This is a genomic window from Vannielia litorea (assembly GCF_900142295.1).
GTDB classification, from domain to species: Bacteria; Pseudomonadota; Alphaproteobacteria; order Rhodobacterales; family Rhodobacteraceae; genus Vannielia; species Vannielia litorea.
The window spans coordinates 2,665,793-2,718,901 of sequence record NZ_FSRL01000001.1; the positions used below are offsets into that span (position 1 = coordinate 2,665,793).

At 68.5% G+C, this 53,109-nt stretch carries 59 protein-coding genes (2 of these 59 only partly in view); 31 read left to right on the forward strand and 28 right to left on the reverse strand.

What is annotated here, in order from left to right; all coding sequences use genetic code 11:
* Together BUR94_RS12970 and BUR94_RS12975 are read left to right on the forward strand one after the other, a co-directional pair.
* Nucleotides 1–67 carry the 3' end of an HNH endonuclease signature motif containing protein gene (locus BUR94_RS12970; protein WP_074256627.1) on the forward strand. It extends 779 nt beyond the left edge of the window, so the window shows 67 of its 846 coding nt (coding positions 780–846); its start codon lies off the left edge, out of view; it ends in the stop codon at nucleotides 65–67.
* An 81-nt stretch (nucleotides 68–148) separates the two neighbouring features.
* On the forward strand, nucleotides 149–535 hold the full coding sequence (locus BUR94_RS12975) for a metallopeptidase family protein (protein WP_074256628.1): 387 nt from the start codon (nucleotides 149–151) through the stop codon (nucleotides 533–535).
* A 6-nt stretch (nucleotides 536–541) separates the two neighbouring features.
* Here BUR94_RS12975 and BUR94_RS12980 read toward each other — a convergent pair whose 3' ends face one another.
* A complete protein-coding gene (locus BUR94_RS12980) occupies nucleotides 542–1,351 on the reverse strand; it encodes a hypothetical protein (protein WP_074256629.1) in 810 nt (269 codons plus the stop codon).
* A 122-nt stretch (nucleotides 1,352–1,473) separates the two neighbouring features.
* On the opposite strand from BUR94_RS12980, the gene BUR94_RS12985 reads away from it, so the two are divergent.
* A complete protein-coding gene (locus BUR94_RS12985) occupies nucleotides 1,474–2,052 on the forward strand; it encodes a nitroreductase family protein (protein WP_074256630.1) in 579 nt (192 codons plus the stop codon).
* A complete protein-coding gene (locus BUR94_RS12990; protein ID WP_084193028.1) occupies nucleotides 2,049–2,738 on the forward strand; it encodes an EI24 domain-containing protein in 690 nt (229 codons plus the stop codon). The genes BUR94_RS12985 and BUR94_RS12990 overlap by 4 nt, the downstream gene beginning before the upstream one ends.
* A gap of 49 nt (nucleotides 2,739–2,787) precedes the next feature.
* Here the strand turns inward: BUR94_RS12990 and BUR94_RS12995 are convergent, their stop codons facing one another.
* Both BUR94_RS12995 and mce read right to left on the reverse strand, forming a co-directional pair.
* Nucleotides 2,788–3,081 (reverse strand): DUF1467 family protein, encoded by a 294-nt coding sequence (locus BUR94_RS12995; RefSeq protein WP_074256632.1) that lies wholly within the window; start codon nucleotides 3,079–3,081, stop codon nucleotides 2,788–2,790.
* Nucleotides 3,081–3,485, reverse strand: a complete 405-nt coding sequence (mce, locus tag BUR94_RS13000) for a methylmalonyl-CoA epimerase (RefSeq protein ID WP_074256633.1) — start codon at nucleotides 3,483–3,485, stop codon at nucleotides 3,081–3,083. Before mce ends, BUR94_RS12995 begins: the two co-directional genes overlap by 1 nt.
* Before the next feature lie 151 nt (nucleotides 3,486–3,636).
* Here mce and BUR94_RS13005 point away from each other — a divergent pair, with 151 nt between their 5' ends.
* Nucleotides 3,637–4,362 (forward strand): response regulator, encoded by a 726-nt coding sequence (locus tag BUR94_RS13005; protein ID WP_074256634.1) that lies wholly within the window; start codon nucleotides 3,637–3,639, stop codon nucleotides 4,360–4,362.
* Nucleotides 4,363–4,949: 587 nt separating this feature from the next.
* On the opposite strand, the gene BUR94_RS13015 is transcribed toward BUR94_RS13005, so the two are convergent.
* Nucleotides 4,950–5,663, reverse strand: a complete 714-nt coding sequence (locus tag BUR94_RS13015; protein ID WP_074256636.1) for a GNAT family N-acetyltransferase — start codon at nucleotides 5,661–5,663, stop codon at nucleotides 4,950–4,952.
* 148 nt (nucleotides 5,664–5,811) lie between these two features.
* On the opposite strand from BUR94_RS13015, the gene BUR94_RS13020 reads away from it, so the two are divergent.
* Entirely contained in the window at nucleotides 5,812–6,000 is a 189-nt protein-coding gene (locus BUR94_RS13020) for a hypothetical protein (RefSeq protein WP_074256637.1), read from the forward strand.
* Nucleotides 6,001–6,016: 16 nt separating this feature from the next.
* Here the strand turns inward: BUR94_RS13020 and BUR94_RS13025 are convergent, their stop codons facing one another.
* Nucleotides 6,017–7,243, reverse strand: a complete 1,227-nt coding sequence (locus tag BUR94_RS13025) for a DUF1501 domain-containing protein (protein WP_074256638.1) — start codon at nucleotides 7,241–7,243, stop codon at nucleotides 6,017–6,019.
* A gap of 4 nt (nucleotides 7,244–7,247) precedes the next feature.
* Nucleotides 7,248–8,621 carry a DUF1800 domain-containing protein gene (locus BUR94_RS13030; RefSeq protein ID WP_074256639.1) on the reverse strand — a complete coding sequence of 458 codons (1,374 nt, stop codon included), beginning with the start codon at nucleotides 8,619–8,621 and terminating at the stop codon, nucleotides 7,248–7,250.
* 203 nt (nucleotides 8,622–8,824) lie between these two features.
* On the opposite strand from BUR94_RS13030, the gene BUR94_RS13035 reads away from it, so the two are divergent.
* Nucleotides 8,825–9,301 carry a hemerythrin domain-containing protein gene (locus BUR94_RS13035; RefSeq protein ID WP_074256640.1) on the forward strand — a complete coding sequence of 159 codons (477 nt, stop codon included), beginning with the start codon at nucleotides 8,825–8,827 and terminating at the stop codon, nucleotides 9,299–9,301.
* A 36-nt stretch (nucleotides 9,302–9,337) separates the two neighbouring features.
* Here BUR94_RS13035 and BUR94_RS13040 read toward each other — a convergent pair whose 3' ends face one another.
* Together BUR94_RS13040 and BUR94_RS13045 are read right to left on the reverse strand one after the other, a co-directional pair.
* Nucleotides 9,338–9,895, reverse strand: a complete 558-nt coding sequence (locus BUR94_RS13040; protein ID WP_245794464.1) for a hypothetical protein — start codon at nucleotides 9,893–9,895, stop codon at nucleotides 9,338–9,340.
* Nucleotides 9,896–10,161: 266 nt separating this feature from the next.
* Nucleotides 10,162–10,731: a carboxymuconolactone decarboxylase family protein gene (locus BUR94_RS13045; protein WP_074256641.1), complete on the reverse strand. Its 570-nt coding sequence runs from the start codon at nucleotides 10,729–10,731 to the stop codon at nucleotides 10,162–10,164.
* A 145-nt stretch (nucleotides 10,732–10,876) separates the two neighbouring features.
* Here BUR94_RS13045 and BUR94_RS13050 point away from each other — a divergent pair, with 145 nt between their 5' ends.
* On the forward strand, nucleotides 10,877–11,470 hold the full coding sequence (locus tag BUR94_RS13050; protein WP_074256642.1) for a TetR/AcrR family transcriptional regulator: 594 nt from the start codon (nucleotides 10,877–10,879) through the stop codon (nucleotides 11,468–11,470).
* 2 nt (nucleotides 11,471–11,472) lie between these two features.
* Here the strand turns inward: BUR94_RS13050 and BUR94_RS13055 are convergent, their stop codons facing one another.
* The 3 genes from BUR94_RS13055 to aspS all read right to left on the reverse strand — a co-directional run bounded on the left by BUR94_RS13055 (nucleotide 11,473) and on the right by aspS (nucleotide 14,150).
* On the reverse strand, nucleotides 11,473–11,769 hold the full coding sequence (locus BUR94_RS13055) for a hypothetical protein (protein ID WP_074256643.1): 297 nt from the start codon (nucleotides 11,767–11,769) through the stop codon (nucleotides 11,473–11,475).
* 72 nt (nucleotides 11,770–11,841) lie between these two features.
* Entirely contained in the window at nucleotides 11,842–12,372 is a 531-nt protein-coding gene (locus BUR94_RS13060) for a chloramphenicol phosphotransferase CPT family protein (protein ID WP_139301281.1), read from the reverse strand.
* Nucleotides 12,369–14,150, reverse strand: a complete 1,782-nt coding sequence (gene aspS, locus BUR94_RS13065; RefSeq protein ID WP_074256645.1) for an aspartate--tRNA ligase — start codon at nucleotides 14,148–14,150, stop codon at nucleotides 12,369–12,371. The genes BUR94_RS13060 and aspS overlap by 4 nt, the downstream gene beginning before the upstream one ends.
* A gap of 174 nt (nucleotides 14,151–14,324) precedes the next feature.
* Here aspS and BUR94_RS13070 point away from each other — a divergent pair, with 174 nt between their 5' ends.
* The gene (locus BUR94_RS13070) at nucleotides 14,325–15,554 is read left to right on the forward strand and encodes an SAM-dependent methyltransferase (protein WP_074256646.1); all 1,230 of its coding nucleotides are present in this window, start codon (nucleotides 14,325–14,327) and stop codon (nucleotides 15,552–15,554) included.
* A 19-nt stretch (nucleotides 15,555–15,573) separates the two neighbouring features.
* Here BUR94_RS13070 and BUR94_RS13075 read toward each other — a convergent pair whose 3' ends face one another.
* On the reverse strand, nucleotides 15,574–16,863 hold the full coding sequence (locus BUR94_RS13075) for a glycosyltransferase family 87 protein (RefSeq protein WP_084193029.1): 1,290 nt from the start codon (nucleotides 16,861–16,863) through the stop codon (nucleotides 15,574–15,576).
* A 170-nt stretch (nucleotides 16,864–17,033) separates the two neighbouring features.
* Here BUR94_RS13075 and carB point away from each other — a divergent pair, with 170 nt between their 5' ends.
* Entirely contained in the window at nucleotides 17,034–20,387 is a 3,354-nt protein-coding gene (gene carB / locus BUR94_RS13080) for a carbamoyl-phosphate synthase large subunit (protein ID WP_074257723.1), read from the forward strand.
* Nucleotides 20,388–20,399: 12 nt separating this feature from the next.
* Here the strand turns inward: carB and BUR94_RS13085 are convergent, their stop codons facing one another.
* Nucleotides 20,400–20,798 carry a BrnA antitoxin family protein gene (locus tag BUR94_RS13085; RefSeq protein WP_074256648.1) on the reverse strand — a complete coding sequence of 133 codons (399 nt, stop codon included), beginning with the start codon at nucleotides 20,796–20,798 and terminating at the stop codon, nucleotides 20,400–20,402.
* A 136-nt stretch (nucleotides 20,799–20,934) separates the two neighbouring features.
* Between BUR94_RS13085 and BUR94_RS13090 the strand changes: the two genes are divergently transcribed.
* Nucleotides 20,935–21,513 carry a thymidine kinase gene (locus BUR94_RS13090; RefSeq protein WP_074256649.1) on the forward strand — a complete coding sequence of 193 codons (579 nt, stop codon included), beginning with the start codon at nucleotides 20,935–20,937 and terminating at the stop codon, nucleotides 21,511–21,513.
* Between the two features lie 109 nt (nucleotides 21,514–21,622).
* On the opposite strand, the gene BUR94_RS13095 is transcribed toward BUR94_RS13090, so the two are convergent.
* From BUR94_RS13095 to BUR94_RS13110, 4 genes are all read right to left on the reverse strand, one after another.
* Nucleotides 21,623–21,961 (reverse strand): tRNA-binding protein, encoded by a 339-nt coding sequence (locus BUR94_RS13095; RefSeq protein ID WP_074256650.1) that lies wholly within the window; start codon nucleotides 21,959–21,961, stop codon nucleotides 21,623–21,625.
* Nucleotides 21,958–22,755, reverse strand: a complete 798-nt coding sequence (proC, locus tag BUR94_RS13100) for a pyrroline-5-carboxylate reductase (RefSeq protein WP_074256651.1) — start codon at nucleotides 22,753–22,755, stop codon at nucleotides 21,958–21,960. Before proC ends, BUR94_RS13095 begins: the two co-directional genes overlap by 4 nt.
* 138 nt (nucleotides 22,756–22,893) lie before the next feature.
* A complete protein-coding gene (locus BUR94_RS13105) occupies nucleotides 22,894–23,397 on the reverse strand; it encodes a type III secretion system chaperone family protein (RefSeq protein ID WP_074256652.1) in 504 nt (167 codons plus the stop codon).
* A gap of 270 nt (nucleotides 23,398–23,667) precedes the next feature.
* A complete protein-coding gene (locus BUR94_RS13110) occupies nucleotides 23,668–23,916 on the reverse strand; it encodes an accessory factor UbiK family protein (RefSeq protein WP_074256653.1) in 249 nt (82 codons plus the stop codon).
* 101 nt (nucleotides 23,917–24,017) lie between these two features.
* On the opposite strand from BUR94_RS13110, the gene lgt reads away from it, so the two are divergent.
* From lgt to BUR94_RS13130, 5 genes are all read left to right on the forward strand, one after another.
* Complete coding sequence (gene lgt / locus BUR94_RS13115) at nucleotides 24,018–24,947, forward strand: prolipoprotein diacylglyceryl transferase (RefSeq protein WP_074256654.1); 930 nt, start codon at nucleotides 24,018–24,020, stop codon at nucleotides 24,945–24,947.
* Entirely contained in the window at nucleotides 24,944–26,002 is a 1,059-nt protein-coding gene (locus BUR94_RS13120; protein ID WP_074256655.1) for a class I SAM-dependent methyltransferase, read from the forward strand. Before lgt ends, BUR94_RS13120 begins: the two co-directional genes overlap by 4 nt.
* Before the next feature lie 4 nt (nucleotides 26,003–26,006).
* Nucleotides 26,007–26,765, forward strand: coding sequence for a peptidoglycan editing factor PgeF (gene pgeF, locus BUR94_RS13125; protein ID WP_074256656.1), 759 nt, complete (start codon nucleotides 26,007–26,009; stop codon nucleotides 26,763–26,765).
* A 280-nt stretch (nucleotides 26,766–27,045) separates the two neighbouring features.
* Nucleotides 27,046–27,189, forward strand: a complete 144-nt coding sequence (locus BUR94_RS20735; RefSeq protein ID WP_175570474.1) for a hypothetical protein — start codon at nucleotides 27,046–27,048, stop codon at nucleotides 27,187–27,189.
* A gap of 433 nt (nucleotides 27,190–27,622) precedes the next feature.
* Nucleotides 27,623–28,327 carry a Hint domain-containing protein gene (locus BUR94_RS13130; protein ID WP_074256657.1) on the forward strand — a complete coding sequence of 235 codons (705 nt, stop codon included), beginning with the start codon at nucleotides 27,623–27,625 and terminating at the stop codon, nucleotides 28,325–28,327.
* Nucleotides 28,328–28,393: 66 nt separating this feature from the next.
* On the opposite strand, the gene BUR94_RS13135 is transcribed toward BUR94_RS13130, so the two are convergent.
* Nucleotides 28,394–28,894 (reverse strand): Lrp/AsnC family transcriptional regulator, encoded by a 501-nt coding sequence (locus BUR94_RS13135; protein ID WP_074256658.1) that lies wholly within the window; start codon nucleotides 28,892–28,894, stop codon nucleotides 28,394–28,396.
* A gap of 175 nt (nucleotides 28,895–29,069) precedes the next feature.
* Here BUR94_RS13135 and trxB point away from each other — a divergent pair, with 175 nt between their 5' ends.
* The 3 genes from trxB to BUR94_RS13150 all read left to right on the forward strand — a co-directional run bounded on the left by trxB (nucleotide 29,070) and on the right by BUR94_RS13150 (nucleotide 34,134).
* Nucleotides 29,070–30,059 carry a thioredoxin-disulfide reductase gene (gene trxB, locus BUR94_RS13140; protein ID WP_074256659.1) on the forward strand — a complete coding sequence of 330 codons (990 nt, stop codon included), beginning with the start codon at nucleotides 29,070–29,072 and terminating at the stop codon, nucleotides 30,057–30,059.
* A 104-nt stretch (nucleotides 30,060–30,163) separates the two neighbouring features.
* Entirely contained in the window at nucleotides 30,164–31,945 is a 1,782-nt protein-coding gene (locus tag BUR94_RS13145) for an SLC13 family permease (protein ID WP_074256660.1), read from the forward strand.
* A 119-nt stretch (nucleotides 31,946–32,064) separates the two neighbouring features.
* Entirely contained in the window at nucleotides 32,065–34,134 is a 2,070-nt protein-coding gene (locus BUR94_RS13150) for a bifunctional sulfate adenylyltransferase/adenylylsulfate kinase (RefSeq protein WP_074256661.1), read from the forward strand.
* 206 nt (nucleotides 34,135–34,340) lie between these two features.
* Here the strand turns inward: BUR94_RS13150 and BUR94_RS13155 are convergent, their stop codons facing one another.
* Together BUR94_RS13155 and BUR94_RS13160 are read right to left on the reverse strand one after the other, a co-directional pair.
* Nucleotides 34,341–34,574 (reverse strand): DUF1150 family protein, encoded by a 234-nt coding sequence (locus tag BUR94_RS13155; RefSeq protein ID WP_074256662.1) that lies wholly within the window; start codon nucleotides 34,572–34,574, stop codon nucleotides 34,341–34,343.
* A gap of 54 nt (nucleotides 34,575–34,628) precedes the next feature.
* Nucleotides 34,629–35,042: an Hsp20 family protein gene (locus BUR94_RS13160; RefSeq protein ID WP_074256663.1), complete on the reverse strand. Its 414-nt coding sequence runs from the start codon at nucleotides 35,040–35,042 to the stop codon at nucleotides 34,629–34,631.
* Nucleotides 35,043–35,208: 166 nt separating this feature from the next.
* Here BUR94_RS13160 and BUR94_RS13165 point away from each other — a divergent pair, with 166 nt between their 5' ends.
* The 3 genes from BUR94_RS13165 (at nucleotide 35,209) to BUR94_RS13175 (ending at nucleotide 37,045) form a co-directional block, all read left to right on the forward strand.
* Entirely contained in the window at nucleotides 35,209–35,427 is a 219-nt protein-coding gene (locus tag BUR94_RS13165; RefSeq protein ID WP_074256664.1) for a YdcH family protein, read from the forward strand.
* A gap of 63 nt (nucleotides 35,428–35,490) precedes the next feature.
* Complete coding sequence (purE, locus tag BUR94_RS13170) at nucleotides 35,491–35,979, forward strand: 5-(carboxyamino)imidazole ribonucleotide mutase (RefSeq protein ID WP_074256665.1); 489 nt, start codon at nucleotides 35,491–35,493, stop codon at nucleotides 35,977–35,979.
* Nucleotides 35,972–37,045, forward strand: a complete 1,074-nt coding sequence (locus BUR94_RS13175; RefSeq protein ID WP_074256666.1) for a 5-(carboxyamino)imidazole ribonucleotide synthase — start codon at nucleotides 35,972–35,974, stop codon at nucleotides 37,043–37,045. Before purE ends, BUR94_RS13175 begins: the two co-directional genes overlap by 8 nt.
* Here BUR94_RS13175 and BUR94_RS13180 read toward each other — a convergent pair.
* A complete protein-coding gene (locus tag BUR94_RS13180) occupies nucleotides 37,035–37,772 on the reverse strand; it encodes an esterase/lipase family protein (RefSeq protein WP_074256667.1) in 738 nt (245 codons plus the stop codon). The genes BUR94_RS13175 and BUR94_RS13180 overlap by 11 nt on opposite strands.
* 64 nt (nucleotides 37,773–37,836) lie before the next feature.
* Between BUR94_RS13180 and BUR94_RS13185 the strand changes: the two genes are divergently transcribed.
* The gene (locus BUR94_RS13185) at nucleotides 37,837–38,274 is read left to right on the forward strand and encodes an NUDIX domain-containing protein (protein ID WP_074256668.1); all 438 of its coding nucleotides are present in this window, start codon (nucleotides 37,837–37,839) and stop codon (nucleotides 38,272–38,274) included.
* Here BUR94_RS13185 and BUR94_RS13190 read toward each other — a convergent pair.
* From BUR94_RS13190 to BUR94_RS13205, 4 genes are all read right to left on the reverse strand, one after another.
* Nucleotides 38,228–39,088 carry a DMT family transporter gene (locus tag BUR94_RS13190; RefSeq protein ID WP_074257724.1) on the reverse strand — a complete coding sequence of 287 codons (861 nt, stop codon included), beginning with the start codon at nucleotides 39,086–39,088 and terminating at the stop codon, nucleotides 38,228–38,230. The genes BUR94_RS13185 and BUR94_RS13190 overlap by 47 nt on opposite strands.
* Before the next feature lie 91 nt (nucleotides 39,089–39,179).
* Nucleotides 39,180–40,823, reverse strand: a complete 1,644-nt coding sequence (gene groL / locus BUR94_RS13195) for a chaperonin GroEL (RefSeq protein WP_074256669.1) — start codon at nucleotides 40,821–40,823, stop codon at nucleotides 39,180–39,182.
* A 38-nt stretch (nucleotides 40,824–40,861) separates the two neighbouring features.
* Nucleotides 40,862–41,173, reverse strand: a complete 312-nt coding sequence (locus tag BUR94_RS13200; protein WP_074256670.1) for a co-chaperone GroES — start codon at nucleotides 41,171–41,173, stop codon at nucleotides 40,862–40,864.
* 123 nt (nucleotides 41,174–41,296) lie between these two features.
* A complete protein-coding gene (locus BUR94_RS13205; protein ID WP_074257725.1) occupies nucleotides 41,297–41,749 on the reverse strand; it encodes an Lrp/AsnC family transcriptional regulator in 453 nt (150 codons plus the stop codon).
* Between the two features lie 73 nt (nucleotides 41,750–41,822).
* Here BUR94_RS13205 and BUR94_RS13210 point away from each other — a divergent pair, with 73 nt between their 5' ends.
* The 4 genes from BUR94_RS13210 (at nucleotide 41,823) to BUR94_RS13225 (ending at nucleotide 45,039) form a co-directional block, all read left to right on the forward strand.
* Nucleotides 41,823–42,413: a LysE family translocator gene (locus BUR94_RS13210; protein ID WP_074256671.1), complete on the forward strand. Its 591-nt coding sequence runs from the start codon at nucleotides 41,823–41,825 to the stop codon at nucleotides 42,411–42,413.
* A gap of 66 nt (nucleotides 42,414–42,479) precedes the next feature.
* Nucleotides 42,480–43,178, forward strand: a complete 699-nt coding sequence (locus tag BUR94_RS13215) for a ZIP family metal transporter (protein ID WP_074256672.1) — start codon at nucleotides 42,480–42,482, stop codon at nucleotides 43,176–43,178.
* A gap of 60 nt (nucleotides 43,179–43,238) precedes the next feature.
* On the forward strand, nucleotides 43,239–44,159 hold the full coding sequence (locus tag BUR94_RS13220) for a manganese-dependent inorganic pyrophosphatase (RefSeq protein WP_074256673.1): 921 nt from the start codon (nucleotides 43,239–43,241) through the stop codon (nucleotides 44,157–44,159).
* Between the two features lie 4 nt (nucleotides 44,160–44,163).
* A complete protein-coding gene (locus BUR94_RS13225) occupies nucleotides 44,164–45,039 on the forward strand; it encodes a TIGR01459 family HAD-type hydrolase (RefSeq protein WP_074256674.1) in 876 nt (291 codons plus the stop codon).
* Here the strand turns inward: BUR94_RS13225 and BUR94_RS13230 are convergent.
* From BUR94_RS13230 to gloB, 3 genes are all read right to left on the reverse strand, one after another.
* Nucleotides 45,036–46,076 carry a M23 family metallopeptidase gene (locus BUR94_RS13230; RefSeq protein ID WP_175570475.1) on the reverse strand — a complete coding sequence of 347 codons (1,041 nt, stop codon included), beginning with the start codon at nucleotides 46,074–46,076 and terminating at the stop codon, nucleotides 45,036–45,038. The two genes, BUR94_RS13225 and BUR94_RS13230, sit on opposite strands and share 4 nt — an antisense overlap.
* Before the next feature lie 44 nt (nucleotides 46,077–46,120).
* Nucleotides 46,121–48,457: an ATP-dependent Clp protease ATP-binding subunit ClpA gene (clpA, locus tag BUR94_RS13235; protein ID WP_074256676.1), complete on the reverse strand. Its 2,337-nt coding sequence runs from the start codon at nucleotides 48,455–48,457 to the stop codon at nucleotides 46,121–46,123.
* Between the two features lie 211 nt (nucleotides 48,458–48,668).
* Complete coding sequence (gloB, locus tag BUR94_RS13240; protein ID WP_074256677.1) at nucleotides 48,669–49,430, reverse strand: hydroxyacylglutathione hydrolase; 762 nt, start codon at nucleotides 49,428–49,430, stop codon at nucleotides 48,669–48,671.
* A gap of 65 nt (nucleotides 49,431–49,495) precedes the next feature.
* On the opposite strand from gloB, the gene BUR94_RS13245 reads away from it, so the two are divergent.
* The 4 genes from BUR94_RS13245 to BUR94_RS13260 form a co-directional block, all read left to right on the forward strand.
* Nucleotides 49,496–50,242: a methyltransferase domain-containing protein gene (locus tag BUR94_RS13245; RefSeq protein ID WP_074256678.1), complete on the forward strand. Its 747-nt coding sequence runs from the start codon at nucleotides 49,496–49,498 to the stop codon at nucleotides 50,240–50,242.
* 401 nt (nucleotides 50,243–50,643) lie between these two features.
* Nucleotides 50,644–51,204 carry a F0F1 ATP synthase subunit delta gene (locus BUR94_RS13250; RefSeq protein ID WP_074257726.1) on the forward strand — a complete coding sequence of 187 codons (561 nt, stop codon included), beginning with the start codon at nucleotides 50,644–50,646 and terminating at the stop codon, nucleotides 51,202–51,204.
* Complete coding sequence (gene atpA, locus BUR94_RS13255; protein WP_074256679.1) at nucleotides 51,204–52,742, forward strand: F0F1 ATP synthase subunit alpha; 1,539 nt, start codon at nucleotides 51,204–51,206, stop codon at nucleotides 52,740–52,742. The genes BUR94_RS13250 and atpA overlap by 1 nt, the downstream gene beginning before the upstream one ends.
* Before the next feature lie 21 nt (nucleotides 52,743–52,763).
* Nucleotides 52,764–53,109: the start of a F0F1 ATP synthase subunit gamma gene (locus tag BUR94_RS13260; protein WP_074256680.1), read on the forward strand. The gene runs 536 nt beyond the window's last position; the window shows 346 of its 882 coding nt (coding positions 1–346); it begins with the start codon at nucleotides 52,764–52,766; its stop codon lies off the right edge, out of view.

Here is a 53,109-nt window from a genome sequence, read left to right on the forward strand (position 1 = left end):
GCGCCCGCACCCCGAAGCCGTCGCCTTCCACTTCGCCACATTCACGAGGCAGGAACACGCTCGCTGACACACCCTGCCGGGCCGCCCTTCAAAGGCTGTCCATCCGCCTCCATGTTGACTGTGCAATAGCCCGGACAACATCACCCTCATGCCCCGCGACGACACCCACTTCCTCGCCACCGCCCGCGCCACCGTCGAGGGCATGCCCCCGGCCCTGCTAACCGCCGCCCGCGAGGTGCTGATCCGCGTTGCCGAATGGCCCACGCCTGAGATGATGCAGAGCCTCGGCATCACCGATCCCCGCGAGTTGACCGGCCTCTACGAAGGTATCCCCCTACCCGAGAAATCCGCCTCCTGGCCCGCCGCCCTGCCCGACACGGTGTGGCTGTTCCGCCAGCCGATCCTGGCGGAATGGCGCGACCGGCCCGGGCAGGACCTCGACGAGCTGATCGCCCATGTCACGGTGCATGAATTCGCCCATCATTTCGGCTGGTCGGACGAGGAGATCGGGGCCATCGACCCCTGGTGGGAGTAGGCGCGGCTACTTCAGCCGGGCCTTGGCGATCTTGAAGTTGCGCATGTCGACGGAGAGCCCCGAGGGCGGGATGCGGGGGCGCATGGGCCGGCCGTTGACCACCTCCTTGTCGAAGAAGAGCCCGAAGCCCGCGTTGATCCGCCTGGGGTGCTTCACCTTGCCCGGCTCGCAGTGGTTGGCCTCGTGGCAATGGGGGTTCTGATCGGTGGGCTGGCCTGAGACCGCATAGATCGTGCGGCCGTTGCAGCGCGCCTGCATCACCCCGTCGGCCCCGGCGGACCAGCGCACCAGAAGCTCGAAGCGGGTCCAGCCGCCGAGTTGCCCCGGACCGGCGCAGCTGCGCCCGAGAAAGGTCAGCCCCCGTGTCCTGTCGAGTTCGAGCGAGACGAGGTGGTTCTTGATCAGCTCCCCCTGCCAGAGCGCCACGGCCAGCCGGCTGTCGGGCCCGCCGGTGAAGGGCACCGCGCGCGGGTTGTGGAAGGCCGCATGGGTCAGCCCGCCGGCCACGCGCACCTCGAAGGCGTAGAGCATGGTGGCGCCCGATTTCACCTCGCCGGCGGAGAGGTAGGACTTGGCGTTGAGGTTGCCGCAGTCGCTCTCGCCGCGCCCATCGCCGTAGCTGCGGGCCTGGCAGTCGCCGGGCATCAGGGTGAAGCGGATCACCTCGCCCGCCACCTGCGGCGTCCGGGCGCTGTTGCGGCCCTCCTTCATGCCGGCGGGATAGCGTTGCGCCTCGGCCTGGGGCGCGGCGAGGGCGAAGGAGAACGAGAGAGAGAGGAAAAGGAGCGCGAGGGCGCGCGAGATGGAACCGGACATGGCAACAACTCCGAGGTCGACAGGCGCGAGGATAGCACGGGTCGGCCAAGCCTCAAACGGCTCGCCCCATTGAACCCGGGCGACAAATCCCCGACATAAGGCGCAACCGCGAAGGAGCCCTCATGACGCAGAAGAACCCCGCCGCCCTCGACTTCCTGCTCACCCGCCGCTCGCGCCCGGCCAAGACGCTGACCGGCCCGGTGCCCACGCGCGAAGAGCTGGGGCCGATCCTTCAGGCTGCCGCGCGCGCGCCCGATCACGGCAAGCTGGAGCCCTGGCGGTTTATCGTGCTGGAGGGCGCGGCGCTGGAGCGGCTGGCGCAGCTCGCCAACGAGCGCGGCAAGGCGCTGGAGCTGGAGCCGGAGAAGGTGGAGAAGTTCGCCACCCAGCTCGGCCAGCCGGGCCTCGTGGTGGTGGTGGTCTCCTCGCCGGTGGAGAGCGACAAGGTGCCCTTCGTCGAGCAGCTCTACTCGGCCGGCGCGGTCTGCCTGCAGATGCTCAACGCGGCACTGGCCTCGGGCTGGGGCGCCAACTGGCTCACCGGCTGGGGCAGCCATGACCGGGAGTTCATCTCCAGGGGTCTCGGCCTTGCCCTGCACGAGACGGTGGCCGGCTTCATCCACATCGGAACCGAGACGGTGCCCGCGCCCGAGCGCCCGCGCCCGGACCTGACCCGGATCACCGCCTGGGTGTCGGAATGATCTTCTCCGACTTCGGCAAGGCCGTCAGCCAGATGTTCGACGGCCCCTTCCTGAAGGTTCTGGCGATGGGGCTGGGCCTGACGATCCTGCTGCTCTTCGGCGTCTATGGCGTGTTCATCTGGTTTCTCGACTGGGTGACGCCCGACAGTTTTACCATCTTCGGGCGCGAGGTGACGTGGATTGACGACCTGCTTTCCTGGGCCTCGATCGCGCTGATGGCGCTGATGTCGATCTTCCTGATGGTGCCGGTGGCCTCGGCCTTCACCGGGCTCTTCCTCGAAGACATCGCGGCGGCCGTGGAGGCCCGGCACTACCCGGACCTGCCGCCGGTGCCGCGCTTTCCCTGGACAGAGGCGCTTCGCGATTCGATCGGGTTCTTCGGGATCCTGATCGTGGTGAACATCCTGATGCTGGTGCTCTACATCTTTGCCGGGCCGCTGATTCCGCTGCTGTTCTGGGCGATCAACGGGATGCTGCTGGGGCGGGAATACTACCAGATGGTCGCCATGCGGCGGATCGGGCGGCAGGCTGCGGCGGCCTCGCGGCGCCGGCATTTCGGCAAGATCTGGCTGGCCGGGACGCTGATGGCGATTCCGCTGAGCGTTCCGGTCGTCAACCTGTTCATCCCGCTGCTCGGGGTGGCCACCTTCACCCACATGTTCCACCGGCTCGAACCGGGGGCCTGAGGGCGCCGCTCGTCGGGGCCGCGCCTGGCGGTGCGGCCGCTCTTCGCGGTTACTGCCCCTCGGTGATCGGGCCCTTGGGGCCGAAGCGCTCGAGCAGGTCGATGTCGGAGAGCGAGATCACGCCGGAGATGATGGTTGCGCAGATCAGGCCGGCCAGGGGCACGGCGATCAGCGTGGTGATCTTCAGCCGCTTGCCGAGCTTGAAGTCGGCCGGCGCGCCGGCATGGGTGCCGGGCACGATCTCGCCACGGTCGCCTTGAGTTTCCAGCCGCACGGGCAGGACCAGGAAGAGCACCATGAACCATGTCACGGCGAGCACGACGAAGGCGGCGGTGATGCTCATCAGACCTGCTCCAGCTCCACCAGGCAGCCGTTGAAATCCTTCGGGTGCAGGAAGAGCACCGGCTTGCCGTGCGCCCCGATCTTCGGCTCGCCGGTGCCCAGCACGCGGGCGCCCTCGGCCTTCAGCCGGTCGCGGGCGGCGAGGATGTCATCGACCTCGTAGCAGATGTGGTGGATGCCGCCGGAGGGGTTTTTCTCGAGAAAGCCCGCGATCGGGCTGTTCTCGCCCAAGGGGTAGAGCAGCTCGATCTTGGTGTTGGGCAGGGTGATGAAGACCACGGTGACGCCGTGACCGGGCTCGTCCTGCGGGGCGCCCACATCGGCGCCCAGCGTGCCGCGATACTGCGCCGCCGCCGCCTCGAGATCGGGCACCGCGATGGCCACGTGGTTGAGCCGTCCGATCATGTCGTCACCCTCCTTGCCGGTTCGCTGCCGGTTATGCCGGGGGCATCGGAGCCGCACAAGCCGCGCCTTTGTCGCATTCCGGCGGGGGCGTTTACCAATCCTTAGGATTGCTGGTGTCATCTCGGGGGGCAACGCCTTGAGGGAGGCCCCCATGACAGACGACATGCCGCAGTTCTCGATTCCGGTGCAGAGGCCCACGCGCGAGCGGCCGCTGCTGGGCGCCACCGTGCTGGTCGTGGAGGACAGCCGCTATGCCTCGGAGGCGGTGCGGCTCCTGTGCCTGCGCTCGGGGGCCCGGATCCGGCGGGCCGACACGCTGGCCTCGGCGCACCGGCACCTGCAGGTCTACCGGCCAACGGCGGTGATCGTGGATCTCGGCCTGCCGGATGGCTCGGGGCTGGAGCTGATCGGCGAGCTGGCCCGCTCCGACACCCGCGTGCCGGTGCTGCTGGGCACCAGCGGCGACCCGGCCAGCGAGGACGATGCGCTGGAAGCCGGGGCGGACGGGTTCATCCAGAAGCCGATCACCAGCCTCGCGGCCTTCCAGCAGGCGATTCTCTCCCGCCTGCCCGAGAACGGGCTGCCGCAGGGGCCGCGCGGGCTCACGTCCGACATCATCGCGCCCGACCCGCTGGCGCTGCGCGACGACCTCGCCCATGTGGCCGACGTGCTCTCGACCGGCGAGGAGCACCCGGAGATGCTGGACTACGTGGCGCAGTTTCTCGGCTCGGTCGCGCAATGCGCCTCCGACGCGCCGCTGGCCGCGGCCGCCGCCGGGCTGGCGACCGCACGGGCCTCCGGCCAGGGCGGCATGCCGGAAGCGGCGGCGATCTCGAAGCTGGTGGCGCACCGGCTGGAGGGCAACCTGGCGCTCTGACCCGGCACGGGGCACTCCCGCCCGCGGGGCGCAGGCTTGCGCCGACGCCCGGCGTCGGGCCGGGCGCGCGGCTTGCGCCGCGCGTGGGGGCCAGGCGAGAAGCGGTGACGTCGGGAGGCCGGGTTGTCGGTGCGGGGCCTGCGGCGGCTCTTGTCGTGGCAGGTCTCGGGCCGGAGGGGCGACAGGTTGGGGGCGCGGAAGGCCGCCGTTGACTGGCTTGCCTCAAAGCGCGCGGCCTTGGAGCAACGGCGTCAGGACGCGCAGCCGTTGGATCACGTCGCCGCGGCGGGCCTTCCGGCGGCTCTTGTCCTGGCAGGTCTCGGCGGGCCGGAGGGGCGACAGGTTGGGGGCGCGGAAGGCCGCCGTTGACTGGCTTGCCTCAAAGCGCAGCCTTGGAGCAGCGGCGTCAGGGCGCACAACCGTTGGATCACGTCGCCGCGGCGGGCCTTCCGGCGGCTCTTGTCGTGGCAGGTCTCGGGCCAATCCGGGCTGCGGCAGGTCTCGGGCCGAAGGGGGCCGGCAGGTGGGGCACCGGCAGTTTGGCCTTGGCGGGCCAGCCGTGTGGCGCTGGCCGTGGGGCGACGGCGTCAGAGCGCGGGGTCGGAGGCGGCGCGGACCAGCGTGGTGAGGTCGCCCAGGCGTTCGCGCTGGCGGCCCTCGGCATCGAAGTTCTCGGGGCGGAGCCAGGCGCGGTAGGCCTCGCGCAGGGCCGGCCATTCGCTGTCGATGGCGGCGAACCAGGCGGTGTCGCGGTTGCGGCCCTTCACCACCTGCGCCTGTCGGAACACGCCCTCGTAGGACAGGCCGAGCCGCTGGGCGGCGCGGCGCGAGGGCATGTTGAGCGCGTTGCACTTCCACTCGAAGCGTCGGTAACCGGCCTCGAAGGCCCAACCGATCAGCAGCAGGAAGGCCTCGGTGGCGGTGCGGGTGCGCTGCAGCTCGGGCGAGAGCGCGATGTAGCCCAGCTCGATCGAGCCGGCCTCGGGGGCGATCCGCAGCAGCGCGCAGGTGCCGCCGACGCGGTCGGTCTCGCGGTTGCGGATGGCGAAATGCAGCGGGTCGGCGCTGGCCTCGGCCTCGCGCGCCCAGCGGTGATACTGCGCGGCGGAGGAGAACGGACCGTTGGGCATGTAGTCCCACAGCGCATCATGTCCGGAGTAGGCGCGGAACAGCGAGGCGGCGTGGGCATCGGCGGAGAGCCGTTCGAGCCGGGTCCACTGGCCTTCGAGCACGTCGAAGGCGGGGCGGGGCGGCGGCGCCCAGCCCTTGACCTCTTCTCCCAGCTGCCCCGGACGGCCCATCGGTTAACCCCTTTTCAACCTTGATGATTTCCTATCGGCCCCGGCGGGAGAGGAAAACCCGCAAAATGGCCCCTCCGTTTCATCCCTTTGCCGCATTTCGCGGCGAGGCAGGGGGGAGAACGCAGGCACCAGGCCGGGGAGAGGCGAGATGAAGCGCATCGCAAATGCATTCTGGTCGGAAGACGAGGGCAATGTCGCCATGGACTGGATGGTGCTGATGGCCGGCATCGTCTCGCTCGGGTTTGCCGTGGTCGCCTCAGTCGCCCTGAGCGCGCCGGAGGTGACCGCCGACAGCGGTGCGCCGGCCCAGACCCGCGAGATCGCTGCCGGGGCCTGACCCCGATCCGGACCCTTCAGAACACCAGCCGGGGCGCGGCGGAGAAGTCGAGCCCCGGAAACACGCTGCCCGACAGCACGGTGCCGGAGAGGCCGAAGAGCCCCTCCATCGCGCGGGCGGCATAGGCGCGAACGTCTTCGGTGGGCATCAGGTCGCGCCGGTCGTAGAGCGCCGCCTCCTCGAGACCCGGCCACCTGCCATGGACCTTGCCGCCGCGCAGCGCACCGCCGGCCATGACCATCAGCCCGCCGGTGCCGTGATCGGTGCCGCGCGACCCGTTCTCGCGCACGGTACGGCCGAACTCCGTCATTGCCAGAACGCCCGTCTTGCCCCAGAGCGGCCCGAGCCCGGCGTGCAGCAGGCCGATCACGTCGGAGAGCTGCCGCAGGGCGCGCGGCAGCGTGTTGGCCTGGTTGCCGTGGGTGTCCCATCCGCCGAGCGAGAAGGCGGCGATGCGGGTGTCGCCGCGCAGGCGGTCGACGGCGAATTCGGCCATCTGCATGTGGGCGGCGTTGCCCGGGGCCTCGTCCATCATCGCCTGCATCTCGGTGTCGGCCTCGTCCTCGCCGGTTGCGGCGCGCAGGGCCTCGGCCGCGGCGATATCCTCGGTCAGCTCCAGCGCCTCCAGCACCGCGGCCTGGTACACCGGGTGCTCCTCATAGACCAGCTCGATCAGCCGCCGCGCCTGGGGCGAGAGCTCCAGCCGGGTGCCGGGCGACCAGTTGGCGACGGGCGCGGCGCCGGCGAGCAGGAGCAGCTCTTCGCGGCCGATGGCATAGGCGGTGTCGGCCTCGAGCCCGGGCACGGCCTGAAGCATCCGGTTGAGCCAGCCATCTCGGGCGGCGCCGGTGGTCACGTCGAAGCCGGTGCCGGCCTCGAGCAGATCCTGCCCGTCGAAGTGGCTGCGCTTGTCGCGGTAGGGCGTGGAGACGGCATGGGCGAAGCCGAGTTCGCCCTTCGCCCAGAGCGGGTGCAGCGGCGCGAGGGCCGGGTGGAGGGTGAAGAAGCCGTCGAGCGGCAGGCCGTCGCCCGCCGCCAGCGTGGGCCGGGTGGCGGCGAAGGAGGGGTCGCCCACCGGGCGCACCACGTCGAGCCCGTCCATCGCGCCGCGCAGGATGAGCACCACGAGCCGGGTGTCCCAGGGCGCGGAGGCGAAGGCCATGGGGGTCAGCAGCGGAGAGGCGGCGACCGAGCAGCCGGTGGTGGCGAGAAACCGGCGGCGGGTCATCAGGAGCTTGCTCATCGGGTCATCTCCGTTGGAACGCGGGCGAGGCGAGGATGATGCCGACGCCCTCGGCGCGGCTTTCGGCCGCCCTGGCCGCGAATTCGAGCTGCGGGCCGCCGAGGTCGGCCAGGGCCGTCGGCAGCAGCTCGCGGGGGTCGGGCAGGTCTAGCCCCTTGATCCGCTCGGCAGACATGGACCAGTTGATCCGCACCGCGAGCCCCTGGGGTGTGAGCCAGTGGCTGCTCTCCTCGGGCCAGCCGTCGGGGCCGGTGGGGTTTTCCCAGGTCTGGCCCATCAGCTGCATGGGGCGGAGGAGGACGTGCCGGGCCTGCTGCAGGGTGAAGTCCGCGATGTGGCGGCCCTCGAGGCCCAGGGCCCGCAGCGCGGAGGCCAGGAAGTCGAAGGGTTGCTTGGTCTTGTCGAGCGGGCCCCAGGCCTCGGGGTGCCGGAGCAGTGTGGCCATGACCGCGCCGAGGTTGCCGCCGGTCTCGGCGTAGCGGGCGCGCAGGGCCTCGACCAGCGCGGGCGGCGGCGTGTCGGAGACGAAGTGCACGGCCAGCTTGCGGGCGATATGGGCCGCCGTATCGGGGTGCAGGGCGATGTCGTCGAGGGCTGCGTGGATATCGGCCAGCCGGGGGGTCTTGCCGCCGTAGCGGAGGCCCAGCACCTCCTCGGCCCCCGGCTCGCCCTGCCGGGGCACAAAGCGCATGCCCTCGCGCAGGTTGACGGTGAGCCCGGCCAGGAGCTCGGCCAGCTGGCGCACGTCGGCCTGGTCATAGGCACCGCCGACGCCCAGCGTGTGCAGCTCCAGCACCTCGCGGGCGAGGTTTTCGTTCAGGCCGCGACGGCGGCCGCGCTCGGCGTTGCGGGCCGCCACGGGCGAGCCGGGGCCGATGGACTTGTCCTGATCGAGGTAGATCAGCATCAGCGGGTGGGTGACGGCGGCCTTCAGCATCGCGCCGAAGGGGGCGGTGAGGTGGGGGCGGATCGCATCCTGCACGAAGCGCTGCACCATCAGGTGCGACACGCCCCGGCCCACCACGGTGAAGTGGTCGGCCCAGAACCGGGTGAGCCGCTCGCGCAGCGCGTCGGGGGCGTCGAGCGCCCGGGCGACGGTGTGGCAGAGCATCTGCGCGTGGGCCTCGCGGTTGGAGCGGCGCCAGTCGATGTATTTCTTCCGGGCGGTCTCGTCGCCGTCGCGCTCGGCCTGCTTGAGGTCGCGCAGATACTCGAAGTCGGCGCGGGTTTCCTCCATCGAGCCGATCGGCCAGGCCGCCGACATGGCATCGGGGGCGTCGAGCGCGGCCACCATGGCCTCGGGGCTCTCGGGCGGGGCGTGGCGCGGCGACAGGCCGTAGCCGAAGCGGATCGCGGCGATCTCGGGGCGGAATGACACGGCGGCGGCTGCTCCGGTTCGGGGGCCTGTGCGGGGCGGGGCGCGGGGTGCCCCTCTCCGGGGGAAGATAGGGCAGAAGCGGCGGCGCCGCGAGCCCCGGCACGCTCACGGTTTCGCGGGGCTGCCGGCGGGGCGCGGGAACCCGCCGCAGCCGCGCGGCGTTGGCCAGCAGTCCTTATCCAAAATTTCTCGGAGCCAGACCGATGCCAGACATCTATGACGCCATTCGGGCCGATCACGACCGCCACCGCGCCTTGCTCGACACGCTCGCGGAAACCTCCGGCGACAGCGAGGAGCGCCGCGCCGCCTGGGAGGAGTTCTACCACGACGTGAAGGCCCATGCCGCCGCCGAGGAAGAGACCTTCTACTCGAAGCTCATCACCCAGACCTGGGGCCAGGAGCACGCCCGCCATTCGGTGCATGAGCACCAGCAGCTGGACGACATCATGGAGGAGCTGAACGAGATGGAGATGAGCTCGCCCGGCTGGCTCACGCGGTTCAAGACTCTGAAGGACGAATACGAGCACCACATGGACGAAGAGGAGAACGAGGTGTTCGAGCGCGCGCAGGAGGTGATTCCGCAGGCCGAGCTGAAGGGCCATGGCGAGAAGTTCCTGGCCCGGAAGGAAAAGGAGGCCGGGTTGATCGAGAAGAAGAAGGAAGACGCGCTGGAGGAGTGACCCGGTCGGGCGGGGGGGCCTGAGGCGCCGGTGGCGTCAGTTCCCTGCCCGCTCCATCATCATCTCGTGCACCGCCTGCATGCCGCTGTCGGCCATGCGGCTGACCTCGCCGGCATGGATGTGCAGGGCCTCCACCACCTCCGGGTCGGTGGAGGTTTGGGTGACCACGATGCCGGCGTCGGTGACCTCGACATCGGAGGCGATCGCGCCGGGGCGGGCGAAGAAGATGTCGAGCGTGGGGGACTGGATGAAGATCTTCGGGTCGCGCCCCTGCCCTACCCGGTCGATCATGCCGACGACATGGCTCACCAGCGCGTCCATCACTTCCGGGTCGGAGGCGCTGGTCACGGTGCGGATGCCGTTTGGCAGGAGTTCGACCTCGCGGGAGAGGGTGGTGAAGTTGCGGAAGAGGGTGGCCAGCTCGGCGCTCTCCACCTCGGTCGCGTCCTCGCCGCGCAGGCCGGGCATGGTGGCCATGTCGTGGCCTGTGCCATCTGCCCCGTGGCCGTGCATCCCGCCGCCCCCGTGCATCTGAGCCGTCGCCGGGGTGAAGGCGCCAAGGGCGGTGACGAGGGCAAGGGCGATGCGCAGCATGGGAGACCTCCGGTGTGTTGGCCCGGATCATAGCCGCAAACACATTCAACATCACGCATGGATGAGGCGATCTGCATGCGCCAAAACGCCCCAAGGCCGCTGGGGCCCCGGGGCGCGGGTTGGGTCAGGCGCGGCGGCGCTTGCGCAGGAGTTTCTGTGCGAGCTTCCAGACGGCCCAGTACTTGAACAGCTTCTTCATCGGTCGGTCCTCCGTTTGGAGCACCAACCCGCGACGCGACCCCGGGTTCCGGGGCCGCCGTGCGAGGTCAGGCCGCCTTGGTGCCCTGCTTTTCCCAGGCGAACTTCTGCATCACCTCGTCGACCGGCGTGTCGGCCAGGTGGTTGGTGTAGTTCGACATCACCTTCTGCGCGATGCCCAGGACGATCTCGAGCACCTGGCGCTTGGTGTAGCCCGCGTCGAGGAAGGTTTGCAGCTGCGCGTCGGAGACCTCGCCGCGCTGGCGGACCATGGCGAGGGTGAAGCTGCGGAGCGCCTCGAGGCGCTCGCTGGGCAGCGGGGTTTCGTTGCGCAGCGCCTCGGTGATGGCGTCATCCACCTGCATCGCCTTGGCGATGCCGGTGTGGGCAGGGACGCAGTAGTGGCAGGCATGCTCGACATTGATGGTTTGCCAGACGACGGTGATCTCGTCCTTGTCGAAGCTGGTGTTGTTCTGGAAGAGGCCGTGGAGCAGCTGGTAGCCCTCCATCAGCGCGGGGGCCTCGGCCATGACCTTGTGCAGGCCCGGCAGGCGGCCGAAGGCCTTTTTCGACTTCTCGATCAGCGGCAGGCTCTCGGCCGGGGCGGTGGTTTCGTCGTGCAGGGTGAATTCGGCCATGATGGGCTCCGTTGGTTGGCGTGATGGGCCGGTGGTGGCCCTTGGCACCCAACATGGCGCCTTTGAGCGATCACTCAAGCCATGATTTGAGCGATCACTCAAACGTGAGGCAGACAAGCCGGCCTGTTGCCGCTATATTCGGCCCATGACCCGTGCCGCCCCCTATGACCGCGAGACCGCCCTCGATGCCGCGCTGACCCTGTTCTGGCGCAAGGGCTTTCATGCGACCTCGCTGAAGGACCTTGAGGCGGCGCTGGCGATGAAGCCCGGCTCGATCTATGCCGCCTTCAGCAGCAAGGAGGCGCTGTTTCGGGAGACGCTGCGGCTTTACCGGGCGCGGAGTGCGGCCAATGTGGCGGCCCGCGCCGAGGCGGCGACCACACCGTTGGAGGCGTTGGCCGACCATGCCCGCGCCACCGGGCGCCCGACGCAGGAGAGGCCGGGCGGCTGCATGCTGACCAAGACGGTGCTGGAGCTGGCCGAAGACCCCTCGGAGGCCGGCGCGGATGCGCGGCGCTACCTGATGGAGGTGCAGGACCTGTTCTTCGGGCTCTTCGAGCAGGCCCGCGCGGCGGGCGAGCTGCCCGCCGGGGCCGACAGCCGCCGGCTGGCGCGGCGGTTCCAGTCCAACATGTTCGGGCTGGCGGTGGAGACCCTGCGCGGCTCTCCGGCCGAGGACCTGGCCGCGCTGGCGGATGACATTGCCGAGGAGGTGCTGCGGCTCAGGCAGCGGCAGTAGGCTCAGGCCGGATCGACCGGCGCGAAGCTCTCCCAGTTCTCGCCCATCGCCACGATGCAGGCGCGGCCGTCGGTGTAGTTCTGCACCATGGTCCAGTCGCCCGAGGCTTGCGTGACCCAGAACTCGATGAAGGCATCGGGGCCGCGCAGCGCCCGGCCCGCGAGGGTGGCACCGAAACGGGTTTCGAGCTGCTGGACGATGCGGGCGCGGTCATCGCAGAACACCTCGCCCAAGGGCCCGCCCGCCGTGGCGGCGAGGGGCGCGAGGGTGAGTGCGATGGTGAGCCAGGCCCGCGTCATGGGCGAATCGTAGCACGCGGATCAGGGTTTCGTAACGGTTTTATGACGGCTTGGCCGTGGTCTTGCCGCGGGTCAGGCGAAGAAGCGCGAAACGCCCTGCCGCGCCTGCCAGGCTGCGACGAGGCGGGTTGCGTTGGCGGCGGCCCCTTCCTCGCTCCGCAATTCGATGTCGTAGCTCTTGCCCGCGTGGATGTGGGCGGCATCCCGCGCCGCATCGCCCGGGGTCCGGTCGCCGCGGGCCGACTCGCGCCGCTCCAGTTCGGCAAGGCCGCAATGGAGCCCGACGAAGAAGAGGTCGCGCCCGGCAAGGAGCGCGCGCAGATCTTGGTGCCACGCGGGGGCTTCGATGATGTGGTCCCAGATCACATCTGCCCCCGACGCGCCGAAGGCGGCTACGGCGCGGTGCCAGCCGTCGAACACTTGGGCGCGCACCGCTGGCCATCGAGGGCCGCGGGGCAGTGCGCCGCTGTCGATCAGGTGGTCGAAGGTGAGGTGCGTGAAGGGCTCGGGCAGTGCCGCCTGCACCGCCCGCGCCAGAGTGGATTTGCCCGCACTGGAGGCGCCGTGGATCAGGATGACCCGCCCCGGCGCCGGCACGGTCACTCCTCCTTCACCACCCGCAGCGCCAGCTCGCGCATCTGCTCGTTGGTCGGCAGCGAGGGGGCGCCCATCATCAGGTCTTCGGCGCGCTGGTTCATCGGGAACATGACCACCTCGCGCAGGTTCACCTCGTCGGCCAGCAGCATCACGATGCGGTCGATGCCCGCCGCACAGCCGCCGTGGGGCGGGGCGCCGTAGGAGAAGGCGGTGTAGAGGCCGCCGAAGCGGGCCTTCACCTCGTCCTCGCCGTAGCCGGCGATCTCGAAGGCCTTCAGCATCACCTCGGGCTTGTGGTTGCGGATCGCGCCCGAGACCAGCTCGTAGCCGTTGCAGGCGAGGTCGTACTGGTAGCCCTTCACCGCGAGCGGGTCGCCCTGCAGCGCCTCCATCCCGCCTTGCGGCATGGAGAAGGGGTTGTGCTCGAAGTCGATCTCGCCGGTCTCGGCGTCCTTCTCGTAGATCGGGAAGTCGACGATCCAGGCGAAGGCGAAGCGGTTCTGGTCGGTCAGGCCCAGCTCCTCGCCGATGACGGTGCGGGCGCGGCCTGCGACGGCCTCGAAGGTCTTGGGCTTGCCGCCGAGGAAGAAGGCGGCGTCGCCGACGTTCAGCCCCAGCTGCTGCCGGATCGCCTCGGTGCGCTCGGGGCCGATGTTCTTGGCCAGCGGGCCTGCGGCCTCCATGCCGTTCTCGCCGTCGCGCCAGAAGATGTAGCCCATGCCCGGCAGGCCCTCTTTCTGGGCGAAGGCGTTCATCCGGTCGCAGAACTTGCGGCTGCCGCCGGTGGGCGCGGGGATGGCGCGGATCTCGGTGCCCTCCTGCTCGAGCAGCTTGGCAAAGATGGCGAAGCCGGAGCCCGCGAAGTGCTCGGAGACCACCTGCATCTCGATCGGGTTGCGCAGGTCGGGCTTGTCGGTGCCGTATTTCAGCGCCGCCTCGGCATAGGGGATCTGGGGCCAGGTCTCGGGCGCGTCGACCTTGCGGCCGCCGCCGAACTCCTCGAAGACGCCCGCGATGACCGGAGAGACGGTATCGAACACGTCCTGCTGGGTGACGAAGCTCATCTCGAGGTCGAGCTGGTAGAAATCGGTGGGCGAGCGGTCGGCCCTCGGGTCCTCGTCGCGGAAGCAGGGCGCGATCTGGAAATACTTGTCGAAGCCCGAGACCATGATCAGCTGCTTGAACTGCTGCGGCGCCTGCGGCAGGGCGTAGAACTTGCCGGGGTGCAGGCGTGAGGGCACCAGGAAGTCTCGGGCGCCCTCGGGCGAGGAGGCGGTGATGATCGGGGTCTGGTACTCGCGGAAGTCCTTGGCCCACATGCGCTTGCGGATCGAGGCGACCACGTCGGAGCGCAGCGTCATGTTCTGCTGCATCGCCTCGCGGCGCAGGTCGAGGTAGCGATACTTCAGCCGCGTCTCCTCGGGGTAGTCCTGGTCGCCGAACACCATGAGCGGCAGCTCGCCGGCGGCGCCGAGCACCTCCATGTCGCGGATATAGACCTCGATCGCGCCGGTGGGCAGCTTGGGGTTCACCAGGCTTTCGTCACGCGCCTTCACGGTGCCGTCGATGCGGATGCACCATTCGGAGCGGACCTTCTCGACCTCGGAAAAGACCGGCGAATCCGGGTCGCAGAGCACCTGGGTCACGCCGTAATGGTCGCGCAGGTCGATGAAGAGCACGCCGCCGTGATCTCGCACCCGGTGGACCCAGCCGGCGAGGCGGACGGTCTCGCCCACGTTCTCTTTGGTGAGCTGGGCGCAGGTGTGGCTGCGGTAGGCATGCATGGTTCGGTCCCTTCCGGTCGGGGTATCGGTTCGCGCCGATACAGCGCCTTGGTGCGCGGAAGTCAACCCGGGCTGCCCCTGCCGGGCCTTGACGTAGGGTGAAACTGTAGCATCCTGTTCGGCGTTAACCTTTTTTGGGAGGACGAAACGCGCTGCATCGGGGGGTGTGGTTCAATGTGGAAGATGATGATCGACCGGCTGCTGCGCGGCCTGATCGTGGAAGGGCGGCTGGTGCTGCACTGGCCGGACGGCACGGTGAGCCGCTACGGCCCCGGCGGGGGGATCGAGGCCGAGGCGCGGTTGACCGACGAGAGCCTCCTGCGCCTGATCGCGCTGCGCCCGCAGCTCGGGATCGGCGAGGGCTACATGGATGGCCGGCTGCTGCTGGACAACGACGATTGCTACGGCTTTCTCGCGTTGCTGGTGCGCAACCGGACCCGGGGGCGGATGCCGCCGTGGTTCAGCGTGGTCGAGCGGATGCGGACCGCCACGCGGGCCCTGGCGAGCCGCAACGGCCTGAGCCGCGCCCGGCGCAACGTGCAGCATCACTACGACCTGTCCGACGAGCTCTATGCAAGGATGCTCGATGCCGACATGCAGTACTCTTGCGCCTATTTCGCGCGGCCCGGCATGAGCCTCGAGGAGGCGCAGGCGGCGAAGAAGGCGCATATCGCGGGCAAGCTGCGGCTCGAGCCCGGCATGCGGGTGCTCGACATCGGCTGCGGCTGGGGCGGCATGGCGCTGACCCTGGCGCGCGACCACGGCGCGCGGGTCCTGGGGGTGACGCTCTCGCAGAACCAGGCCGCCCGGGCGCGGGCGCGGGCCGAGGCGGAGGGGCTGGCGGGGCAGGTCGAGTTCAGGCTGATGGACTACCGCACGCTCGAGGAGCGGTTCGACCGGATCGTCTCGGTCGGGATGCTGGAGCATGTCGGGCTGGCGCAGTTTCCGACCTATTTCAGCCGGGTGCATGACCTGCTGGCGGAGGACGGCGTGGCGCTCATCCACTCCATCGGCAACCTCGGGCGGCCCCATGCCACCTCGCCCTGGCTGACGAAATACATCTTTCCGGGCGGCTACATCCCGGCCCAGAGCGAGCTTGCGCCCGCGATCGAGACGGCGCGGCTGGCGGTGACCGACCTGGAGGTGTGGCGCGGGCATTACGGGCGGACGCTGCGGGCCTGGCGGGACCGGTTCGAGGCCAGCCTCGACTGGGTGCGCGCGCAGTATGACGAGCCCTTCGTGCGGATGTGGCGGTTCTACCTTTGCGCCTGCGAGGCGGCCTTCGTGGAGGGGCCGCAGGCGGTGTTTCATTACCAGTTGGCGCGGGACCAGCACAGCGTGCCGATGACGCGGGACTATCTTTACCGCGAGGAGGCCGAGGAGATGCTGCAAGCCGCGCAATAGGGCGTGGGGCGGCGGGGGGTCAGTGGGCCACGGGCCGCCGCAGCAGCGCGACAAGGGCGAGGCCGGTCCAGAGGACGAGGCTGCCCATGGCGAGCGGGATGGTCGTGGTGGTCGGGAGGCCCTGCTCGGACAGGAGCGACAGCACGATGGCGGAGAGCGCGAGGAGCCCGAGGAGGATGACCCGCGCGCCGGCCCTGGGCTCCAGGGCGAGGTAGAGCGCGGGCAGCAGGGCCACGGTGGGCTGGTAGTAGTAGCACCAGGCCAGCGGGGTCACGAGCGTTGGCGCCGTCAGCCCCACGAACCACAGCAGGGGCAGCGCCGCGCGCGCGGGCCTGCGGGCAAAGAGCCAGGCGCAGCCGGCGAGCACGGCGCAGAACAGGGCCTTGGAGAGCAGGCCCCAGAGCGGCGGCCGGGGCATGGCCAGCCAGGATTGCAGGCGCAGGCCCTCGGGACGGGCATCGAAGGCGGGCTGGACGATGAGCTCGTGCCGGAAGACGGCCTGGGCGATCAGGGTATCGAGGTTGTAGGTGGCGCCGGTGACCAGCACCGTATCGGCGACCTGGCGCACCGCGCCGAGAAAGGCCTGGTGCAGCGGCCAGCCCGCCACCCCGATGGAGGCGAGGCCGAGGCCCGCGCCGGTGGCGGCGAAGCTGCCCAGCGCGCGCCAGTCGCGCCGGGCGAGGAAGTAGAGCGCGAAGGCGGCCGGGTAGAGCTTGATCGAGGCGGCGAGGGCCAGTGCCGCGCCAGCCGCCAGAGGCGCCCCGGTGCGGTGGCGCTCGACGCAGGCCACGAGCAGCAGCGAGACCAGCATCTGCGGCTGGTTCTGCACCGCGGCCGCCAGGCCGATGGGCGTGAGCGTGAAGGCCCAGATCGCCGCACCGCCCAGCAGCAGCGCCTCGCCCGCATCGTTGCGCCGGAACACGCCACAGGCGCTCTGGCCGAGCCAGATCATGGCGCAGACCAGCCCGGCATTGAGCACACTGGCCCAGCGCGCCACCGAGGCGAAGGGCAGATCGGCCAGAAAGCTCGCCGCCCAGGCCCAGATCGGCGGGTAGAGAAAGGGGTAGACCGGGCCGAGGTAGCCGGTGCGCTCGCGGGCCAGCTCGCGCCAGCCTTCGGGCGGGTGCATGGTGAAATACTCGGCGGCGGGCGGGTAGACCTGGCCCCACTGCCCGGCATCGTAGACCACCCCGGCCAGCCAGACCGCCATCAGGTCGGCCGAGTCGGCGCCGCGGTAGGCGAAGGCCGCATAGACGGCGTAGAGCGACAGCAAGGCGAGTGTCACCTGTCTTGCAGTCAGAGTTTTCATCCGCCCTCGCTCGCCCGGTGATGTCTTGCGTTTTGCTAGCCGATCGGCGCCCGCCGGGCCAGCCGGGGCACTATATCGCCCCTGAGGGATGGTATCGGGACAACACCCCTTGCCCTCGCCCTCTCCATCCCTATAACCCACGACAATTTGCGCCGACCCGGGGAATGACCATGCCGAAGAGAACCGATATCAAGTCCATCATGATCATCGGCGCGGGGCCCATCGTCATCGGGCAGGCCTGCGAGTTCGATTATTCCGGTGCCCAGGCCTGCAAGGCGCTGCGCGAGGAGGGCTACCGGGTGATCCTGGTCAACTCCAACCCGGCCACCATCATGACCGACCCGGAGCTGGCCGACGCCACCTACATCGAGCCGATCACCCCCGAGATCGTGGCCAAGATCATCGAGAAGGAGCGGCCCGACGCGCTCTTGCCCACCATGGGCGGGCAGACCGGCCTCAACACCTCGCTGAAGCTCGAGGAAATGGGCGTGCTGGAGAAGTTCGGCGTGGAGATGATCGGCGCCAAGCGCGAGGCCATCGAGATGGCCGAGGACCGCAAGCTCTTTCGTGAGGCGATGGACCGGATCGGGCTGGAGAACCCCAAGGCCACCATCATCACCGCCCCCAAGAAGGCCAACGGCGCCCCCGACCTCGACGCGGGCGTGCAGCAGGCGCTGGCGGAGCTGGAGCACATCGGCCTGCCCGCGATCATTCGCCCCGCCTTCACCCTCGGCGGCACCGGCGGCGGCGTGGCCTACAACCGCGAGGACTACATCCACTACTGCCGCACCGGCATGGATGCCTCGCCGGTGAGCCAGATTCTCGTCGACGAATCCCTTCTGGGCTGGAAGGAGTTCGAGATGGAGGTGGTGCGCGACAAGGCCGACAACGCGATCATCATCTGCTCCATCGAGAACGTGGACCCGATGGGCGTGCACACCGGCGACAGCATCACCGTGGCCCCTGCCCTCACCCTGACCGACAAGGAATACCAGATCATGCGCAACGGCTCGATTGCCGTGCTGCGCGAGATCGGGGTGGAGACCGGCGGCTCCAACGTGCAGTGGGCGGTCAACCCCGCCGATGGCCGGATGGTGGTGATCGAGATGAACCCGCGGGTGTCGCGGAGTTCGGCGCTGGCCTCCAAGGCCACGGGCTTTCCCATCGCCAAGATCGCTGCCAAGCTCGCGGTGGGCTACACGCTGGACGAGCTGGACAACGACATCACCAAGGTGACGCCCGCCAGCTTCGAGCCGACCATCGATTACGTGGTCACCAAGATCCCGCGCTTTGCCTTCGAGAAGTTCCCCGGCGCCAAGCCCGACCTCACCACGGCGATGAAATCGGTGGGCGAGGCGATGAGCATCGGCCGGACCATCCATGAATCGCTGCAGAAGGCGCTGGCGAGCATGGAAACGGGCCTCACCGGCTTTGACGAGATCGAGATTCCCGGTGCGCCGGACGTGGCCGCCGTGACCAAGGCGCTGGCCCAGAAGACCCCGGACCGGCTGCGGGTGATCGCCCAGGCCATGCGGCACGGGCTCTCGGACGACGACATCGGCGCGGCGACCCAGTTCGACCCCTGGTTCCTGGCCCGCATCCGCGAGATCGTGGAGGCCGAGGAGAAGCTGCGCAAGAACGGCCTGCCGATGGACGAGGCCGGGCTGCGCCACGTGAAGATGATGGGCTTTACCGATGCCCGCCTTGCCGCCCTCACCGGCCGCGACGAGGCCAACATTCGCCGCGCCCGGCTGAACCTGGGCGTGACGGCGGTGTTCAAGCGGATCGACACCTGCGGCGCCGAGTTCGAGGCGCAGACGCCCTACATGTACTCGACCTACGAGCACCCGGCGATGGGCGAGGTGGAATGCGAGGCGCGGCCCTCGGGTGCCAAGAAGGTTGTGATCCTGGGCGGCGGGCCCAACCGGATCGGCCAGGGCATCGAATTCGACTATTGCTGCTGTCACGCCTGCTTTGCACTCACCGGGCAGGGCTACGAGACGATCATGGTCAACTGCAACCCGGAGACGGTGAGCACCGATTACGACACCTCCGACCGGCTCTACTTCGAGCCGCTGACCTTCGAGCACGTGATGGAGATCCTGCGGGTGGAGCAGGACGCGGGCACGCTGCACGGGGTCATCGTGCAGTTCGGCGGGCAGACGCCGCTGAAGCTGGCCAATGCGCTGGAGGCCGAGGGCATCCCGATTCTGGGCACCACGCCGGATGCGATCGACCTTGCCGAGGACCGCGAGCGGTTTCAGGACCTCGTCAACCGGCTCGGGCTCAAGCAGCCGAAGAACGGCATCGCCCATTCCGACGCCGAGGCGCTCGCCATTGCCGCCGACATCGGCTTTCCGCTGGTGATCCGCCCCTCCTACGTGCTGGGCGGCCGGGCGATGGAGATCGTCCGCGACATGGCGGGGCTGGAGCGCTACATCCGCGAGGCGGTGGTGGTTTCGGGCAAGAGCCCGGTGCTGCTCGACAGCTACCTCTCGGGCGCGACCGAGGTGGACGTCGACGCGCTTTGCGACGGCGAAAACGTGCATGTGGCGGGGATCATGCAGCACATCGAGGAGGCCGGCGTGCACTCGGGCGACAGTGCCTGCTCGCTGCCGCCCCATACCCTGCCCACCGAGGTGGTCGACCGGCTGATCGAACAGACCGAGGCGCTGGCGCTGGCGCTGCATGTCGTGGGCCTGATGAACGTGCAGTTCGCGGTGAAGCCCGACGAGACGGGCGAGAACGAGATCTACCTCATCGAGGTGAACCCGCGCGCCTCGCGCACCGTGCCCTTCGTGGCCAAGGCCACCGACTCGGCCATTGCCTCCATCGCCGCCCGGCTGATGGCGGGCGAGAAGCTCTCGGACTTCCCGCAGGCCGCGCCGCATGTGCCGGTGGACGAGAACACGCCGATCCCGATGGGCGACCCGCTGAGCCTGGCCGATTTCCGCACGCCGTGGTTCTCGGTGAAGGAGGCGGTGCTGCCGTTCAACCGCTTCCCCGGCGTCGACACGCTGCTTGGCCCCGAGATGCGCTCGACCGGCGAGGTGATGGGCTGGGATCGGTCCTTCCCGCGCGCCTTTCTCAAGGCGCAGATGGGCGCGGGCACCCACCTGCCCAAGCCCGGCGCGGGCAAGGTGTTCCTGTCGATCAAGGAAGACGACAAGGGGCCGGTGCTGGTGGAGACCGCACAGGTGCTCACGGACCTCGGCTTTCCGCTCGTGGCGACGCGGGGCACGGCGAAATACCTCGCCGAGCATGGCATCGCGGCCGAGGTGGTGAACAAGGCCTACGAGGGCCGGCCGCATGTGGTGGACGCGATGAAGAACGGCGACATCTGCCTGGTGATGAACTCCACCGAGGGCGCGCAGTCGGTCGAGGACTCGCGCTCGATGCGGGCGGTGTGCCTGAGCGACCGGATCCCCTATTTCACCACGCTGGCCGCGAGCCACGCGGCGGCGCTGGCGATGAAGTCGCGCGACGAGGGCGAGCTGGTGGTGCGGTCGCTCCAGCAGGCGTGAGGGCGGAGGGGGTCACACCCCCTCGGCGCTGTCGCCATACTCCGCCCGCCGCCGGGTCTTGAAGGCCAGTTTCTCGGGCCTCAGCACGTAGTCGTTGACGTCGGGGCCCTCGATGACCTTGGCGAGGCGCATGTGCATGAAGGCGCGCAGCACGCGGTTGATGCGGGGCTGGTAGCCGGGGCCGAGGCTGCGGAAGAACTTGAGCACGTCGGCATCGAGGTTGAGGGTGACGCGCTCGCGCCTGGGGTCGCGGCGGTCGTCGTCGTGCCAGATCTCGTGCCACTCGGGCGGGCAGCCGTTGATGTCCCACAGACGGTCGTGGATGTCGTGTTCGATCATCCGCAGCGCATCGACGCCATACATGAAGTGCTGGCGCTCGGTCTTGGTCATCTTCTCGGGATCGACAGGCATGGCGCTCTCCTCGGCTCGGGCGCGGCCAGTCTGGGGCGAAAGGGTTAATGCGGCAGCGACGGGGCGTGCGGCGCGGTTGTCTGCGCGGGCGGGCTGTGGTTTTTGAGCGGCAAGGCACCGAGGGGACCGGAGGCACATGGCCAAGCTCTACTTTCACTACTCCACGATGAATGCCGGCAAGAGCACGATCCTGCTGCAGGCCTCGCACAACTACCGCGAACGCGGGATGGAGACCTACCTGCTGAACGTGGCCTTCGACGACCGCGCGGGCGCCGGCACCATCGGCAGCCGGATCGGGCTGGAGGCGGCGGCGGATACCTTCACCGACAGCGAGGACCTCTACGACAAGATCGACGCGCGGCTGAAGGCGGGGCCCTGCGCCTGCGTCTTCATCGACGAGGCCCAGTTTCTGACGACGGAGCAGGTGTGGCAGCTCGCACGGGTGGTGGATGACCTCGGCGTGCCGATCATGTGCTACGGGCTCAGGGTGGATTTCAGGGGCGAGCTGTTTCCGGGCTCGGCGGCGCTGCTGGCGCTGGCCGACGAGATGCGCGAGGTGCGCACGATCTGCCATTGCGGCAAGAAGGCCACCATGGTGGTGCGGATGAGCGAGGACGGCGAGGTGCTGCGCGAGGGGGCGCAGGTGCAGATCGGCGGCAACGAGACCTATCTCAGCCTGTGCCGCCGCCATTGGCGCGAGGCCATGGGGCGCTGACGCGGGGGGCTGTGCAAGGTGAGAGATCCTCGGGTCAGACCCGAGGAGGACGGGGGTTCTGGCGGCGGGAGGTCCTCGGGTCAGGCCCGAGGATGACGGGCATGCTCCGTCAGAACATGCGCCCGCCGATGGGCACCGCCTGCCCGGGGCCGAGGAGGACGACCTCGCCGTTCTCGTCGGGAATGCCCAGCACCAGCGCCTCGGACATGAACGGCCCGATCTGGCGCGGCGGGAAGTTGACCACGCCGATCACCTGCCGCCCGACCAGCTCTTCGAGCGTGTAGTGCGCGGTGATCTGGGCGGAGGATTTCTTGACGCCGATCTCGGCGCCATAGTCGACCCAGAGCTTGTAGGCGGGCTTGCGGGCCTCGGGAAAGGGCTCGGCGCGGGTGACGGTGCCGACGCGGATGTCGACCTTCAGGAAGTCGTCGAAGGTGATCTCGCTCATGCGCGCAGCTCCTTTGCTCGGTTGGTGGCGGCCTCGACCGTGCGGCGCATCAGGTCGGGCAGTTCGGGCATCAGCACCTCCAGCCCGGCCTGGGTGGTGCCGTTGGGGGAGGTGACGTTGATGCGGAGTTGTTCGGCCGTCGCGTCCTCCTGGTGGGCCAGCTCCCCTGCCCCGCAGACGGTGGCGCGGGCCAGCGTCATGGCGAGGTCGGGGGCGAGGCCTTGCGCCTCGCCCGCCTGGGCCAGCGCCTCGATCATGTGGAACACATAGGCCGGGCCGGAGCCGGAGACGCCGGTGACCGCGTCGATCTGGTCTTCATGGTCGAGCCGCACGACCTCGCCGACGGCGGAGAGCAGGGCGCAGGCCATGTCGAGCTGTTCGGGCGTGACCGCGCTGTTGCCGATGACGGCAGAGATGCCGCGGCCCACGGCGGCGGGGGTGTTGGGCATGGCGCGGACCACGGGCACAGCGCCAAGGGCTGCCTCGAAGGCGGCGATGGGGGTGCCGGCGGCGATGGAGACGAAGGTGGTGGCCGGGCCGAGGGCTTTCAGCGCCGGGAGCGCATCGCCCATCATCTGCGGCTTCACGGCGATGATCGCCACGGCGGGGCTTTGGGGCAGCGCGGTGTTGACGCGCACGCCGGCCTGGGCCTTCAGCCAGTCGGAGGGGTGCGGGTCGAGCACGGTGACGGCCTCGGGTTTCAGCCCGCGCGCCAGCCATCCGGCGAGCATCGCCCCGCCCATCTTGCCACAGCCCAGGAGCACCAGCCCGCGTGCGTTGAGTTCATCCATCATGGTTTCGGCCTCACTTGAATGCCGGGCGAGACTACTGCGAGGCGGCGGGGGTGCAACCCGAATTGGGGCCCGACAAACAGACAGCGGGCGCCCCGTGGGGGGAGCGCCCGCTGCGTGGGAGTCCTGCGGTGACGCGGGTCAGGCCCGGCCGTAGGCCTCGGCAATGGCAACCTGCATGGCGTCCTTGGCGGTGCGGTCGCCCCAGACCACCAGCTGCATCGCAGGGTAGAAGCGCTCGGCCGCCGAGACCGCCGCGCCGATCAGCTTGTCGATCTGCTCGGGGTGGGCCATCTGGCCGCCGCCCATGACCAGGCCGTAGCGGTAGACCATGAGCTTCTGCTCGGCCCAGTAGGTGAAGGCCCCGGCCCAGCACATGTCGTTGACCGAGTTCAGCACCTCGTAGAGGGCGCCGTGCTTGTCTTCGGGGGGCTCCATCTCGAAGGTGCAGATGAGGCGCAGGGTCTCGTCGTAGCCCGACCAGGCGAGGGTGATCGAGTAGGTTCGCCACTGCCCTTCGACCGCCATGGCGATCTGGTCGTCCGCGATGCGGTCGAAATCCCAGTCGTGGTGCTCCGCCAGCGTCTCGACGATGTCGATCGGGTGGAGATCCTCGGATTCAAAATAGGATTCTGAGAGTGACATGCCCGGCCCCTTCTGTGTTCGTTCCGCTGGCTCTGCGGCCGCCAGAACTTGTTGCCTGCTCCAAGGGCAGTGGGTTTGGCACCGGCCCTTACAAGATATGGTGCGCGTGAAGGCGGGCGTGTGTAAAGCCAAATCTTGCGGCACAAGGCAATAACTTGTGGACAACTCCAAGGCAGCCACGAAATACGGCGGGTCCGGCAGGGCCAGCCAGGCCGCGCGGACGAAAACGGCGCCCGAGGGGGCGCCGCGCGATCTGCCAGCGGGGGCGGGTTACTTGGAGGCGACGGCCTCCAGCGCGTCGAGCCGGGCCTTGAGGGCCTCGTTCTCCTCGCGGGCCTTCTGGGCCATGGCGCGCACCGCGTCGAACTCCTCGCGGGTCACGAAGTCGCGGTCGACGAGCCATCGGTCCATCCAGCCGCGCAGCGCCGTTTCGGCCTCGTCCTTTGCACCCTGGGCCACACCCATGGCGTTGGTCATCAGTTGGGACAGGTCGTCGAACAGCTTGTTGCGGGTTTGCATGGGGCCTCCTTGGGCGTGGGTCGCACCTGCCGCCGCATATGGGCTTTCGGGGGCGGATTTGCAAGGTTGACACCGCCCGGCCCGCGCGGCCAATTGCGCCCATGCAGGCGCTCATCCCCTTCCCCGACATCGACCCGGCGATCTTTACCATCGGCCTCTTCGGCATGGAGTTTTCGCTGCGCTGGTATGCGCTGGCCTATATCGCGGGGATTCTCGCGGGCTGGCGGATCGGGGTGACGCTGGCGGGCAAGGCGCGGCTCTGGCCGGGCGACAAGGTGCCGATGAGCCGGGACCAGGGCGACGACATGCTGACCTGGATCGTGCTGGGCATCATTCTGGGCGGCCGGCTGGGCTATGTGCTGTTCTACAAGCCTGCCTATTACTGGGCCAACCCGGCCGAGATCATCCGGCTCTGGGATGGCGGCATGGCGTTTCACGGCGGGCTGCTGGGCGTGGTGATCGGGGTCTGGATCTTTTGCGCGCGCAACGCGATCTCGAAGATCAACATCGCCGACCTGCTCGCCGTCTGCGTGCCGCCGGGGCTGTTCTTTGGCCGCATCGCCAACTTCATCAACGCCGAGCTCTACGGCCGCCCGACCGATGTGGCCTGGGGCGTGAAGTTTCCGTCGATGTGCTTCGACCCGATCCGGCAAGGCTGCGCGGTGGCGGGCGAGTGGTTTTATACCGGGGCGGAGGTGGCGCGGCATCCGAGCCAGCTCTACGAGGCGGGGCTCGAAGGCCTGCTGCTGGGCGCGATCGTGCTGGTCATGGCGCTCAAGGGCAGCTTCAAGGTGCCGGGGCTGACGGTGGGCGTGTTCTTTGCCGGCTACGGCATTTCGCGATTCATCGTGGAGTTCTACCGGCTGGCGGACGCGCAGTTCATGACGCCTGACAACCCGGCGGGCCACGTCATGCGGATCGGCGAATGGGGCATCACCAAGGGTCAGCAATTGAGCCTGCCGATGGTGGCGCTGGGGCTCGGGCTGATCCTGTATGCGCTGCTGCGCAGGCGGCGCGCCGCGGCGGCATGACCGGGCTTGTCGCGCGGCTGAAGGCGCGGATCGCGGCGGAGGGGCCGATGCGCATGGATGCCTACATGGCCGCCTGCCTGACCGACCCCGACCATGGCTACTACGTGACCCGCGACCCGCTGGGCGCGGGCGGCGACTTCATCACCGCGCCGGAAATCTCGCAGATGTTCGGAGAGCTGATCGGGCTCTGGCTGGCGCAGGTCTGGACAGACCAGGGCGCGCCGGGGCGGTTCGTGCTGGCCGAGCTGGGGCCGGGACGGGGCACGCTGATGGCCGATGCGCTGCGCGCGGCGGCGCGGGTGCCGGGGTTCGCGGAGGCGGCGCAGCTGGTGCTGGTGGAGGCCTCTCCGGCGCTGACGGCGGTGCAGGCGGAGACCCTGCGGGGCCACGGCCCGCGCTGGGTGGAGCGGGTGGAGGCCCTGCCGGAGGGGCCGCTCTACCTGGTGGCCAACGAGTTTTTCGACGCGCTGCCGGTGCGGCAGTTCATCCGGGTGGAGGAGGGCTGGCACGAGCGCTGCGTGGGGCTGGAGGGCGACGGCCTCGGCCTTGCCACGCGGCCCGTGGAGGCGCCGGAGCTGGCCTATCGGCTGGGCGACACGGCGCCGGGCGACTTGGTGGAGACCTGCGCGGCGGCGGCGGCGATCGCGGGCGAGATCGGCGCGCGGCTGGCGCGGCACCGGGCGGGGGTGGCGCTGATCGTGGATTACGGCGAGGTGCTCTCGAAGGGCGACACGGTGCAGGCGGTGCAGGCCCATGCGCCGGTGGGCGTGCTCGACACGCCGGGCGAGGCCGACCTGACGGCGCATGTGGACTTCGGCGCGCTGGCGGCGGCGCGGGGGCCGGCGGAGGCCGCACCGCTAACGCCGCAGGGGGTGTGGCTGGAGCGGCTGGGGATCACCGCGCGGGCGCAGGCGCTGGCGGCGCGGCTCGAGGGCGAGGCCCTGAGCCAGCACATCGCCGCCCATCGCCGCTTGACCCACCCCGAGGAAATGGGGAGGCTCTTCAAGTGTCTTGCCCTTCATCCCTCCAACACGGCAACGCCGCCCGGTTTTTGACCAAGTGACCCTCGAGATCATCACCTCCCCTGCCCTCGGCCCCGTGGCTCACGGGTTCTTCACCCGCAAGGGCGGGGCCTCTTCGGGCGTGTTCGAGGGGCTGAACTGCGGCGGCGGATCGAGCGACCTGAGCGACGCCGTGGCGCTGAACCGGGCACGGGTGGCGGGCGCGATGGCGGTGACGCCGGAGACGCTGCTGACGGTGCACCAGGTGCATTCGCCCGACGTGGTGACGGTGACCGGCCCGCTCGACGGCGAGAAGCCCAAGGCCGACGGGCTGGTGACGGCAACGCCGGGGCTGGCCATTGCCGTGCTCACCGCCGATTGCCAGCCGGTGCTGTTTGCGGACCCGGAGGCGGGCGTGGTGGGCGCGGCCCATGCCGGCTGGCGCGGTGCGTTGGCCGGGGTGCTTGCGGCCACGGTGGAGGCGATGGAGGCGCTGGGCGCGCGGCGGGAGACCATCGCCGCCGTGATCGGGCCCACGATCAGCCAGCGGGCCTATGAGGTTGGCCCCGAGTTCCTTGACGCCTTTCTGGCCGAAGACCCCGGCTTCAGCCGGTTCTTTGCCGGTGGCGAGGCCGACCGGATGCAGTTCGACCTGCCGGGCTTCGGGCTGCACATGCTGCGCGAGGCGGGCGTCGGCACGGTGGAGTGGACCGGCCACTGCACCTATTCCGACCCCGGGCGATTCTACTCCTTCCGGCGCACCACGCATCGGGGCGAGGCGGATTACGGGCGGCTGATCTCGGTCATCCGGCTGTAATCCTGGCCTAAATGGGGCGCGGGCCGCCCCTTCGGTGCCCCAATGGCGGGCCGAAACAATGCCAGCTTGAGCGCTCCACTGTTTCCGCCACATTCGGGCGGCCTTGTTTTGCAGGCCCGGACGCCGCGCCTCGGTTTTGCCCGAATTCGCCGCGCCGGTTGCGAAAGTTTTCCGAAAAATCTCGTGGATCGCCTAAACAGCGCCGCGTTCCGGGGGGAGATTGTTGATGAAAGGGCAACGAAGCCCGCGGCCACAGAGCAGACGAGCAGGAGCTGGAGAGATGAAGACACGCTGGATCAAGACGACCGCAGAGGCCGCCGAGGCGCTCAAGGTCGAGATGCCCTGGGCACGCGGCACCCGACGCGCGGCGATGATCGCCCGCCGCGAGGCCCGCATGGCCGCGCTCAAGCTGCTCTCGGCCTGAGCCGAAACCGAGTTTCCCTCGCCGGGCTGTCTCCTCCCGGCACAAAGTGCAGCAGCCCGCCGGATGGCCTCCGGCGGGCTGACTGATTCCGGGGCCCGTTCAGGGCGCTCGGCCCGCCCCGCAGAATCAGAATGTGGCAGCCTGGGCCACGGGCGCGAAACAGTATGCCGAGACAGCCGTTGATTGGCCCGGCCGCGGCGCGAAATGGCATCGGAACTTTGACAGCGCGGCGCCTGAGCCGCCATTTTCTTCCTCAAGACAAATCCTTCTGCGCTCTTTGGTGGGGGCCAGCAGATGTGATCGAACCGGAAGGTGGAATCGCATGGTGTACCCTCGCCACCCCGTCGCTGGCCTCGCGACGGACCCTATTCGCCCTCAGGGGCAAGCCTCCTGGACGTCTCGCTCGGACGTTCGCTCGAAACCTCGGCGGGTGATGCCTCTCACCCGCCGATTCGAGGTTTCCTATCTCGCTCCCAACGGTGACATCCGAGAGTTCCAGCGCGTCGCGCCGGCCACGCCGCTGTTCGAGGATGCCTTCTCGACCTTGGGCCGCGGCGCCCTGATCTCGACCACAGAGGGCCTGGTCGCCGTGGAAGACCTGTTGCCCGGCATGCTGGTGGAAACCCTGCAAGGCCCCAAGCCGCTGCTCTGGATCGGCTCGATGACCGTGTTCCCCGACAGCGGCGAGCTTGCCGCCCGTGCGCCGGGCCACGAGCCGCAGAAGATGCTGCGGATCTCGACCGACACCTTCGGCTTCGGCCGCCCGGTCCATGACCTCATGCTCGGCCCGCGCGCGCGGCTGCTCTACCGCAGTTCGTGCTGCATGGAGGCGGTGGGCACCGACGAGGCCTTTGCACCGGCCCGCGCCTTCGTGGACGGGGTGAACGTGGTGGAGATCTCGCCGCTTTCGCCGCAGCGGGTGTGGCAGCTGTGCTTCGACGGCCAGCAGAGCTATTTTGCCCATGGCGTCGATGTGGAGAGCTTTCACCCCGGGCCGAAATCCGAGGCGCTGCACGACCGCGAGATGGCGGCGCTGTTCCTCGCGCTCTTCCCGCATGTGGAGCGGTTCGAGGACTTCGGGCCGATGGAGGTGCCGCGGCTCACCGCTTTCGAACTGGAAAACCTGCGCGTCGCCTGAGCCGGCACGGCAGGATGCAGCACGGCGGCCCCGCTCCCTCGGCGGGGCCGTTGCCGTTTGCGGGGGTCAGGCGGTTTTGGCCAGCCGGGCCTCGAGCACGTCGAAGGGCACGCCGGGATCGTCCTTGGCGACGCGGATCACCAGCGAGGTTTTCACGCTGGCCACGTTGCGCGCGGTCAGAAGCTGGCCGGTGAGAAAGCTCTGGAAGCTGGACAGGTCGGGCGCGACGCATTTCAGGATGAAGTCGATCTCGCCGTTCAGCATGTGGCACTCGCGCACCAGCGACCAGTCGCGGCAGCGCTGCTCGAAGGCGGCCAGATCGCTCTCGGCCTGGCTGTTCAGCCCGACCATGGCAAAGACCTGCACCTCGAAGCCCAGCTCGCGGGCATCGACATCGGCGTGGTAGCCCTTGATGTAGCCGGCATCCTCCAGCGCGCGCACCCGGCGCAGGCAGGGCGGCGCGGAGATGCCGACCTTCTCGGCCAGCGCGACGTTGGTCATCCGCCCGTCGGATTGCAGCTCCGACAGGATGTGACGGTCGATTTCGTCGAGCTTGGATGTGGCCATTTACCCCTCCGGTTTGCCGTTTTGTACGCTGGAGCGTCGCGGTGCGCAAGAATGTTTCACATTTGCGCAAGAACCGGAACAGCAGGACGGGGTTGCGCCTGCCGCCCTTCCTCTCGCCGGACCTGCGGCCTATATGGCCTGAAGCAAACGATTCCTGAGAGGCAAGGGGGCCGCCATGAGCGAGACGCGCCACACCAAGACCCTGATCATCGGTTCCGGCCCGGCGGGCTACACCGCAGGCGTATACGCCAGCCGCGCGATGCTGGACCCGATCCTCGTGCAGGGCATCGAGCCGGGCGGCCAGCTGACCACCACCACCGAGGTGGAGAACTGGCCGGGCGACACCGAGGTGCAGGGCCCCGACCTGATGGTGCGGATGGAGGCTCACGCCAAGGCGATGGGCTGCGAGATCATCGGCGACATCATCGTGGAGCTCGACACCGAGGCCCGGCCCTTCGTGGCGAAGGGCGACTCGGGCACCACCTACACCGCCGACGCGGTGATCCTCGCCACCGGCGCACGGGCCAAGTGGCTGGGGCTGCCGAGCGAGGAAAAGTTCAAGGGCTTCGGCGTGTCGGCCTGTGCCACCTGTGACGGGTTCTTCTATCGCGGGCAGGAGATCGTGGTGATCGGCGGCGGCAACACCGCCGTGGAAGAGGCGCTCTTTCTGACCAACTTCGCCAGCAAGGTCACGCTGATCCACCGACGCGACGAGCTGCGGGCGGAGAAGATCCTGATCGACCGGCTCTTGAAGAACCCCAAGATCACCCCGCTCTGGCATCATGTGCTGGAAGAGGTCGTGGGCGAGGACAACCCGCTGGGCGTGGAGGCCGTGCGGGTGAGGCACGTGCAGACCGGCGAGATCACCGAGATCCCGGCCAAGGGCGTGTTCGTCGCCATCGGCCATGCGCCCGCGACCGAGCTGGTGAAGGGCAAGCTGGAGCTGCACAACGGCGGCTACGTGAAGGTGAAGCCCGGCTCGACCGAGACCTCGATCCCCGGCATCTTTGCCGCGGGCGACCTGACCGACCACAAGTATCGGCAGGCCGTGACCTCGGCCGGCATGGGCTGCATGGCCGCCCTCGACGCCGAGCGCTGGCTGGCCGAACGGGGCGAGGCCGCCGAGCCTCAGCCGCAGGCCGCCAACGAGCCCGCCAGCGCCTGACTTTATCTTGCGCCGCCGCCGCGCCGCCCTTCCACGGGCGGCCGGCGCAACCTATGTGATGGCAGCGGCGTTATGCGCCGGGTGTTTCTTGCGCGCGGTGCAACATGGCGGTGATCGCTGACTTCGTCTCGGACTGGCAGGTGGCGATCGCCCTTGGCCTGGTCGGGCTGCTGATGCTTCTCTTCGTGCTCGAGCTCTACCCGCCCGAGGTGCCAGCCGCCGGGGTGGCCGCGCTCTTCGTGGCGCTGGGCTACGTCGACGGCAAGGAGATGCTTGGCGTCTTCTCCAACTCCGCCCCTCTGACGGTGGCGGCGATGTTCGTGCTCTCGGGTGCGCTGGTGCGCACGGGCGTGCTGGAGGCGGTCTCGGACGCGGTGATCGCGCGGTCGGCCAGCCACCCGCGGCGGGCGCTGGTGCTGATGGTGCTGGTCACGCTGCTGGCCTCGGCCTTCGTCAACAACACGCCGGTGGTGCTGGTGCTGATCCCGGTCGTCATCCGGCTGGCGGGCGCGCTCGGCGTGGCCTCGACCCGGCTGCTGATTCCGCTCAGCTATGTCGCCATTCTCGGCGGCACCTGCACGCTTATCGGCACCTCGACCAACCTCGTGGTCGACGGCGTGGCGCAGGAGCAGGGGCTGGAGGCCTTCTCGATCTTCGAGATCACGCCGGTGGGGCTGGTGGTGGCGGCCACCGGGATGGCCTACCTGCTGCTGGCGGGTCGGTTCTTTTTGCCGTCGCGGCCCGACAGCGACCCCGAGGACCTGATGGGCGAGTCGGTCTACATCACCGAGGTGGCGGTGCTCGACAACGGGCTGGTGGGCAAGCCGCTGGGCCAGGTGCCGGCGCTGAACCGCACCGGCATGAAGGTGACCGGCCTCAAGCGCAGGGGCGAGACCCGGCGGACGGGGCTGGCGGAGGAGGTGCTGGAGGCGGGCGACCGGCTGATCGTGACCGCCACCACGTCGGAGTTGCTCACCCTGCACGAGGAGACCGGCCTGCAGGTGGGCCTGCGCCGGGGCGACCGTTACGAGGGCGAGGTGGCCCGGGTGGAGGTGGTGGTGGCGCCGCAGAAGGCCCACGCGGGCCGGAGCCTGCGGGAGATGTCGCTGGGGCGGCGCTACGGGGTGCGGGTGCTGGGTGCCCATCGCCACGGGCACATCGCCGGGCCGGACCTCGGCTCGGTGCAGCTGCGCGCCGCCGACAAGCTGCTGCTGGAGGGCCCGCCCGAGGCCTTCTCGACGCTGGAGGAAGAGGCGCAGCTGGTCTCGGTCAGCCGCCCGGTGGGCCGGGCCTTTCGCCGTGGCCGCGCGCCGCTCTCGCTCATCGCGCTGGCGGGCGTGGTGGGCTTTGCCGCCTTCGGGCTGGCCGACATTGCCACCCTGTCGATGATCGCGGTGGCCGCGATGCTGATCCTGCGCTGCATCGACGCCGACGAGGCCTGGGGCGCCCTCGACGGCGCGATCCTGGTGCTGATCTTCGCCATGCTCATCATCGGGATCGGCTTGCAGAACACCGGCGCGGTGGAGGCGATCGTGGGCCTCGTCTCGCCCGTTCTGGCCACGATGCCGCCGGTGATCGCGCTTGCGCTGGTCTACCTGCTGTCCTCGGTGCTGACCGAGCTGGTCACCAACAACGCGGTGGCCGTGCTGCTCACGCCCATCGCCATCGGCCTGGCCGCCTCGCTGGGCGTGGATGCGCGGGCGATGGTGATCATCGTGATGTTCGGCGCCTCGGCCAGCTTTGCCACGCCGATCGGCTACCAGACCAACACGCTGGTCTACGGCGCGGGCAACTACCGCTTTGCCGACTTCCTCAAGGTGGGCGTACCGATGAACATCGTTGCCGGGCTGGCGACGGTGCTCGCGGTCTGGGTGCTCTATCTCTGAGGCGGCACCAGCGGGCGCGGTTTTTCGGCAACAACGCGCCTTTCGGGCAGGTTTAGGGTTTTCTTTACGGCTCTGATGTCAGATGTGTTCATCCGTGAACATACTTTGAGTCGCCCGTGATGCCGGACAGCCCGTCTGCCCTCTCTCTGCCGGAAGAAGACCAGCTCTTCCGCCTTCTGCGCCAGCTCGATGCGGCGCCGGAGGCCAGCCAGCGTGTGACGGCCGAGGCGCTCGGCATCTCGCTGGGGCGGCTCAACACCTGGCTGCGCGCCGCCACCGAGGCCGGGCTGGTGAAGGTGACCGAGCGCCCCGGGCCCGACAAGCGCCAGCGCTTCGCCTATGCCCTCACCCTGCGCGGCGCCACCGCGAAGACCCGGCTCACCGACCGATTTCTGGCCAGCAAACTTGCCGAATATGACGCCCTGCATGCCGAACTGACCGGCACCGCCAGCGGCCTAGTCCCCCTCAAGCACAGGAGTAACCCGATGCAGAACAACCTCGCGCCCATCCCCGAGCTCTACGTGTCCTACGAGAGCGCCCAGAAGCTGAAGGTGGAGGCCGGAGAGCTCATCTCGCACGATCTGACCCCCCGCCAGATCTGCGACCTCGAACTGTTGATGAACGGCGGCTTCAACCCGCTGAAAGGCTTTCTGTCGGAAGAGGATTACGACGGCGTGGTCGAGGCCATGCGGCTGGCCGACGGCACGCTCTGGCCGATGCCGATCACCCTCGATGTGAGCGAAGCCTTCGCCGAGGGCATCGAGCTGGGCCAGGACATCGCGCTGCGCGACCAGGAGGGCGTGATCCTCGCCACCATGACGGTGACCGACAAGTGGGTGCCCAACAAGGCGCGCGAAGCCGAGAAGGTGTTTGGTGCCGACGACCAGGCCCACCCGGCGGTGAACTACCTGCACAACAAGGCCGGCGCCGTCTATCTCGGCGGCCCGATCACGGGGCTTCAGCAGCCGGTGCACTACGACTTCCGCGCCCGCCGCGACAGCCCCAACGAGCTGCGCGCCTACTTCCGCAAGCTGGGCTGGCGCCGCGTGGTGGCGTTTCAGACCCGCAACCCGCTGCACCGCGCGCACCAGGAGCTGACCTTCCGCGCCGCCCGCGAGGCCCAGTCCAACCTGCTCATTCACCCGGTGGTGGGCATGACCAAGCCCGGCGACGTGGATCACTTTACCCGCGTGCGCTGCTACGAGGCGGTGCTCGACAAGTACCCCTCGGCGACCACCACCATGAGCCTGCTGAACCTCGCCATGCGGATGGCCGGCCCGCGCGAGGCGGTCTGGCACGGGCTGATCCGCAAGAACCACGGCTGCACCCATTTCATCGTCGGCCGCGACCACGCCGGCCCCGGCAAGAACTCGAAGGGCGAGGATTTTTACGGACCCTATGACGCGCAGGAGCTGTTCAAGCAGCACGAGGCGGAAATCGGGCTCGAGATGGTCGACTTCAAGCACATGGTCTACGTGCAGGAGAAGGCGCAGTACTACCCGGTCTCCGAGGTGCCCGAGGGCTCGACCGTGCTCGACATCTCCGGCACCGAACTGCGCCGCCGCCTGGCCGAGGGGCTCGAGATTCCGGAGTGGTTCTCCTTTCCCGAGGTGGTGAAGGAGCTGCGCCGGACCCGTCCGCCGCGCTCCAGGCAGGGCTTTACGGTGTTCTTCACCGGCTTCTCCGGCTCGGGCAAGAGCACCATCGCCAATGCGCTGATGGTGAAGCTGATGGAGATGGGCGGCCGCCCGGTGACCCTGCTCGACGGCGACATCGTGCGCAAGAATCTCTCCAGCGAGCTGGGCTTCTCCAAGGAGCACCGCGACCTGAACATCCGCCGCATCGGCTACGTGGCCTCCGAGATCACCAAGAACGGCGGCATCGCCATCTGCGCGCCGATCGCGCCCTACGCCACCACCCGCCGCGCCGTGCGCGAGGATGTCGAGAGCTACGGCGCCTTCGTGGAGGTCCATGTGGCCACCACGATCGAGGAATGCGAGCGGCGCGACCGCAAGGGGCTCTACAAGCTCGCCCGCGAGGGCAAGATCAAGGAGTTCACCGGCATCTCCGACCCCTATGACGTGCCCGAGAACCCCGAGCTGCGGGTCGAGACCGAGAACGTGGACGTGGACAACTGCGCCCACCAGGTGCTGCTCAAGCTCGAGCAGATGGGGCTGGTTGCAGGCTGAGCTGTCACAGGCCGGGGCGGGCACCGCCTGCCCCGGTTTGCGCCATGCGGCCGGGGTGCTGTTCACCGCCGAGGGCTAGCGTGGCGCGAGCAGTGATGCAGATGCGCTTTGGCGCAACGTGATCGACGGGGCCGACAACCCTGCGGCCAACCTCAGATGCGCCGAACTCATGCGGGACGAACACGGGGTCTGGACCCCTTGAAGGCCTAGTGCACCGTCACCGGGGTCATGTCGTGCTGGCGGGCCAGGATGAAGGCCAGCTGGCGGCCCTGCACAAGGGCGAGGCGTTCGCCCTCGGTGTTGTGCACCGCGTAGATCTCGCCCGAGGCGCGGGCCTGGGCGCGGACCTCTTCGGGCAGGTCGTCGGCCTCGACCTTGCGCACGTAGACGATGGGCCGACCAACCAGGGTTTCTTCCGTTTCAGCAAACTTCGTGTCCATTACACGTCTCCTTGACTTGGCCTCTTCTCTGGCCATCGCGCCGGACCGCCGCGCTCAGGCGCGCTCGATCCGGATGGTCTGAACCACCGTCTCGGGCTCGGCGCGGGTGAGATCCACGTGCAGCAGCCCGTTCTCCAGCTTCGCCCCGGCGACCTCGACGCCTTCGGCCAGCACGAAACTGCGCTGGAACTGGCGCGCGGCGATACCGCGGTGCAGGAACACCCGCCCCGCGTCATCCTCGGTCTGGCGGCCGCGAATGACGAGCTGTGACTCCTCAACCGTGATGGCGAGATCGGGTTCCGCGAAACCTGCCACGGCGAGGGTGATGCGATAGGCATTCTCGCCGGATTGCTCGATGTTGAAGGGGGGATAGCCCTCGTTGCCCGACTTGGCGGTTCGCTCGACCAGCCGCTCGAGCTGCTCGAAACCGAGAAGAAACGGGTGGGACCCGAGTGTGAGTTTGCTCATCTGGCACAGCCCTTTGCAAGAAGCGACGATGCGAAACGCGGCCCCGTCCTGGCGACCACGGGAGAAATATGGGGGCGGAGGAGGCGATGGGCAAGGGCCGGGCATTGAGTGGAAGGCCCGAATCTCTATAGTCGGCACACTGACCCCGGATCGAAGACCGCCGCGCATGAAATCGCCCGAAGAAATGAACCACGAAGAGGTGCTGCGGGTGAAGCTCGCGGTGCTGAAGCGGGAACACCGCGACCTCGACGACTCGATCCGCGCGATCCAGAGCAGCGGCACCGGCGACACCTTCACCCTGCAACGGCTGAAGAAGAAGAAGCTGGCCCTGAAGGACGAGATTGCCCGGATCGAGGACGAGCTTTATCCCGACATCATCGCCTGACATTGCGTAACCGGGCGGCGCGGCTATAAAGGCCGCTCTTTCGAGGGACGAGGAGCCGTGAGCATGGCAGAGCCGCAAGTGGGCATCATCATGGGCAGCCAGTCGGACTGGCCGACGATGAAGCACGCCGCCGATGTGCTGGACGAGCTGGGCGTGGCCTGGGAGGCGAAGATCGTCTCGGCCCATCGCACGCCGGACCGGCTGTGGAGCTACGGCAAGGCGGCGGCGGGCCGGGGGCTGAAGGTGATCATCGCAGGCGCAGGCGGGGCGGCGCATCTGCCGGGCATGATGGCCTCCAAGACGCGGGTGCCGGTGGTGGGGGTGCCGGTGCAGACGAAGGCGCTTTCGGGTGTGGATAGCCTCTATTCCATCGTGCAGATGCCGCGAGGGTTTCCGGTCGCGACCATGGCGATTGGCGAGGCGGGCGCGGTGAACGCGGGGCTGATGGCGGCGGGGATCCTGGCGGTGTCGGACGAGGCGCTGGCCGAGCGGCTGGAGGCCTGGCGCGCGGCGCTCTCGGCCTCGATCCCGGAGGAGCCTTCGGATGTCTGAGCCGCTGGCGCCGGGGTCGGTGATCGGAATCCTGGGCGGCGGACAGCTGGGGCGGATGCTCTCGGTCGCCGCCGCACGGCTGGGCTACAAGGCGCATGTCTTCGAGCCGGGCGCGGCCCCGGCGGGCGACGTGGCGGCCAGGGTGACGCGGGCGGGATATGACGACGAGGCGGCGCTCAGGGCCTTTGCCGATAGCGTGGACGTCATCACCTACGAGTTCGAGAACATCCCGACCGCCGCGCTCGACGTGCTGGAGGCGATCCGCCCGATCCGGCCGGGGCGGACAGCTTTGGCCGTTAGTCAGGACCGTCTTATCGAGAAGGCCTTTTTGAGAAACCTGGGTTTGAAGACTGCTCCTTACGCCGCCGTTGCATCCGGCCGGGAGATGCAGGCAGCCCTGGACGCGGTGGGCGCACCCTCAATTCTTAAGACCCGACGAATGGGCTACGATGGCAAGGGACAGGTTCGTATCTCCGAGCCCGATGACGCCATGGACGCATGGGTCGCAATGGACGATGCAGAGTCGATCCTGGAGGGCTTCGTCGACTTCTCGCTGGAGGTCTCGGTGATCGCGGCGCGGGGGCTGTCGGGCGAGGTGGTGTGCTTCGACCTGGGCGAAAACGTGCACAGGTCCGGTATTCTGGCCACCACGACGGTGCCGGCCAAGCTGCCGCCCCGGCTGGCGGTGGATGCCGCGCTCATGGCCGGCAAGATCCTGAACGCGCTCGATTACGTGGGCGTCATGGGGGTGGAGCTCTTTGTCACGCCGGGGCAGCTCATCGTGAACGAGATCGCGCCGCGGGTGCACAACTCCGGCCATTGGACGCAGAACGGCTGCGCGGTGGACCAGTTCGAGCAGCATATCCGCGCGGTGGCAGGCTGGCCGCTGGGCGACGGCAAGCGGCACTCGGACGTGGAGATGGAGAACCTGATCGGGAATGACATCGACCGCGTGCCCGAAATCGCGCGGGAGCCCCATGCGGCGATCCATCTCTACGGCAAGGCCGAGGCCCGGCCCGGGCGGAAGATGGGGCATGTGAACCGGGTGAAGCCGGTTACTCGGTGATCTCCTTCAGGCCCATCGCCACGGCGTCGGCATAGCTCAGCGACGGATCGAAGGCGCCGGTTTCGAGAAAGGTCAGCACCTGCGCCATGACGACCGGGTTGGTCATCATGAAGGTGTGGGTGACGGGCAGCGCGATCCAGTCGGCCTCGCCCTCCACGTGGGTCCGGTCGACGGCGACCTTGCTGTCATCCGGGCCGGGGATCAGGGAGGAATAGACCGGGTTGAAGCTGAGGGTTCCGGCGATGATGCCGGGGCCGAACCAGGCCGCGCCGAGCTGTTGCGGCACGCTGGCCGCATCGGTGCCGAGCTGGTCGCCCGCCGGGCCGTTGACAGCCTCGAAGAGCGCCCAGTCGGAGAGCTCGTCGACCAGTTCGCTGCCCTCGTTGGGCGGCCCCATCATCACCACCCGGCCGAGGCGCTCGGGGCGGGCCTCCTCAAGCCACATGCGCAGCAGGATGCCGCCCATGGAATGGGTGACGAAGTGCACGCGCGCGCCCTCGCAGGCCTGGTAGGCCTCGGGGACGGCGGCGACCAGCTCTTCCACGGGCTGGCGGGTGGAGGGGTAGCCCTGGTTGACCGTGCTGTAGCCCGCCTCGGAGAGGGCCAGCTCCAGCGGCGCCATTGAGCCGGTGCCGCGGGCGAGGCCGTGGAGCAGCACGACGCAGTCCCCCGCGGCGGCGGCGGGGAGGGCCAGGAGGGAGAGGCAGAAGGCGAGGATCAGGCGCATGGAGAGCAGATAGGCAGCGCGGCGGGGCCTTGCCAGTGGCGCGCCGCAGCGTCACGGTGCGGCCATGCCCATTCGCCTCGCCACCCGTGCCGTCATCGTGGAGAACGACCGCCTGCTCATCGTCAACGCCTGGGCCGACCCCAGGGTGCAGCTCTGGTGCGCGCCCGGCGGCGGGGCGGAAATGCACGCCTCGCTCCCCGACAACCTGGCGCGGGAGGTGCATGAGGAGACCGGACTGGTGGTGAAGGTCGGCCCGCCCTGCCTCGTGAACGAGTATCACGAGCCGGCCACGGGCTTTCATCAGGTGGAAATCTTCTTTAGGTGCAAGGTGTTGGAGGGGGAGTTGCGGGAGGACTGGCAGGACCCGGAGCGGGTTGTCACCCGGCGGCGCTGGGTCAGCGCGGCGGAGCTGGCCACCCTGCCCCACAAGCCCGACAGCCTGGGCGCGGTCGCCTTCAGCCGCGGGTTCGGCTACGACCCGCTGGAGCCGCTGGCGCGGTGACCGCGAGGGCGATGCCCCCCACCACCACGGCCCCCGCGACCACCAGCTTCCAGCTGAGCGCCTCGCCCAGCAGCAGCGCCCCGGCGGCCACGGCGATGACCGGCACCGAGAGCTGCACCACGGCGGCTGTGGTGGTTTCGATCCGGGGCAGGACGGCATACCAGAGCGCGTAGCCCAGCCCCGAGGTCAGTGCTCCGCCGATCACCGCCAGCGCCACGCCGCCCGGAGCGGGCCAGCCAGGGAGGGCGGCGAGCGTGGCCAACGCCACCAGCGGCAGGCACCAGGCGAAGTTGGCGGCGGTGGCGGCGAGCGGGTCGGCCGCGCCGCGCCCGTCGAGGGTGTAGAAGGCCCAGCCGATGCCGGCCACGATCATCAGCGCCGCACCCGCGGGATCGACGGCAAGACCGCCGCCGGGCCAGAGCAGCGAAGCCAGCCCGGCGAAGGCCAGGGCCGCCCCGGCAAGGCGCTGCGGCCCGAGCGCCGCGCCGCGCAGGGCCGCGACGGCGAACATGGTCACCTGGATCACCCCGAAGAGGATGAGCGCGCCCAGGCCCGCGCCGAGGGTGAGATAGGCCAGCGAGAAGCCCAGCATGTAGGCGGTGAGGGAGAGCGCGCCGATCACCGGCACCGGGCGCAGGGCGAGCCCCCTGCCCCGCAGCGCCAGGAGCAGCCAGAGCATGGCCGCGCCCGAGCCCACCCGGATCAGGGCATAGCCCAGCGGGTCGATCAGCCCGCCCTCCACCGCCGCACGGTTGAGCAGGGAGTTGGCCGCGAAGGCTGCCATGGTGACGGCGACGAGAAGGGCAAGGCGCATGGCACAGCCATAACCCGCGCGGCGGAGGCGCAAAAGCAAAGAGGGCGCCACGGGGGCGCCCTCTCCGAATTTTGTCTCTGACGAGAGCAGCTTACATCATGCCGCCCATGCCGCCCATGTCGGGCATGCCGCCACCGGCGCCGGCGCCTTCCTTGGAGGGCTTGTCGGCCACCATCGCCTCGGTGGTGATCAGCAGGCCGGCCACGGAGGAGGCATCCTCCAGCGCGGTGCGGACCACCTTGGCGGGGTCGATTACGCCGAATTTGAACATGTCGCCATATTCCTCGGTCTGGGCGTTGAAGCCGAAGGTCTTGTCGGAAGACTCGCGGATCTTGCCAGCCACCACGGAGCCGTCGACGCCGGCGTTCTCGGCGATCTGGCGCAGCGGAGCCTCGAGCGCCTTCGCCACGATGGCGATACCGGCGTTCTGATCGGAGTTCGCGCCGGTCAGGCCTTCGAGCACCTTGGCAGCCTGGACCAGGGCCACGCCGCCACCGACGACGACGCCTTCCTGCACGGCCGCGCGGGTCGCGTTGAGCGCGTCATCGACGCGATCCTTGCGCTCCTTCACCTCGACTTCGGTCATGCCGCCGACGCGGATCACGGCAACGCCGCCGGCCAGCTTGGCCACGCGCTCTTGCAGCTTCTCGCGGTCGTAGTCCGAGGTGGTCTCTTCGATCTGCTGACGGATCTGGGTGACGCGGGCCTCGATCTCGGCCTTCTCGCCGTGACCGTCGACGATGGTGGTCTCGTCCTTGGTGATCGAGACGCGCTTGGCGGTGCCGAGCATGTCGATGGTGACGTTCTCGAGCTTCATGCCGAGATCTTCCGAGATCACCTGGCCGCCGGTCAGGATGCCGATATCCTGGAGCATGGCCTTGCGGCGGTCACCGAAGCCCGGAGCCTTGACGGCGGCGATCTTCAGGCCACCGCGCAGCTTGTTCACGACGAGCGTGGCCAGGGCCTCGCCCTCGACGTCCTCGGCGATGATCAGCAGCGGCTTGCCCGACTGGATCACGGACTCGAGCAGCGGCACCATCGGCTGGAGCGAGGAGAGCTTCTTCTCGTGCAGCAGGATCATGCAGTCTTCGAGCTCGGCGACCATCTTCTCGGGGTTGGTCACGAAGTAGGGCGACAGGTAGCCGCGATCGAACTGCATGCCCTCGACGACCTCGGTCTCGGTCTCCAGGCCCTTGTTCTCCTCGACGGTGATGACACCCTCGTTGCCGACCTTCTGCATCGCGTCGGCGATCTGCTGGCCGATCTCGGCTTCGCCGTTGGCGGAGATGGTGCCGACCTGGGCCACTTCGGCGCTGTCGTTCACTTCACGGGCGGCGTCCTTGATGGCCTGAACCACCTTGGAGGTCGCGAGGTCGATGCCGCGCTTGAGGTCCATCGGGTTCATGCCCGCGGCGACCGACTTCATGCCTTCCTTGATGATGGCCTGGGCCAGCACGGTGGCGGTGGTGGTGCCGTCGCCGGCCTCGTCGTTGGTGCGGGAAGCGACTTCCTTCACCATCTGGGCGCCCATGTTCTCGAACTTGTCCTCGAGTTCGATCTCCTTGGCGACCGACACACCGTCCTTGGTGATGCGGGGCGCGCCGAAGGATTTTTCGAGCACGACGTTGCGGCCTTTGGGGCCGAGGGTCACCTTCACCGCGTCGGCGAGGATGTTGACACCCTTCAGCATGCGATTGCGGGCGTCGGTGTTAAACTTGACGTCTTTGGCTGCCATGTTCAGCTCCTTTGAATTGTGTGAGTGGGATCAGACGATCAGGCGGCCTTGGCGGCCTTGGCACCGGTGATGATGCCCATGATGTCGGATTCCTTCATGATCAGCAGCTCCTCGCCGTCGATCTGGACTTCGGTCCCGGACCACTTGCCGAAAAGAACGCGGTCGCCCGCCTTCACATCGGGGGCGATACGGTTGCCGGCTTCGTCACGGGCACCGGCGCCGACGGCGACGATCTCGCCCTCGGCGGGCTTTTCCTTGGCGCTGTCGGGGATGATGAGGCCGCCGGCGGTCTTTTCGTCGGACTGCACGCGGCGGACGACAACACGGTCATGAAGCGGGGTAAATGCCATCTCTGAACGCTCCTTCGTTCGAGGTTGATTCCTGCGTTAGCACTCACCGGGGGCGAGTGATAACGGAGCCGATGTAAGGAGGTCACCGGCGCGAGTCAACCGGAACGAGGCGGAAAATTCGACCTAACCGCGCTCGTCCTTGGGAGAGCCCACGACGACATAGGTGGTGATCGAGTTCACTTGCGGCAGGGCGCCGAGGATATCGGTGTGAAAGGTCTTGAAACTTGCGATGTTCTCGACCTCGACACGCAGCAGATATTCGATGGTGCCGGTCACGCCGTGAACCTCCCTGACCTGCGGGGCCGCCATCATCGCGCGTTCGAAGGCCTCCTGGCTCTGCTTGCTGTGCACCGAAAGGCCCACCCCGAGAATTGCGACAAACCCCTGCCCCATCGCGGAAGGGTCGAGCACGGCGCGGTAACCCTTGATGACGCCCGAACGCTCGAGCTCCTGCACCCGGCGCAGGCAGGCGGAGGGCGAGAGGCCCACGCGCTCGGCCAGCTCGATGTTGCTGACGCGGCCATCGCGGGACAGCTCCTGCAATATTCGGCGGTTGATGTCATCAATCTTGGTCATTTGTTGCGAACTCTCTGCACCAAACATGCAGAACGCAAGCACATTGCGCGCGAAACCGCGCACAACTTGCGCCATGATCCATGCACTCCTCCCCGCCCTGCTCGCCTTCTGTGCCGTCAGCACCGTCACCCCGGGGCCGAACAACATGATGCTGATGGCGAGCGGGGCCAACTTTGGCTACCGCCGCACCCTGCCGCACATGCTGGGCATCGCGCTTGGCGTGGCGGGGCTGGTGCTGGGCGTGGGCACGGGGCTGATGGCGCTGTTCGACCTCTGGCCCGCGAGCTACACCGCCCTGAAGGTCGCCGCAGTGGCCTACATGCTCTGGCTCGCCTGGAAGATCGCCAACGCGGCGACGCCGGAAGGGGCCAGCGCCGGCGGGCGGCCGCTGACCTTCCTGCAGGGCGCGGGGTTTCAATGGGTGAATCCGAAAGCCTGGAGCATGGCGCTGACCGCGATCACCGTCTACGCGCCCGACCGGACGCTGGCTTCGGTGGCCCTGGTGGGCGCGGCCTTTGCGCTTGTGTCGCTGCCGCTCATCAGCCTCTGGGTGGTGGCCGGGCAACAGCTGAAACGCTGGCTCACCTCGCCCGCACGGCTGCGCGGGTTCAACTGGACGATGGCCGCGCTGCTCCTGGGCTCGCTCTACCCGGTGCTGATGTGAAACCGGGCACGACCTGGGGCGTTTGACCTCCGGTCGCGCCGGGCGGCCGCAACGGGACTGCACGCCATGCTCTTTCTGACTGTCGCCGCCGTGTCTGCCGCGCTCATCGCGGGTGCGGCCTGGGGCCTCTGGGGGCGGTTGCCGAAAGGCTTGGAGGGATTCCTGGTGGCGATGGCGGGCGGCGCGCTGATCGTGTCGGTCACGCTGGAGCTGATCGAGCCGGCCTCGCATCATGTTTCGGTGCCTGCGCTCTCACTGGCGGTTGCCGCCGGGGCGCTGGTGTTCACCGGGCTGGACTGGCTGATCGAGAAGCGCACGAAGGGCAGCCAGGGGGCCGGGCTGCTGCTGGCGATCACGCTCGACGGCATCCCCGAAAACCTCGCGCTCGGCGTGGCGCTGATCGGGGCGGGCCTGCCCGAGGTGGCGGCGCTGGCGGGCTCCATCCTGCTTTCGAACCTGCCCGAGGCGGCGGGCGGTGCAAAGGAGATGCGCGAGGGCCGGATGAGCCGGGGCCGCATCATGCTGCTCTGGACCGTCACCGCCTGCGTACTGGCGGCGGCGGCGCTGATCGGAAACCTAGCGCTGGCCGATGCGGGCGACGAGGTGCTGGCGCTGATCCGGGGTTTCGCCGCGGGGGCCGTGACGGCCTCGCTGGCGACGGAGGTGTTTCCGCAGGCCTACCGGGAGGAGCGCATGGGCACCGGCATTGCCGTGACGCTGGGCCTGCTTGCGGCCTTTGCGCTCTCTACCCTTTCGGGCGGGTGACATCGCCCCCTGCCCCGCCTATAAGGCGCGCGACTCCATCCCCAGACACGCAGGCACGACATGACGATCAAGGTTTTTGGCCACAAGTCCCCCGATACCGACAGCACCGGCTCCCCGCTCATCTGGGCGTGGTACCTGACCGAGCACCGGGGCCAGAAGGCCGAGGCCGTGCTGCTGGGCGAGCCCAACACCGAGGCCGCCTTCGTGCTGAAGACATGGGGCTTCGAGACGCCGTCGATCATCAGCGACGTGGCCGAGGGCGACAAGGTGGTGATCGTGGACACCAACAACCCCGCCGAGCTGCCCGACGCGATCAACAGCGCCGACATTCTCCAGATCATCGACCATCACAAGCTGACCGGCGGGCTGGAGACCAAGGGCCCGATCGACATCACCATCAAGCCACTGGCCTGCACCGCGACCATCATGCACAACCTGATGGGCGACAACGCCGACAAGATGCCCGAGGGGATCAAGGGGCTGATGCTGTCGTGCATCCTCTCCGACACGCTGGAGTTCCGCTCGCCGACCACCACCGAGCAAGACAAGGCGCTGGCGCAGGAGCTGGCCGCCGACCTGGGCGTGGACCTGGGCGCCTATGCCAGCGAGATGTTCGAGGCCAAGTCGGATGTGGGCGCCTTCTCGGATGCCGAGCTGCTGCGGATGGACAGCAAGGAATACACCGTGGGCGGCAAGGAGTTTCGGGTTTCGGTGCTGGAGACCACCGCGCCCAAGCTGATTCTCGACCGCAAGGACAGCCTGATGGAGAGCATGAAGGCCGTGGCCGCCGAGGATGGCGCCGACCAGGTGCTGCTCTTCGTCATCGACATCCTGAACGAGGAGGCCACGCTGCTGGTGCCCAACGATCTGGTGAAGACCGTGGCCGAGAAGAGCTTTGGCGCGAGCGTGAGCGGCGACACGGTGGTTCTGCCCGGCGTGATGAGCCGGAAGAAGCAGATCATCCCGGCGCTGAAGGTCTGAGCGGTTGAGCCAGGTCATCGGATCGCTCTCGGAAGTCGCGCATCAGTATGACGCGGCCTTCGTCGACCTCTGGGGCTGCGTGCACAACGGGGTGACGGCCTTTCCGGAGGCCGTGGCCGCCTTGCAGGCGTTTCGCGCAGCGGGCAAGAAGGTGGTTCTGCTGACCAACGCGCCGAGGGCGCGGGCGGAAGTGCAGAAGCAGCTGGTGAAATGGGGCGTGCCGGATGACGCCTGGGACGTGATCGCCACCTCGGGCGATAGCGCGCGGGCGGCGATGTTTCGGGGCGCGGTGGGCCGGAAGGTGTGGTTTGTCGGAACCGATTTCGACCTGACCTTCTTCGAGCCGCTGCACCTGGTGACGGATCCGGTGGAGATCGAACGGGTGGAGCTGGAGGAGGCCGAGGGCATCGTCTGCACCGGGCCGTTCGACCCCTTTGCCGATCCTTCGGTGATGCGACCCCAGTTTCTTTACGCCAAGCAGAAGGGCCTGAAACTGCTCTGCGCCAACCCCGACATCGTGGTGGACCGGGGCGAGAGCCGGGAGTGGTGCGCCGGTGCCCTGGCGCAGCTCTACACCGAGATGGGGGGCGAGAGCCTTTACTTCGGCAAGCCGCATCCGCCGATCTACGATCTCGCGCGGGCGCGGCTGGCGGAGGTGGGAGGCGACCCATCCGGGCCGATCCTGTGCATCGGCGACGGGGTGCTGACCGATGTGAAGGGCGCGATGGGCGAGGGGCTGGATTGCCTGTTCATCTCGGGCGGCCTTGGCGCGCTGGAGACCGGCACCGCGCCGGGGGGCCAGCCGGTGCAGGAGAAGCTCGACGCCTACCTCGCGCATCACCAGATGGCGACCACCTACGCGATCGGCTTTCTGCGCTAGTTCACGTCGGTCCGGATGTAGCGGCGCCCGAGTTCGGCGCCGTCGCGGCGGTGGATCACCGTGCCGCTGTAGGTGCCCCAGGGCCAGCCGGCGGCGGGGGTGCGCTTGCCGTAGGCGCGCAGCACGAAGGGCTGAGCCTTATCAAGCACGTCGGTGTGGCGGCCGATCTCGCCCTCGGGGCCTTCGAAGATGATCTCGATCTCGTCGCCCGGCTCGCCCGCGAAGGCATAACCCCAGATCACCATGGCGGGCGCCTTGGGGGCGGTGACGGCGGCGGTGGGCAGGCCGCTGCGGACCTCGGCGATGGTGGGCACGCGGTCGGTGAGCCCGACGGCGATGAGGCCGCCGGGCACATAGGCCGGGGGCTCCAGCCAGAGGCCGGTGCGCCCGCCGGGCATGGCGCGGGGGGTATCCTCGGTGCTGGTGGTCTCGGGGGCGGTGTCTTGGGTCGCGCCCTCCTCGGCGGGCAGGGCGCAGGCCGGGGCCGGGCCGGGCTCGGGCGCGAAGGGATCGCGCGCCTCGGTGCCCTCGCGGAGCGTCAGGTGGAGGTGCGGAAAGCTCGCGCGGCCCGACATGCCCACCAGCCCCAGCGGCGTGCCCATCGCCACGCGCTGCCCCTCCTCGACCACCACGGACCCCTGCCGCAGATGGCAGTACTGGGTGGTCCAGCCATCGCCGTGGTCGATCACCACGCCATTGCCGCAGTCGCGGCCCTGTAGGTCTGGCGCGTTTTCGGCGAGCGAGGAGATGTCGGCCATGCCGTCGCGGATGCCGAGCACGGTGCCGGGCGCGGCGGCCACCACGGTGACGCCCGCGCTCACCTCGGCGAGGGTGGCCACGGCAAAGTCTGTGCCGCTGTGGCCATCGTTGGCGAGCGCCCCGCAGGCATGGTCCTGCACCGCGCCCTCCTTCGGGTCGCGGTCGAAATACTGCTGGATGTAGCAGCTGCGGCCCAGCGTGCAGTCGACCGGCAGGCCGAGCAGCGGCGGGCCGGCGAGGAGCGGCGAGGGCAGAAGGGAGAGGGCCAGAACGTGCAAAGGGAGCGCCCGTGAGCGCTCCCTGCTGTTGTCTGGCCGTGCCGTCATTCTGCGGTGAGCAGCGGCGGCTTCTTGCGCGACCCGATGCGGGCCTTGGCGGGCTCCTCGATGCGCAGGTCGATCTCGCCGTTCTTGACGCCGACCTTGACGATGCCGCCCTTGGTCAGCTTGCCGAAGAGCAGCTCTTCGGCCAGCGGCTTCTTGATGCTCTCCTGGATCACCCGGCCGAGCGGGCGGGCGCCCATCTTGTCATCATAGCCCTTTTCGGCGAGCCATTCGGCGGCCTTGGGCGTGAGCTCGATGGTCACGTCGCGGTCCATCAGCTGGGCCTCGAGCTGGAGTACGAACTTTTCGACCACCGAAACGATGGTGTCCTTGCCCAGCGGCGAGAAGCTGATCACCGCGTCGAGACGGTTGCGGAACTCCGGCGTGAAGGTCCGCTCGATGGCGGCCTGGTCCTCGCCCTCGCGGCGATCCCGCCCGAAGCCGATGGCCTCCTTGGCCTGCTCCGCCGCACCGGCGTTGGAGGTCATGATGAGGATCACGTTGCGGAAGTCGGTGGTGCGGCCGTTGTGGTCGGTCAGCTTGCCGTGGTCCATCACCTGCAGGAGGATGTTGTAGACATCCGGGTGCGCCTTTTCGATCTCGTCGAGCAGGAGCACGCAATGCGGGTTCTGGTCGACGCCGTCGGTCAGCATGCCGCCCTGATCGAAGCCCACGTAGCCCGGAGGCGCGCCGATGAGCCGCGAAACCGCGTGCTTCTCCATGTATTCCGACATGTCGAAGCGCAGCAGCTCCACCCCGAGCTGGGCCGCGAGCTGCTTGGCCACCTCGGTCTTGCCCACCCCGGTGGGGCCGGCGAAGAGGTAGTTGCCGATGGGCTTTTCAGGCTCGCGCAGGCCGGCACGGGCCAGCTTGATGGCGGAAGACAGGGCGGTGATCGCCTTGTCCTGCCCGAAGACCACGCGCTTGAGCGAGGCCTCGAGATCCTTCAGCACCTCGGCGTCGTCCTTGCTGACGTTCTTGGGCGGGATGCGGGCGATCTTGGCCACGACGGCCTCGATCTCCTTGGTGCCGATGGTCTTGCGGCGCTTGCTCTCGGCCACGAGATGCTGGGCCGCTCCGGCCTCGTCGATCACGTCGATCGCCTTGTCGGGCAGCTTGCGGTCGTTGATGTAGCGCGCCGAAAGCTCCACCGCGGAGCGGATCGCATCGGCGGTATACTTGATGTCGTGGTGCTCCTCGAAATAGGGCTTGAGGCCCCGGAGGATCTTGACGCTGTCTTCCACGGTGGGCTCGCTGACGTCGATCTTCTGGAACCGGCGGGAAAGCGCGCGGTCCTTCTCGAAGTGCTGGCGGAACTCCTTGTAGGTGGTGGAGCCCATGCAGCGCAGCTTGCCGCCCTGAAGCGCGGGCTTCAGCAGGTTGGAGGCATCCATCGCGCCGCCCGAGGTGGCGCCGGCGCCGATCACGGTGTGGATCTCGTCGATGAAGAGCACGGCGTCGGGGTGCTTCTCGAGATCGGTCACCACGGCCTTCAGCCGCTCCTCGAAGTCGCCCCGGTAGCGGGTGCCCGCCAGCAGAGCGCCCATGTCGAGCGAGTAGATGGTGGATTTGGACAGGACATCGGGCGTTTCGCCCTGCACGATCTTGCGGGCGAGGCCCTCGGCGATGGCGGTCTTGCCGACGCCGGGATCTCCCACCAGCAGCGGGTTGTTCTTGCGGCGGCGGCAGAGCACCTGGATGCAGCGCTCGACCTCGGCCTCGCGGCCGATCAGCGGGTCGACATCGCCGTGGCGGGCCTTGGCATTGAGGTCGACGCAATACTTGGAGAGCGCGCTCTCCTTCTCCTCGGGCTCGGCGTTGACGGTCTCGGGGCCTGCGCCGTCCTCCTCGGACTCGGGGGCGCCGGTGACGGAGCGGGTCTCGCCGAAGGCGGGATCCTTGGCGACGCCATGGGCGATGAAGTTGACCGCGTCATAGCGGGTCATGTCCTGCTCCTGCAGGAAGAAGGCGGCGTTGCTCTCGCGCTCGGCGAAGATCGCCACCAGCACGTTGGCGCCGGTCACCTCGGTGCGGCCGGAGCTTTGCACGTGGATCGCGGCGCGCTGGATCACGCGCTGGAAGGCGGCGGTTGGCACGGCCTCGGAGCCTTCGATCTCGGTGACGAGAGTCGACAGGTCCTCGTCGATGAAATCGTTGAGGGTGCTGCGCAGGTCGTCCAGATCGACCGAGCAGGCCTGCATCACCTTGGCGGCGTCAGGCTCGTCGATCAGCGCCAGCAGCAGATGCTCCAGCGTGGCCAACTCGTGCCGGCGCGCGTTGGCGAGCGCCAAGGCGGCGTGAATGGCTTGCTCGAGGGTGTTCGAAAACGATGGCACGCTGAGTGCTCCTTTCCCTTGTGGACGAGGAGGGCGGGGCCCGTCCTTGACCGTGGCCTCATATGATTAAAGTTCGGTGGAAAACCCGAACCTTCAAGTGTTTTGTGAGAGATTTTTCACGCGGAGGGCCGATTTGCACGAATTGTGATCGGGATGTCCGGGTGCCTCGTCACACCCTTTCGGGCGCTGGCGGCAATATAGGTGCTTTCTCTCAAAATGCATCCTTTCTCCGCCGGATTTCGGCGAAAACCTCTGCATCCGACGCGCTTTCCATCCCGAGTGTTGCGCGGATACCCGGATCGCCGCAGCGCAGAAACGGGTTGGTCGCCAGTTCCTCGGCGAGGGCCACCTGGGCGGTCGGCTGACCGGCCTCACGCGCTTCTGCCACTTTTTTAATCCGTTTCTGCAACGCCGGGTTGTCGGGGTCGATCGTCAGGGCGAAGCGGCCGTTGCCGGTGGTGTATTCGTGGCCGGAGTAGACCATGGTTTCGGGCGGCAGGGCGGCGAGCTTTTGCAGGCTGGCGTGCATCTGCTTCATGGTCCCCTCGAACACGCGGCCGCAACCCAGCGCCATCAGGCTGTCGGCGGTGAAGAGCGCGCCGGCGTTGGCGAAGTGGAAGGCGAGATGGCCCAAGGTGTGGCCGGGCACCTCGAGCGGTTCGGTATAGCCCTCGCCCTCGCCGCCGTTCATGCCCTCGGCAAGACCCATGTCGAGCGGCGGCAGCTTGGCTTCCTCCGCCTTGGGGCCCATGACCTTGAGGCCATACTTCGCCCGCAGCTCCTCGACCCCGCCGACGTGGTCGTGGTGGTGGTGGGTGATCATCAGGACGCCGGGCTGCCAGCCTCTCGCCTCCACCGCGTCGATGATCGGGCCGGCCTCGGGCGCGTCGATCAGGCACACGCCGTCCGGCCCCTTCACCACATAGGCGTAGTTGTCGGAGAGGCAGGGGACGGTAAGGATCTCTAGGGGCATGGCGTTTCCTTCAAGCCTTGGTATGGTCTTGCCAGACTGTCCCACACGAGGGCGACCGGCAACCGATGCATCTGGATGTTCTCGACCTGAGAAACTTCTACTATCGCACCCAGCTAGGGCGCGTGGCGCAGCGGGCAATCCGGGATCAGGTTGTCAGCCTCTGGCCGGAGGCCAAGGCGCAGACGGTCGTGGGCTACGGTTTTGCGGTGCCGCTGCTGCGCCCCTACCTGGCGGATGCGCGGCGGGTGATGGCGCTGATGCCGGGTGCGCAGGGCGTGGCGCCCTGGCCCGCAGGCGGACCCAACCATTCGGTGCTGGTGGAAGAGACCCTCTGGCCAGTCACCACCGGCATGGTCGACAAGCTGGTCTGCCTGCACGGGCTCGACACCACCGACGACCCGGCGCGGCTGCTGGGAGAGATGCACCGGGTGCTCGGGCCGGGCGGGCGGGCGGTGTTCATCGTGCCCAACCGCGCGGGGCTCTGGGCGCGGCGCGACGTGACGCCCTTCGGCTTTGGCCGGCCCTACTCGCTGAGCCAGCTGGAGGCGCTGCTGCGCAACAACGGCTTCGTGCCCGAGCGCCACCTGGCGGCGCTCTTCAGCCCGCCGAGCCACCGGCGGTTCTGGGTGAAGTCCTCGAACTTCTGGGAGCGCACCGGGCGGAGGATCTCGAGCTACCTTGCGGGCGGGGTGTTCATCGTCGAGGCCAGCAAGCGGGTCTATGCGCCGGGGGGCGACGCGCAGAGGGTGCGGTCGCGCCAGCGCAGGCCGGTGCTGGAGGGGGCGGTGCAGCCGGGGGTGGAACCCGCCTGAAGCGGGGCGCGAGGCCGGATGGCCCCGCGGCAGGTGCGATGCCGCAGGTGCGAACGCGGGGCCCGGCCGCCGGCAGCCACTCCCCCTGCCGTCCGATCTCTGGCCAAGCCTCTGGCAATGCTCGCAGAATCCTCGGCGCCGACACGGTATACGATTGCATTCCGCACATTCGGAGATTCCCTCCCCTGCCCTGCGTCCAAATGTAACCAAACTGTCGCACCACCCATAAGACATTGAAATTGCGAATTTTTACGCTCACGCCAGCGCGATTTAAACCTGTTGCGAGCCCATAAACCGTCTGCTAGACACCCCTCGACTTCGGGGAGCGCCGGGAACGGCCATGCCCGATTTATGCCCAGAGCCCACGTGAAACCGGGCCAAACCGACAACGAGGGGTGGACGTGTCCGAGACGGCTTCGATATCCGCAAGCATCGCCGCGCGCTACGCATCAGCGCTCTTCGACCTCGCCAAGAGCGACAAGAAACTCAAAGCCCTGGACAGTGACGCCGAGACCCTCGGCGCGGCGCTCGAGGAGAGCGACGCTTTCCGGGAGCTGATCTCCAACCCCGTCTACACCCGCGCCGAACAGGAAGCCGGCGTGACGGCGGTGGCCAGGAAGATGGGCCTCGACGGCCTGACCACCTCGACGCTGGGCCTGATGGCGCAGAACCGTCGCCTCTTTGCCCTGCCCCAGCTGGTCAAGGCGCTGAAGGCGATGATCGCCGAGGAAAAGGGCGAAGTGACCGCAGAGGTCACCTCGGCCAAGGCGCTCACCGCCACCCAGCAGAAGAAGCTCGCCGAAACCCTCGCCAAGAAGGTCGGCAAGGACGTGAAACTCGAGATGCGCGTCGATGAAGCCCTGATTGGCGGCCTCGTCGTGAAACTCGGCTCGCAGATGATCGACAGCTCGATCCGCTCGAAGCTGTCTTCCCTCCAGAACGCAATGAAAGAGGTCGGCTAATGGCTCTCCAAGCTGCGGAAATTTCCGCAATCCTCAAGGACCAGATCAAGAATTTTGGCCAGGAGGCCGAAGTTGCCGAAGTCGGCCGCGTGCTCTCCGTCGGTGACGGTATCGCCCGTGTGCACGGCCTCGACAACATCCAGGCCGGCGAGATGGTGGAATTCCCCGGAAACATCCGCGGGATGGCGCTGAACCTCGAGAGCGACAACGTCGGTGTCGTGATCTTCGGCTCCGACCGGGACATCAAGGAAGGCGACACCGTCAAGCGGACCAAGGCCATCGTGGACGTGCCCGTGGGCGACGCCATGCTGGGCCGCGTGGTTGACGCGCTCGGCGCTCCGGTCGACGGCAAGGGCGCCATCGAGGCCTCCGAGCGCCGCGTGGCCGACGTGAAGGCCCCCGGCATCATCCCCCGCAAATCGGTGCACGAGCCGATGGCGACCGGCCTCAAGTCGGTGGACGCGATGATCCCGATCGGCCGCGGCCAGCGCGAGCTGATCATCGGCGACCGCCAGACCGGCAAGACCGCCGTGGCGCTCGATGCGATCCTGAACCAGAAGAGCTACAACGACGCCGCCGGCGATGACGAGAGCAAGAAGCTCTACTGCATCTACGTGGCCGTGGGCCAGAAGCGCTCGACCGTTGCCCAGCTGGTGAAGAAGCTCGAAGAGACCGGCGCGATCGAATACACCACCATCGTGGCCGCGACCGCCTCGGACCCCGCACCGATGCAGTATCTCGCCCCCTACACCGCGACCTCGATCGCCGAGTACTACCGCGACAACGGCCGCCACGCGCTCATCATCTACGACGACCTCTCCAAGCAGGCCGTGAGCTACCGCCAGATGTCGCTGCTGCTCCGCCGCCCGCCGGGGCGTGAAGCCTACCCGGGCGACGTGTTCTACCTTCACTCCCGCCTGCTCGAGCGTTCGGCCAAGTTGAACGAGGATCACGGCGCCGGTTCGCTGACCGCGCTGCCGATCATCGAAACCCAGGGCGGCGACGTGTCGGCCTTTATCCCGACCAACGTGATTTCGATCACCGACGGCCAGATCTTCCTCGAGACCGAGCTGTTCTACCAGGGCATCCGCCCCGCCGTGAACACCGGCCTCTCGGTGAGCCGCGTGGGCTCCTCGGCCCAGACCAAGGCGATGTCTTCGGTTGCCGGCCCTGTGAAGCTGTCGCTCGCCCAGTACCGCGAGATGGCCGCCTTCGCCCAGTTCGGCTCCGACCTCGACGCCGCCACCCAGCGCCTGCTGAACCGTGGTGCGCGCCTGACCGAGCTGATGAAGCAGCCGCAGTACTCGCCGCTGACCAACGCCGAGATCGTCTGCGTGATCTACGCCGGCACCAACGGCTACCTCGACAAGGTGGCCGTGTCCGACGTGGGCCGTTTCGAGGCCGGTCTGCTGGCGCATCTGCGCGGCAAGTGCCAGGACCTGCTCAAGGACATCACCGAGAACGACCGCAAGGTGAAGGGCGAGCTTGAGGACAAGATCAAGGCGGCTCTGGACGAATTCGCCAAAGATTTCGCCTGAACCTGAGGCAGGAGCAAACCGATGCCGAACCTCAAGGATCTGAAGAACCGGATCGCGAGCGTCAAGAGCACGCGCAAGATCACCAAGGCCATGCAGATGGTGGCCGCCGCAAAACTGCGGCGGGCACAGGACGCGGCCGAGGCCGGGCGGCCCTATGCCGAACGGATGAACGCGGTGATGGCCGGGCTGGCCGGGGCCTCCGCCGGGTCTGACTCGGCGCCGCGCCTGCTGGCCGGAACCGGCGACGACAAGGTGCACCTGCTGGTGGTGATGACCGCCGAGCGGGGCCTTTGCGGCGGCTTCAACAGCTCGATCGTCAAGCTCGCGCGCACCCGCGCCAACGAGCTCCTGAAGGCCGGCAAGGAGG

Coding starts and splice junctions, on each gene's coding strand:
- BUR94_RS12975 (WP_074256628.1), top strand. CDS start 149: ATGCCCCGCGACGACACCCACTTCCTCGCCACCGCCCGCGCCACCGTC.
- BUR94_RS12980 (WP_074256629.1), bottom strand. CDS start 1,351: ATGTCCGGTTCCATCTCGCGCGCCCTCGCGCTCCTTTTCCTCTCTCTC.
- BUR94_RS12985 (WP_074256630.1), top strand. CDS start 1,474: ATGACGCAGAAGAACCCCGCCGCCCTCGACTTCCTGCTCACCCGCCGC.
- BUR94_RS12990 (WP_084193028.1), top strand. CDS start 2,049: ATGATCTTCTCCGACTTCGGCAAGGCCGTCAGCCAGATGTTCGACGGC.
- BUR94_RS12995 (WP_074256632.1), bottom strand. CDS start 3,081: ATGAGCATCACCGCCGCCTTCGTCGTGCTCGCCGTGACATGGTTCATG.
- mce (WP_074256633.1), bottom strand. CDS start 3,485: ATGATCGGACGGCTCAACCACGTGGCCATCGCGGTGCCCGATCTCGAG.
- BUR94_RS13005 (WP_074256634.1), top strand. CDS start 3,637: ATGACAGACGACATGCCGCAGTTCTCGATTCCGGTGCAGAGGCCCACG.
- BUR94_RS13015 (WP_074256636.1), bottom strand. CDS start 5,663: ATGGGCCGTCCGGGGCAGCTGGGAGAAGAGGTCAAGGGCTGGGCGCCG.
- BUR94_RS13020 (WP_074256637.1), top strand. CDS start 5,812: ATGAAGCGCATCGCAAATGCATTCTGGTCGGAAGACGAGGGCAATGTC.
- BUR94_RS13025 (WP_074256638.1), bottom strand. CDS start 7,243: ATGAGCAAGCTCCTGATGACCCGCCGCCGGTTTCTCGCCACCACCGGC.
- BUR94_RS13035 (WP_074256640.1), top strand. CDS start 8,825: ATGCCAGACATCTATGACGCCATTCGGGCCGATCACGACCGCCACCGC.
- BUR94_RS13040 (WP_245794464.1), bottom strand. CDS start 9,895: ATGCTGCGCATCGCCCTTGCCCTCGTCACCGCCCTTGGCGCCTTCACC.
- BUR94_RS13045 (WP_074256641.1), bottom strand. CDS start 10,731: ATGGCCGAATTCACCCTGCACGACGAAACCACCGCCCCGGCCGAGAGC.
- BUR94_RS13050 (WP_074256642.1), top strand. CDS start 10,877: ATGACCCGTGCCGCCCCCTATGACCGCGAGACCGCCCTCGATGCCGCG.
- BUR94_RS13055 (WP_074256643.1), bottom strand. CDS start 11,769: ATGACGCGGGCCTGGCTCACCATCGCACTCACCCTCGCGCCCCTCGCC.
- aspS (WP_074256645.1), bottom strand. CDS start 14,150: ATGCATGCCTACCGCAGCCACACCTGCGCCCAGCTCACCAAAGAGAAC.
- BUR94_RS13070 (WP_074256646.1), top strand. CDS start 14,325: ATGTGGAAGATGATGATCGACCGGCTGCTGCGCGGCCTGATCGTGGAA.
- BUR94_RS13075 (WP_084193029.1), bottom strand. CDS start 16,863: ATGAAAACTCTGACTGCAAGACAGGTGACACTCGCCTTGCTGTCGCTC.
- carB (WP_074257723.1), top strand. CDS start 17,034: ATGCCGAAGAGAACCGATATCAAGTCCATCATGATCATCGGCGCGGGG.
- BUR94_RS13085 (WP_074256648.1), bottom strand. CDS start 20,798: ATGCCTGTCGATCCCGAGAAGATGACCAAGACCGAGCGCCAGCACTTC.
- BUR94_RS13090 (WP_074256649.1), top strand. CDS start 20,935: ATGGCCAAGCTCTACTTTCACTACTCCACGATGAATGCCGGCAAGAGC.
- BUR94_RS13095 (WP_074256650.1), bottom strand. CDS start 21,961: ATGAGCGAGATCACCTTCGACGACTTCCTGAAGGTCGACATCCGCGTC.
- proC (WP_074256651.1), bottom strand. CDS start 22,755: ATGATGGATGAACTCAACGCACGCGGGCTGGTGCTCCTGGGCTGTGGC.
- BUR94_RS13105 (WP_074256652.1), bottom strand. CDS start 23,397: ATGTCACTCTCAGAATCCTATTTTGAATCCGAGGATCTCCACCCGATC.
- BUR94_RS13110 (WP_074256653.1), bottom strand. CDS start 23,916: ATGCAAACCCGCAACAAGCTGTTCGACGACCTGTCCCAACTGATGACC.
- lgt (WP_074256654.1), top strand. CDS start 24,018: ATGCAGGCGCTCATCCCCTTCCCCGACATCGACCCGGCGATCTTTACC.
- BUR94_RS13120 (WP_074256655.1), top strand. CDS start 24,944: ATGACCGGGCTTGTCGCGCGGCTGAAGGCGCGGATCGCGGCGGAGGGG.
- BUR94_RS20735 (WP_175570474.1), top strand. CDS start 27,046: ATGAAGACACGCTGGATCAAGACGACCGCAGAGGCCGCCGAGGCGCTC.
- BUR94_RS13130 (WP_074256657.1), top strand. CDS start 27,623: ATGCCTCTCACCCGCCGATTCGAGGTTTCCTATCTCGCTCCCAACGGT.
- BUR94_RS13135 (WP_074256658.1), bottom strand. CDS start 28,894: ATGGCCACATCCAAGCTCGACGAAATCGACCGTCACATCCTGTCGGAG.
- trxB (WP_074256659.1), top strand. CDS start 29,070: ATGAGCGAGACGCGCCACACCAAGACCCTGATCATCGGTTCCGGCCCG.
- BUR94_RS13145 (WP_074256660.1), top strand. CDS start 30,164: ATGGCGGTGATCGCTGACTTCGTCTCGGACTGGCAGGTGGCGATCGCC.
- BUR94_RS13150 (WP_074256661.1), top strand. CDS start 32,065: ATGCCGGACAGCCCGTCTGCCCTCTCTCTGCCGGAAGAAGACCAGCTC.
- BUR94_RS13155 (WP_074256662.1), bottom strand. CDS start 34,574: ATGGACACGAAGTTTGCTGAAACGGAAGAAACCCTGGTTGGTCGGCCC.
- BUR94_RS13160 (WP_074256663.1), bottom strand. CDS start 35,042: ATGAGCAAACTCACACTCGGGTCCCACCCGTTTCTTCTCGGTTTCGAG.
- BUR94_RS13165 (WP_074256664.1), top strand. CDS start 35,209: ATGAAATCGCCCGAAGAAATGAACCACGAAGAGGTGCTGCGGGTGAAG.
- purE (WP_074256665.1), top strand. CDS start 35,491: ATGGCAGAGCCGCAAGTGGGCATCATCATGGGCAGCCAGTCGGACTGG.
- BUR94_RS13175 (WP_074256666.1), top strand. CDS start 35,972: ATGTCTGAGCCGCTGGCGCCGGGGTCGGTGATCGGAATCCTGGGCGGC.
- BUR94_RS13180 (WP_074256667.1), bottom strand. CDS start 37,772: ATGCGCCTGATCCTCGCCTTCTGCCTCTCCCTCCTGGCCCTCCCCGCC.
- BUR94_RS13185 (WP_074256668.1), top strand. CDS start 37,837: ATGCCCATTCGCCTCGCCACCCGTGCCGTCATCGTGGAGAACGACCGC.
- BUR94_RS13190 (WP_074257724.1), bottom strand. CDS start 39,088: ATGCGCCTTGCCCTTCTCGTCGCCGTCACCATGGCAGCCTTCGCGGCC.
- groL (WP_074256669.1), bottom strand. CDS start 40,823: ATGGCAGCCAAAGACGTCAAGTTTAACACCGACGCCCGCAATCGCATG.
- BUR94_RS13200 (WP_074256670.1), bottom strand. CDS start 41,173: ATGGCATTTACCCCGCTTCATGACCGTGTTGTCGTCCGCCGCGTGCAG.
- BUR94_RS13205 (WP_074257725.1), bottom strand. CDS start 41,749: ATGACCAAGATTGATGACATCAACCGCCGAATATTGCAGGAGCTGTCC.
- BUR94_RS13210 (WP_074256671.1), top strand. CDS start 41,823: ATGATCCATGCACTCCTCCCCGCCCTGCTCGCCTTCTGTGCCGTCAGC.
- BUR94_RS13215 (WP_074256672.1), top strand. CDS start 42,480: ATGCTCTTTCTGACTGTCGCCGCCGTGTCTGCCGCGCTCATCGCGGGT.
- BUR94_RS13220 (WP_074256673.1), top strand. CDS start 43,239: ATGACGATCAAGGTTTTTGGCCACAAGTCCCCCGATACCGACAGCACC.
- gloB (WP_074256677.1), bottom strand. CDS start 49,430: ATGCCCCTAGAGATCCTTACCGTCCCCTGCCTCTCCGACAACTACGCC.
- BUR94_RS13245 (WP_074256678.1), top strand. CDS start 49,496: ATGCATCTGGATGTTCTCGACCTGAGAAACTTCTACTATCGCACCCAG.
- atpA (WP_074256679.1), top strand. CDS start 51,204: ATGGCTCTCCAAGCTGCGGAAATTTCCGCAATCCTCAAGGACCAGATC.